Genomic DNA, 42,852 nt, shown 5'->3' with positions numbered 1-42,852 from the left:
GACCTGTTGGCACCGTCTGACGTGCCCTGGGGCTTCGCGTTGCCCCGGCCGGATACCCTGGTGCTGCGCCCGGAGCCCTGGCACGACGCCGCCGATCGGTGGCTCGCCACCCTGCGAACCCTGCTCCCGGCCGATGCCCCCGTGCCGGCGTGACAGAGGGGAGACCTATGGCCGCGACTCTGCACGATCTGTCCACGCTGCCGAACTGGCCCCGCCTGCTGTCCGAACAGCAAGCGGCCGCCTACTGCGGCGTGACGGGTGAGACCTTTCGTCGGCACATTCCCGTGGCGCCGCGACGCTTAGGGCGTCGGGTTCTGTACGATCGGCGCGATATTGACCGGTGGTTGGATGGTGCGGACGAGAACGGCGGCCCGATTCCGGAGCCGGCAGACCTTGGGAGCCTGTTCGCGTGATCGTCCGCATGAAAGGGATCAACACGGTGCGCGCCAAGGGCCGCACCTATTATTATCACCGGGCGACGAAACAGCGCATTCACGCGGCCCCGGGCACGGCCGCCTTCGCCGCCGAGGTGGCCCGGATCGAACAGGAGGCCGCCGACGCCACCGTGAAGCCAGAGGGCACATGGGGCTGGTTGGTCGAGTCCTATCGCAAGTCGCCGGAATGGGCCGGTCTGGCAGGCCGAACCCGCAAAGACTATCAGCGCGTGTTCGACTACCTGTCGAAGATGGATCGTGTGCCGCTGGCGCACATCACGACCGAGGGCATCCTGCAGGTTCGCGACAAAGCGCACGAACAGCACGGCCGCCGGTTGGCGAACTATTGCCTGTCGGTGGTGTCCCTCGTTTGGAACTGGGGGCGTCCGCGCGGCAAGACGAAAACCGCGAACCCGACCGATGGCGTCCCGAAGATCGCGCGCCCCAAACATATGGAAGCGGCCAACCGCCCGTGGACGGAGGCCGAGTTGCAGGCCGTGTTGACGGCGGCCAGCCCCCATATCCGTGCCGCCATCGCGCTGGCGGCCTACACGGGCCTGCGCGAAAGCGATGTGCTCCGCTGGCCCTGGAGCGGGTATGACGGATCGGCCATTGAGGGGCGGGATGCCAAAACGAGCGGTCAGGTCTGGATGCCGGCGCATCGCGACCTTCGGGCGGTGCTGGACACCTTGCCGCGCACCGGCCCGGTGATCGTCTGCAGCCGAAACGGCACGCCCTACACTCAGAACGGATTCCTGTCGTCCTGGCGAAAGCTGCGCACCCGCCTCGAGGCCGAGGGCAAGGTCGGACCGGGCCTCACCATCCACGGCCTGCGCCACACCGTGGCGACCAAGCTGGCCGATGCGGGCGCGGACACGCGAACCATCATGGCCATCACGGGCCACGCCACCGAGGCTATGGTGAAGCGCTACACCGAGCGAGCGGACCGACGGAAGCGGGCGACGGCGGCCATGAAGCTCCTGGAACGCGACCAGGATTAGAACACCGTGCCAACGCAGTTTGCAAAACCGTCTGCAAAACTAAGAAAGGCTTGCTGACCTTTCGGTCTGCAAGCCTTTGAAATTACTGGCTGGGGGACCTGGATTCGAACCAGGACTGACGGAGTCAGAGTCCGCTGTTCTACCGTTAAACTATCCCCCAGCAGGGATGCCGGATAGAGCGCGTGTGCGCACAAGCCGGAGGCTCCGTAGGCCTGGGCCGGTAGAGGCCCTTCAGCGCGGACCGTGCCGCACCACCGGACACAAGGTCCGGCCCCGATCCGTCACTTGGACCGCGTCGGGGGAGGGTGTCTAACATAGGCCCTGCGGCCTGGGAAGGGGCATTCGCGGTCGCTGGGCATTTTTTTGCTGCCGCTTCGTCCGGTGTCCGCGGTGGCCATTTTTTGGGGTGGCCATTTTTTGGTGGGTCTGCACCGTCGACGATCTGTCACAGAATCTTGACACACCGGCGAACGCGCGGTTGACACATCGCGCCCGCGCGACGATAATGCGCGGTCAGGAAGTCTCCAATCTCAAGCACTTAGCCGGTTGGTGGCGGGGGATTGGCGCACCGCACGGAATAGAGACCGACCGGGACGCGGCGGCCAAGGGCCGTCTTGCGTGTGTTTCTGTTCGCGCACCGTCATTGCCTATCCGGCACATCTTTTCCGGTACACTATCCGGTATATGGGGAGACCGCACATGCGGATCGTTCTGGTCCAGCCGAATTATCATTCCGGTGGCGCCGAGGTTGCGGGCAACTGGTCGCCGGCCTGGGTCGCCTACTTGGCGGGATACCTGAAATCCAAGGGCGGCTACACCGACATCCGGTTCATCGACGCGATGACCGACGACATGACGGACGATCAGCTGCGCGACAGGCTGGCCGCGGAACGGCCGGACATCGTGGCCACAACCGCCAACACCCCGGCCATCTACAAGGCCGAGCGGGTCATGCAGATCGCCCGCGAGCTGTTCCCCAACGTCGTCACCGTGCTGGGCGGCATCCACGGCACCTTCATGTATCAACAGGTGCTGCGCGAGGCGCCCTGGATCGACGCCATCGTGCGCGGCGAGGGCGAGGTGGTGTTCCACAATCTGGTGCGCGCCATCGACCAGGGCCAGTGGCCCGACGCGCGCGGGCAGATCAAGGGCATCGCCTACGCCGAGGGCGAGAAGGTCATCGCCACCCAGGCCGAGGCCCCCATCCGCGACACCGACGAGATCGTGGCGGACTGGAGCGTGCTGGACTGGGAGAAGTACATCTACATCCCCACCGGCGGGCGCGTGGCAACGCCGAACATGGCGCGCGGCTGCCCGTTCACCTGCTCGTTCTGCTCCCAGTGGAAGTTCTGGCGCGATTACCGGGTGCGCGACCCCAAGAAGGTGGTCGACGAGATCGAAATCCTGGTCAAGCAGCACGGCGTGAATTTCTTTATCCTCGCCGACGAGGAGCCGACCATCAACAAGAAGGCGTTCATCGCCTTCTGTGAAGAGTTGATCGACCGCAAGCTGGACGTCATGTGGGGCATCAACACCCGCGTCACCGACGTCCTGCGCGACGAGGACCTGCTGCCGTTCTACCGAAAGGCCGGTCTGGTGCACATCTCGCTGGGCACCGAGGCGGCCGCGCAGCTCAATCTCGACCTGTTCCACAAGGAAACCACGGTTGCCGACAACAAGCGCGCCATCGATCTGCTGCGCAAGAACGGCATCGTGACCGAGGCCCAGTTCATCGTCGGCCTGGAGAACGAGACCCGCGAGACCATCGAGGAGACGTTCGCGCTCTGCATGGACTGGAACCCGGACATGGCCAACTGGTCCATGTTCACGCCCTGGCCGTTCTCCGACCTGTACCGGGAGATGGGCGACAAGGTCGAGGTCCACGACTTCTCGCAGTACAACTTCGTGACCCCGATCATGAAGCCGAAGGCGATGGAGCGCGGCGAGCTGCTCGACGCCGTCATGGGCTGCTACCGGCGCTTCTACTCCAAGAAGGCGCTGTTCCATTACCCGTGGGTGCCGGGCGACAAGGTGCGCCGCAAGTACCTGCAGGGCTGCCTGAAGGCCTATCTGCGTTCGGCCATGAAGCGCCAGTTCTACAACCTCGGTAAGGTCGGCTATTGGGGCCCGCATACCATGAAGAAGGTGAAGTTCGCCTTCGACCGCTCGCGCCGCCTGGAGGCCAAGCCCGATTTCGGCGCCACGCAGGAGTGGAAGGCCGCCTCCAAGCGCAAGCAGGAGGAGATCGACGCCGGCATCCGTGCCTACAAGGAGGCCGGCGGCCCGCTCGATGCCACCCAGAACCAGCAGGCGGCCAGCGCCGATGGCAAGGTCATGGCCTGCGGCGGTGGCGACGAGCAGATGAGCGAGCACGCCATGCTGGCCGCCATGGGCGGCTGCGGCAGCAACACCGACCAGCAGATGTCCGAGCACGAGATGGCGCGGTCCATGAAGCCCTGCGCCACGGGCGAGGAACCGCCGCTGGAGGAGGTTGAGGCCCGCCGGTAACCCACCGCGACCGCCGCCCCAACCACACGCAAGACCCGCGCCGCCCCGCCGTCGTCCGATGGCGGGGCGGTTTGCGTCTCGGCCGGGTCCGCCATGCTTTCGTGCCAATTGGGTCCCGACCGGCGCCACAATTGCGCCTCTTGATGAGGGCTTCTGATGGTGCGTCTGGGGGCGCGCTGTTCTCTGTCTTGCGCGGGCGCGGGCGGCAGGGCACCGTGTGTCCGGCCGCGTTGCCGAGTCCCGCTGTGTTCGCCCACCTGTCGTCCGACCCGTTTGCCGAAAGGACTCCGCTGTGTCTCAACGCGTTGCGCTTGTGGATGACGATCAGAACATCCTGGCCTCCGTCTCCATCATGCTGGAGGCCGAGGGCTTCGAGGTGGTCACCTACACGGATGGCGCCGAGGCCCTGCGCGGCCTGCTGGCCGAACCGGTCGATCTGGCCGTGTTGGACATCAAGATGCCGCGCATGGACGGCATGGAGTTGCTCCAGCGCCTGCGCGCCAAGACCAGCCTGCCGGTCATCTTCCTGACGTCGAAGGACGACGAGGTCGATGAACTGATGGGACTGCGCATGGGTGCGGACGACTACATCAAAAAGCCGTTCTCGCAGCGCCTGCTGATCGAGCGCATTCGCGCCATCCTGCGCCGGGGCGAACCGGCCGCCGAAGGGGCGAACCAAGACCTGTCGGACAAGGCCCTGATCCGGGGCGAGCTGGTGATGGACCCGGACCGTCATCTGTGCACCTGGAAAGGCGAGCCGGTGAACCTGACGGTGACCGAGTTCCTGCTGCTCCAGTCGCTGGCGCAGCGGCCCGGGCACGTCAAAAGCCGGGACCAGTTGATCGACGCCGCGTACGGCGAGCACATCTACGTCGACGACCGCACCATCGACAGCCACATCAAGCGCCTGCGCAAGAAGTTCCGGGAGGTGGATACCGAGTTTTCGGACATCGAAACGCTGTACGGCGTCGGCTACCGGTATAAGGACTCGGCGTGACCGAACGCGGCGGGACGCGAGACCGCGATGGGAGCGGCGCCCGGGCCGAGCGTCGCCTTGCGCTGAGGGTCGCCTCCGTTCGACGGCGGCGTGCCTGGTCGGGCACCGTGCTGCGGTCGCGGCTCACGCGGCGGATTCTGGCCGTCAACCTGCTGGCCCCCATCCTGCTGGTGGCGGGCATGCTGTACCTGGACGATTACCGGGAAACCCTGACGCACGCCCGCCTTCAGGCGCTGCGGACGGAGGCCGATCTGATCGCCGCCGCCGTGGCCGAGGGCTCGCTGACGTTCGAAGTTCACCCGGAAACCCGCAGTCTGGTCCCCGGCCACGTCATCACGCCGGAACTGGCCGGCCAGATCGTGCGCCGCCTGTCGGACCTGGCGGGCGTGCGGGCGCGGCTGTTCGGCCTGTCCGGCGATCTGGTGGCGGACAGTCGGCGCGGCGTGGCCGGGCAGTTCCAGATCTCGACGTTGCCGCCCTTGCCGGAGCCCGATCCCGTGGGCGACTGGTTCGACGACGCGATGGCGGCCGTGTCCGGCGCGCTGGACCGCGCCTATCGGTTCGTATTGCCCCGTCCGGAACTGCCGCCGTACCAGGAGATCCCGAATCCGGTCGCCACCGACTACGCGGAGGCGCGGGCGGCCCTGGCCGGGCAGGCGATGGCCGACGCGGTTCGGCGCGACGTCAACAGCGACCGCGTGATTCTCAGCGTCGCCGTGCCGGTGCAGTACTTTAAACAGGTCGTCGGCGCCCTGATGGTCTCGTCCGATGATACCACGATTGAAAACGACGTTCTGGCCCTGCGCCTGGCCATTCTGGAGATCTTTGTCGCCATCCTGGCGCTGACCGTGCTGCTGTCTCTGTATCTGTCGGGTACGCTGGTGCGGCCGCTGATCCGGCTGGCGGCGGCGACCGAACGGGTGCGCCACGCGCGCGGCGACCACCGGGACATTCCGGACTTTTCCGGGCGGCGCGACGAGGTGGGAGAGCTGTCGGCGGCGCTGATCGAGATGACCGCCGCGCTGTCCGCCCGCATGGGTGCCATCGAGCAGTTCGCGGCCGATGTGGCGCACGAGATCAAGAACCCGCTCACCTCGCTGCGCAGTGCGGTCGAAACGGTGTCGCGTGTCACGGATCCGGACCAGCAACGCCGCCTGATGAGCGTGATCCTGGACGATGTGGAGCGCTTGAACCGCCTGATCTCGGACATTTCCGACGCGTCGCGCCTGGACGCTGAGCTGTCGCGCGCCCAGGCGGAGCCGGTCGATCTCGATCGCCTGCTGGGCGCGATCGCCGATGTCCACACGACCACGGGGGCGCAGCACGATGTCACGGTGCGCTACGACGGGCCGGAAGACCAGAAGCCCCTGATCGTCCAGGGCATGGATTCCCGCCTGGGTCAGGTGTTCCAGAACCTGCTGACCAACGCCATTTCGTTCAGTCCGGAGGGCGGGACCGTGACCCTGCGCGTGCGGCGGGACCGGACCTATGCGGTGGTGACGGTGGACGACGACGGCCCGGGTCTGCCGGCCGGCAAGGAAACCGCGATTTTCAACCGATTCTATTCGGAGCGGCCGAAGGGCGAAAAGTTCGGCACCCACTCCGGGCTCGGTCTGTCGATCTCCAAGCAGATCGTGGACAGCCATCGGGGCATGATCCGGGCGGAAACCCGCACCGACGACGACGGCAACCCGCTTGGGGCGCGCTTCACGGTGATCCTGCCCGCGGGGCCGGGGTAGAGCACGCCCCGAGCGCCGAGCCCCGAGCCCCGGATCAGGTGTCGCGGCGGGCGGCGGTCACGATGATTTCCACCTTGTACTCGGGGTGCGCCAACCGGGCCTCACCGCAGGCGCGTGCTGGGGCGTGTCCGGTCGGAACCCAGGCGTCCCACACGCTGTTCATGGCGTCGAAGTCGGCCATGTCGGCCAGCCAGATGATGGCCTGAAGCATATGCGTCTTGGAGGACCCGGCCTGCTCCAGCAGGGTTTCGACCTGACGCAGGCAATCGCGGGTCTGCTCTTCGACCGTTGCGCCGTCGCCCACCTGACCACACAGATAGACCACGTTCCCGTGGGTGACGATCGTGCTCATGCGGTCGCCGGTGCCTTGACGCTCAATCACGGTCTTTCTCCTTGCAAATAAAAAGAGGGTGGCAAAACAGAGAGGACGGGGCGGATCCGCCCTTGGGGGGCGACCCTACGGCGCCGTCCGGGCCGGATGCAAGCGTCAGGGGCTGCGGGGGCCATCGGGCCGATTCTTGGGCGATGTACGGGCAATCCATGCATGCGTGGCATGACCACCCATCGCGGCACCACATGGCCGATCGGGGGTATACTGACCCCATCATGACGTGAGAGGCGGGCGTGCCGCCGAGTCCGCGAGTCCCCGCACACGCGCTGACGCCGCGTCCGACCACCGTCGACCACCGCCGACCCACGCCATCGTATGCCATGCCCGGGAGGGCGACCCCCCGGCTACGACGTGGGAGAGTTCGATGATTACCCTTCAAGATTGCTTCAGTCAGGTCGATGCGCGACCCGACGAGATCCTCGTCGTGGCGCGCCACCGGCGGATTCCCGCCATCCTCGCTGTGGGCCAGGTGGAGGCGCTGTTGGCGCAGCCCTGGGGCGGCGCGGCCATCTGTCAGATGATCCTGGACGAGCACACGCGCGCCGGGGCTCAGGGCGACGTCGAACGCGCCGAAGCCCTCACCGTCCAATATGATGAAGCCCACGAGCTGTATGTGGGCGGCTCGGACCGGCGCCGCCTGCCGCGGTAGGGCCCCGATCCTGCGGCACACGCGAGTGGTATCCGGAGCGGGGAGGGCGGTCCATCGGTTCGCCCTCCCCAACCCCGCGGTCCCCCATTCAGCGATCGGGGACGCGGGTCGGCGCGCGCCTCAGCGTGGTGCGGCAAACACGGGGAACACCCTGGCGTCGCCATAGTCCTTGATGCGCTCGGCGCCCTTCAGCGTCTCCATGTCGGCGTCGGAGATCGCGAAATCGACGGCGGCGTTGCTGCGCATGTGGTCGGGGTTCGCCGTTTTGGGGAGCGGCAGCAGGTCCAGTTGCAGGCAGTAGCGGATGCACAGCTGTGGGACGCTGACGCCGTACTTTTGCGCCATCGCAGCCAGGTCGCCGTTGTCCAGGATCTTGCCGTGGCCGACCGGCGAATAGGCCTCCACCAGAATGCCCTGGCTCTTGCAGTAGTCGATCAGATCGAACGGCGTGTTGCTGACGTGCGCCAGCACCTGATTCAGCATCGGCTTGACCGAAGCGCCGTCGAGCAGAGTCTCAAGATCGCCACGCTCGAAGTTCGATACCCCAATGGCGCGCAGCTTGCCGGCGGTGTACGCCTCCTCCAGGGCGCGCCAGGCCTCGCGGTTGCCCTCGGTGTAGCGGTCCTCGCCGCCGAACTCGGACCACGGCTGCGGGCTGTGGATGATCATCAGGTCGATCGTGTCGAGCCCCAGGGTCTTCAACGAACCATCGATGGCCGCCTTCGCGTCGGCGTAGGTTTTGTGCGAGGCGTCCAGCTTGGTGGTGACGAACACCGCGTCGCGGGCGAGGCCGCAGGCGCGCACCCCTTCGCCGACGCCGCGCTCGTTCTGATAGGCCTGGGCGGTGTCGAGGTGGCGGTAGCCGAGCGTCACGGCCGCCTTCACCGCCTCTGCGACCGCGTCGTCGGGGATCATCCAGGTGCCGAGCCCGAGCTTCGGGATCGCAACACCGTTGGACAGGGTAAATGTCTCATCCAAAATCATGGGAACCATCCTTGGTCAAAACAGGTCGGGGATCGTGGTGGCTGAGACCCGATCGCTCTGCCCTACCTATGATGCCGGGGCCGGTCCGATAACCCTTCGGCTGGGGATTTGACCCATGAATCCGGCGCGTCAATGGGGCCGGGGCCGTCCGCCACGGTGGAGATGCGCCCCCGGGAGGCCGCACGACCACCGCGTCGCCAAAGCCACACGAACGCGACGGCCAGGATCGCGCTGGCGCCGAAAAACACGACGTCCGGGCTTTGCACCGGGGCGGCGGGCGTCATGAACATGCGAAAGACCTGGGTGAACAGCACGGTCCCGACCAGAAAGGCCAAGCTTTGGATCGCCGCGATGCCGCCTTGCAGCGCCCCTTGGGTGTCTTCGGGCAGGCGCTTGGACATCAGGGCGGCGACGCTGGGATGCACGAAGCCCTCGATGCCGTGGAGCATCAGCAGCAGGAACACCGCCGTCGTCGTCGTCGCCAGGCCGAAGCCCACGCAGCTCAGCGCGGCGAAGGCCAGACCGATCAGCGCCAGCCGGTGCTCGCCCCAGCGGGCCACCGCGGGGCCGGTCCCCAGCCCTTGCAACAGCGCCATGCCGAGCCCCGCGACGGCGAGGGTCAGGCCGACGACGGTGGTCGACCAGTCGAACTTGGCGAAGCCCCAGAACACCCAGACGCCGACATAGACCGAGTTGCCCAGAAAATACAGCGCCAGAACGGCCGCATAGGGCAGGACGCCTGGGTGCCGCACGAACACCCGGAACACGCCGAGCGGATTGGCGTCCCGCCAGCGTGCGGCCCGGCGGCGCTCACGGGGCAGGGTTTCCGGCAGAAACAGCAGCGCCAACAGACCGTTGAGGCCGGCCAGGAGCGCCGCAGTCCAGAATGGCGCGCGCGTTCCCAGGTCGCCCAGGACACCCCCGATGGCGGGGCCGAGCACGAAGCCGAGGCCGAAGGCCGCGCCCATCAGGCCGAACGCCCGCGCCCGCGTCTCCGTCGTGCTGACGTCCGCCAGACAGGCGTTCGCGATCACGATGGATGCCCCGCACAGCCCCGCGACCATCCGCCCGAGAAACAACCAGCCCAGCGAGGGTGCCAGGGCCTGAAGGACGTAATCCACCGCCAACCCGCCCACGGCCAGCAGCAGCAGGGGCCGCCGTCCGAACCGGTCCGACAGCGTGCCCAGAAGCGGGGCGAACCCGAACATGGCCAGGCTGTAGACGGCGAACAGCAGCCCTCCGACTTGGGCGGCGTCGCCCATCCCGAGGTGCCCGATCTCCTCGATAAGGGGCAGCACCACCGGAATGACCAGCCCGATCCCGACGCTGTCGAGGAACGCGATCATTAGGGCAAACACCGTGGCCCGGCGTCGGAACACGTCGGGGGAGCGAACCGCGCGCATGTGTCATCGCCTTTTCAAGGGAGGGCGAGCGTACGGCCTTGGACTCAAACACACCAGCCTCCAGCCCCCGCGCGGCTGGCACCAGCCCGGAGGACTCTCCTGACCGCTGGACCAACGTTGGGGGCAGGGTCAAGGTCGACGAACGCCGTCTCATCAATCCGGCGTCTTGCCCGCTGCGCCGTGAGAGTCACCGCAACGCTTGGCATGCCAACGCGGCCTATGGACACGACGACGGGGCGGCGGCGCCATGATCCGATGTCCGCGGTCCCCACGAGCGGTCTCCAACGCCGGGCCCCAACGCCGGGCCCCAACGCCGGGCCCCGGACCTCAGAACGGCAGCGGCGCGTCTTCCTTGACCTCCTTCATGATGAAAAAGGTTCGGGTCTGTCGCACCCCCGGCAAGGCGATCAAATCCCGGCCGTGAAGCTGGTTGAAGTTGGCCATGTCCCGGATCCGGACCTTGATAAGATAGTCGAAGTCCCCGGCGACCAGGACACAGTCCAGCACCACGGCCATGCCCATCACCGCCTCCTCGAAGGCGGCGAAGCTTTCCGGTGTGGACCGGTCCAGCACCACGCCCACCATCGCCACCACGCCCAGGCCCACCGGTTCCGGCGCGATTCGGGCGTGCACGCCCTTGATGTAGCCCTCGTCAAACAGGCGCCGCGTCCGCCGGTGACAGGTGGCCGGACTGACATGGACCCGCTCCGCCAGATCGGCGTTGGACAGCCGCCCGTCGGCCTGGAGGGCGCGCAGGATGTTCAGGTCGATCCGGTCCAAGCCGCCCATGAAAGCTCTCTCCATTTCTGACCAGAAAAGAGACGTCTTATCTCACGTATCAGGCATTTTCATTCATATTTAGGCCGGATCATAACCGTATTCGAGAGCACCCGTCACGCCTCTGCCTCTAGCCTGGGACGGTCACTCACCCCCAGGAGGCCCCGCCATGTCCCTGCTGGACCCGTTCGAACGCTATCCGCTCACCTTTGGTCCGACGCCCATCGAACACCTGCCGCGCCTGACCGAGGCCCTCGGCGGCACGGTTCAGATCTACGCCAAGCGCGACGACTGCAACTCGGGCCTGGCCATGGGTGGCAACAAGCTGCGCAAGCTGGAGTACATCATCCCCGACGCCCTCGCGGCCGGGGCGGATACCCTGGTGTCGATCGGCGGGGTGCAGTCCAACCACACCCGCATGGTGGCGGCCACCGCCGCCAAGCTGGGCATGAAATGCGTGGTCATTCAGGAAAAGTGGGTGCCGCACTACGACGCCGTCTATGACCGCGTGGGCAACATCCTGATGAGCCGCCTCATGGGTGCGGACAGCCGGCTCGTGGACGATGGCTTCGACATCGGCATCCGCAAGAGCTGGGAAGACGCCATCCAGTCCGTGAAGGACGCGGGCGGCAAGCCCTATCCCATTCCGGCCGGCGCCTCCGTCCATAAATACGGCGGGCTGGGCTATGTGGGCTTCGCCGAGGAGGTCGCCAAGCAGGAAGCGGACCTCGGCTTCACGTTTGACTACATCATCGTCTGCGTCGTGACCGGCTCCACCCAGGGCGGCATGATCGTGGGTTTCGCCGCCCAGAACCGGGCCGACCGCGTGATCGGCATCGATGCGTCGGCCACCGTCGACCAGACCCGGGCCCAGGTGCGCGGGATCGTCGACAGCACGGCGGACCTGGTGGGCCTTGGGCGCGCCGTTCGCGACGACGAGATCGTCATCAATCCGGACTACGCCTACCCGGCCTACGGCGTCCCGTCGGAGGCGACCAACGACGCCATTCGTCTTGCGGCCCGCACGGAAGCCATGATGACCGACCCGGTGTACGAGGGCAAATCCATGCAGGGCCTGATCGACCTCACCCGCAAAGGCTTCTTCCCGCAGGGGTCGAAGGTGCTTTACGCTCACCTCGGTGGCGCCCCGGCCCTCAACGGCTACAGCTATTACTTCAAGGACGGTTGACGCGCGCCCGGTCGCTCCCGTCGGATCGCTCCGCCGCGCCGCATCGTCCCGGCGCGGCGGCGGCCACCCCGCGCCGCCCCTTCACCGCGAGAGCCCTGCGATGACCCGTCCCGCCTCCCCCTTGAAAACCATCGAGCAGCGCCTGCTGTGGCTCAGCCACTGGATGATCCACAACGCCAACCACGTGCGTCCCAAGGTGGACGACATCAAGGTGGGGGGGCATCAGGCCTCCTCGGCGTCCATGGTCTCCATCCTGACCGCGCTGTATTTCTCGGCCCTGAAGCCCGAGGACCGGGTGGCGGTGAAGCCGCACGGCTCGCCGGTCTTTCACGCCATGCAGTACCTCATGGGCCAGCAGACCCGCGAGAAGCTGGAGGCGTTCCGGGGGTTCGGCGGCGCCCAAAGCTACCCCAGCCGCACCAAGGACATCGACGACGTCGATTTCTCCACCGGATCCGTCGGGTTGGGGGTGGGCATCACGGCCTTCGCCGCGCTTATCCAGGACTACATCCTGGCCAAGGACTGGGAGGGAACGTTGCCCCCGGGCCGCATGGTCGCCCTGGCCGGTGACGCGGAGCTGGACGAGGGCAACATCTACGAAGCCCTGCAGGAGGGATGGAAGCACGACCTGCGGAACTGCTGGTGGATCATCGACTATAACCGGCAGTCCCTGGACGGCGTGGTCCGCGAGGGCCTGTTCGACCGCATCGAGAAGATCTTCGGCGCCTTCGGCTGGGACGTGGTCCGGGTGAAATACGGCGCCCTCCAGCGGGCCGCCTTCCAGGAACCGGGCGGCGAGGCCCTGCGCGGGTGGATCGACGCCTGCCCGAACCAGCTCTATTCGGCGCTCACCTACCAGGGGGGCGCAGTCTGGCGCCGCCATCTCATGGACGACCTGGGCGACCAGGGCGACGTGAGCGCCCTGCTCGACGCTCGGAATGATCGGGAGCTGGCGACCCTCATGGAAAACCTGGGGGGCAACTGCGTGGACACCATGGCCGAGACCTTTGCGGCCATCGACCACGACCGCCCCACCTGCTTCCTGTGCTACACGGTCAAGGGCTGGGGGACGCCTATCGCCGGGCACAAGGACAACCACGGCGGCCTGATGACCACGGCCCAGATGGCCGAGTGGCAGGCCCATATGGGCATCGCCGAGGGGCAGGAGTGGGAGCCCCTGGCCGGGGTTTCGGACCCTGAGGGTCTGCGCGCCTTCCTCGACACCGTTCCCTTCTTCGCCAAGGGGCCCCGGCGGTACACGGCCGCCGCGCTTCCGGTGCCGCCGGTCGCCGCGCCGACGGACGCAGTCATCTCCACCCAGATGGCCTTCGGCAAGATCCTGGACGCGCTGGCCAAGGGATCGTCCGACTTGGCGGCGCGGATCCTCACCACGTCGCCGGACGTGACCGGAACCACCAGCCTGGGGCCGTGGGTCAACCGGCGGAAGCTCTTTGCCCGCGAGGCCCGCGCCGACACCTTCCTGGAGCAGCGGATCCCGTCGACGGCCAAGTGGGCCTTCGCGCCCGACGGCCAGCACATCGAACTGGGCATCGCGGAGATGAACCTGTTCCTGCTGCTCGGCGCGGCGGGGCTGTCTCATGCTCTGTTCGGGCAGCGCCTGATCCCCATCGGCACGGTGTACGACCCCTTCGTGGCCCGTGGCCTGGATGCCCTGAACTACGCCTGTTACCAGGACGCCCGGTTCCTGATCGTGGGCACCCCCTCCGGCGTGACCCTGGCGCCGGAAGGCGGTGCTCACCAGTCCGTCGGAACACCGCTGATCGGCATGGCCCAGGACGGGCTGGCGGCTTTCGAGCCCGCCTATGCCGATGAACTGGCCGTGATTCTGGAATGGGCCTTCGGCTACCTCCAGCGTGACGGCGAGGGCGACCCCGACGAACGCACCTGGCTGCGCGACGAAACCGGCGGGTCGGTCTATCTGCGGCTCACCACCAGCCCCATCGAACAGCCGGGCCAGCGGGCCGACGACGCCTTCCGCCAGGGGGCCATCGACGGGGCCTATTGGCTGCGCCCGCCCGGTCCCAACTGCGAGGTGGTGATCGCCTATCAGGGCGCCGTGGCGCCGGAAGCGGTCGAGGCGGCCGGGCTGATCGGTGAGGGGCGGCGCGACATCGGCGTGCTGGCCGTGACCTCGGCGGACCGTCTCAACGCGGGCTGGACCGCGGCCCAGCGCGCCCGCAGCCGGGGCAACGCGCGCGCCACGTCCCATGTGGAACGCCTGCTGGCGGACGTTCCCTCGCACTGCGCGATGATCACGGTGATCGACGGTCACCCCGCCACGCTGTCCTGGCTGGGGGCGGTGCACGGCCACCGGACCCTTCCGCTCGGGGTGGAGCACTTCGGCCAGACCGGCACCATCGGCGACCTGCGCCGCCACCACGGCATCGACGCGGACTCGATCCTCGAAAAGGTTCAGGGCCTGACCTGTGGCCGGCCCCTCCGCTTCGGGACGGCGGCGGACCTGTAAGACCGCCCGGTCGAAAACCTCGGGCGCCGCCGCGCTGTGCGTTACGCGAACACCATGTCCGTATCGGCCACGTATCCCGTTCGCCCTTCGCCGACACCGTGCAGGACGAAGTGGAACAGCGGGTCCATGCCGGCGTCCGCGACGTCCGGATTGGCCGCCAGATAGGCCGCGGCATCGAACCACGGTCCGGGATCGCGGCCCTCGTCGGCCCCCCAGGTCGCGTAGTGCCGCAGGGCGCTGGTCAGCCACCCGTTGGCGATGGCCGCCGCGACGTCGGGATTGGCCTCCAGGTACCACGCCTCATCCCAGAACGGATTCGGCGCCCGTCCCTCGTCGAGGCCGTGCGCCAGGGCGTGGGCCTGGGCGTCCGAAAAGATGCCCGCCGTGACGGCGGTCGCGACGTCGGCGTTTTGCGTCGCGTAGAAGGTGCTGTCGAAGGCCAGCCCGGCCAGCGGCGTGGCGTCGGGGATGCGGGTGAGGGTGGAGGTGCCGTCCTCGGCAAAGACCAGGATTTCGACATCCGCCCCAACGTCGGCCGTGCCGCCGCTGCGGACGACGGTGGCGCCTTCCGCCCGCTGGACCTGCGACGTCCCGAAGCTCTCGGCGAACTGAGCCACGTCGACGCCGGTGCCCCCGGTGACGGTGTCGTTGCCGTCCCCGCCGATCAGGATGTCGTCGCCCCCGAGCGATCCCACGACGTCGTCGCCGGCCCCGCCGTCCAGGATGTCGTCGCCCTCGCCCAGGCGGATGAACTGATCGCTCCCGTCGCCGACCGCGATGTTGTCGCCGCTGCCGCCGGTGACCGTTGATTCCCCGACGATGGCGGCGAACTCCACGTTCTCAAGCTGAAGCGTGGTGCCCGAGGGCAGCCCCCGCGTGTCGATGACCAGCGCCTCCTGCTCGCCGGCCGAGGCGTCCGCGCCGGTGATGAGGATCGGCCCGTCCGGCGCGGCCGCACCGCTGACCGTCGGCGTGATGGTGTTCACGTACAGCGGGGTGTCCGGCGACAAGCCGTTCAGGAACGCCCGCCCGACCCCGGTCATATGCGTCTGGGTCTGCGACCCGGACTCGGTCTCGGTTTCGATGCGGTCGATCAGGTCCAGCAGCGGATCCGTGGGTGTACGGGGCGTGGTCGCGCCGGAGCTTGTCAGGCCGACGCCCATGGGCAGGCTGGCGGTCAGGGCCGGCGCGGCGCCGGACCCGGCGAGGACGTGATCCGACAGCGCGTTGGCGCCATCGTCCTCGTCCTCGCCGGGCTGAAAGCCATCGAAGGGCGCGATGGTCTTGGTTTGGGTCACCGTGCCGTTGCTGTTGGTCGTGGTGGTGGTGGTGACTTTGGTGCCCTCGGTCGTTGTCGTGGTCGTCTGGCCCCCGGTCGAGCCACCACCGCCCCCACCATTGGACGGGGTCGATGCGCCGACGGTCAGGCCGAAGGTGCCGGAGGCATCCGCGTCGCCGCCGTTCGCGGTGCCGTCGCCGTCGTCCAGGGTAACTGTAAACGACCGGGCCCCGTCGGTGCTTGGCGCGTCGTACGTCAGGGCGCGAAGCAGCGTCTGGATCCGGGCGGAGGTCGCGTCACTGTTGAAGGCGATCGTCAGGGTGTTGCCGCTCAGGCCATCGTTCGTGGCATCGACGGTGCCGATGGCGGTCCCGCCGATGGACACGGTTTCATTGGCCGTAAACGTGCCGTCCTTGCCGGACGTGGCCGTGGTGCCGTCGAGGCCCCAGCTTCCGTTGGTCGGGCCGCTATCCACGATCGTCAGGGTTCCGCCGTCGTAGTCCGCCGAGTCCGCGTTGGTGACCGTCGCGTCGTCCAGGCCGGTGACGTTCACGGCCCCGGCGCCGGCGGTAACCATGCTGGCGGTATCGCCGAACACGCCGCCCACGACCGGCGGACTGTTGACGGCGGTCAGGGACACCGTGGAGGCGAGCGACAGGCTGACCGTGTCGTCCCCGCTGTTGGCCGTGCCGCCGCTGTCGGTCATCTGGGTGATCGTGACCACCCGGGTGCTGCCCGTGGACGGATTGTCGCTGGTGTTCCGGTAGGCGAGGGCGTCCACCCCGGCTTGCGCCTCGGCGGGGGTCATGGAGGCCCCGCTGAACGACACCGTGGCGGTGGATCCGGACACCGAGACCGTGACCGCCAGGCCGTTGGTCGTGGTGACCTTGCCGTCGGTGAGCGCCACGTCGGAGCCGTCAAGCGTCAGGATCTCGTTCGCCCCGTCCGCGACGTTGGTGACCGTCAGCGTCAGGCCCGTGATGCTCTGGCTGGTTTCGATGGTTGAGGCCGCCGCCCCGGTGAACAGAGCGACGGCGCTGCCGCCCTCGGTGTACGACGGATCGGCGCCCGTGGCGGTCAGCGTCGGTTCATCGTTGACGCCCGTGATCGAGACCGGGGTGGAGCCGGTGGCCGTCAGCGCCCCGCCCGTTCCCTGGCTTCCGCTGTTGCCGTCGTTCAGAGTCCAATCCAGTTGTGCCGACGACGGGGGGGCGTTGCTGGCATTGCTGTACCGCACGGCCTGCATCACCTCGTTGACCAGCGCGGTCGTCGGGGTCGTGCCGTTGTCCGCGAAGGTGACTTGAAGCTGACCGTTGCCGGTATTGGAGATCGTGGCGATCACGTTGCCGCCGGACGACACGGTCCCGCCGCCGTCCGGGCCCCCCGCGACCGTCAGGCTGCCGCCGGTCACGATGGACAGCCGGTCGTCGGCATTGGCCCCGCCGTTGCGGGCGATGGTCAGCGAGGCCCCGCTGTAGTCGCCGCTGGCCCCATTCAAGGCATCGAGTTCCGCGTCGGAGACCGTGACGTCGGCGTCCAGTGGCACCGCCGATCCGCCCTCGGTAAAGGCGGGTGTGCCGTTCAGGTTGGCGAACACCGGCGCGTCGTTGACGGCCGCAACCGTGACACCCTGCGTCACGCTGCCGGCGGTGGACGAGCCGGTATCGGTCACCGCGTAGGTCAGGGTGCGGGCGCTGGTCGAGGGCGTGTCGCTGGTGCTGTTGAAGGTCAGCGTGCGCAGAACGGTCTGGTAGTTCGCCGCCGTCGTCGTTCCGTTCAGCGTCAGAACGCCGGTGCCGCTGTTGTAGTTGGATGAAATACCCGACCCGTCGGTGACCGCCAGAATGTCACCGCTCGCGAAGCCGCCGGTGACGGAGACCGTCGCGCCGCTGATGGTGTCGCTCTCGGCGTCGGTGACGGTCAGGGCGGCGTCCACCGCAACTGCGCCGCCCCCCTCGGTGAACGCGGCGTCACCGGTTGGCGACGCGACCACGGGGGCGTTGTTGGGCGCCACGGCGGTCGACAGCACGATGTCGTCCAGATAGACGCCGTTGGCTGCCTGTCCACTCGCGAGCTGGATCCTCAATTCCTTGATGTAATCGAAGCTGCCGCTGTCCGGGGACTCGAGGTTGATACTCGACTGAGTCACGCCGCCTCCGGTGCCCGCCGTCAGGGTCACCGCCTTGCTCCCGAGCGTGGTGGCACCATCCAGGCCCGTGAAGGTTATCGTTGCACTGGCTCCACCGGACGTCTGAGTCCACGCAAAGTACAAGCTGTCGACGTTCATATAACTGGCGTCGTCCGCCACGAGGGTGAGACGATCGATCGCGTTCGCGTTGGCCGTCGCGCCGAGATTGGCATCGCCGCCACCCCCAATGTCGGGGGGGGTCGTGAGAACGGCAATGAACGTACTGCTTGAGGCATCGACATTGGTCTGCGTGATGGTGAAGCCGTTGTTGGTGCCGCTTGCGGTCTGATTGTTGTTTTGTAGCGCTGAAATTGAAACGAAGGTCGTTCCGAAGGTCGTTGTCCCAACGCTTGGCGCGAGGAGGCCCGTGAACCGGGGCTCCAGGACCCGAATCAACGGGCGCGCTGCGGCGACCGTCCCGCTCGGTCCCTCCAGCCGCCACGTCCCGCCTTTGTCCGCCGCCCCGGTCCGGGTGGGGGAGGCCGCCACGGCGGCCCCGGTCATCGTCGCGATCCGCGCGATGAAGGCCTGCCCGGCCACCGTCTCCACCACCGAGCAGCCGTACAGCAGCAGGCCGGCCTCCTCGGCCAGCGCCCGCCCGATGCGGGCCAGCTCACCCTCGTCGCCCGGCAAGGTCTCGGCGGTGACGGCCCCGGACGCGAACAGCAAGGCGCCGTCCTGACCGTGGCTGAGCACATGGATGGCCTCGACGTTCGCGCGGCCGTCGAGATGATCCGCCATCTGCGCCAGCGCGGGCCGCCCCGCGTGCAGCCGGACAACCTCCGCCGCGAGGCCCGCAGCGGTCAGATGCGCGGCGGCCTCCGCTACGGCGACATCAACAAAAACGATGGGACGGGTGACATTGACCGTCGCGTCGGGAACCATCGCGCCATCTCCTTCCGAAATTCAGGGGTAAGGCGTTGCCGGGATCTGCTCTCGAAAAAGATGTGTTGTCTTGTTTGTTGTCCCGAAACTTGATTATTGCCGCCTCTGATAACCTCTGATACCGTGCAACACTTATTAATTCATTAAAGATCGAGGTCGCTGGGCCATGATGCGCCCGAACCGGATGGGAGAGTGACAATGACACGTGCCGTGACACAGGGGCCGATGACCCGGATGTCGGCGTCCGGGACGCTTATGGGACTCGCGGTGGGCGCGCTGACCCTGGCGGCGGCGCCGGATGCGGCCAAAGCGTGCGCGGCCAATGGCGAGCAGTACATGGGAAGCATCTGCATCACCGCCGCCAGTTTCTGCCCGCGCGGTTATGAACAGGCCGCCGGACAGGTCGTGCCAATCGCCGAGAACACCGCCCTGTATTCCCTGCTCTCCAACACCTATGGCGGCGATGGCCGGGTGTCGTTTGCCTACCCGGATTTGCGCGGTCGGATTCCCATCGGGGCTGGGCAGGGGGTCGGATTGACCGACGTCGATTTGGGGGAGATGCGGGGCGCAGAGGTGCGCACCCTTTCGGAGGCACAGCTTGCGCAACATACCCATGGCGCGACGGCGGTGTTCACGCCTGATTCGTCCGGTGGAGGCGGAAGCGGCAGTGACGCGGCGGTGCAGATCAGCACGGCCTCGGGCGACCGCAGCACGCCCCTGGACGGCGACTACCTCGGAGCGGTGGACGCGCCGGCTCTGGGCGGCGCGGCCGTGAACCTCTACACGAGCACGCTCAGTGGCTCCGTATCCCTCAACGGGGTCTCCGGTGGGGGCGGCAGCGGAAGCGGCGGCACGGTCACCGTCACGAACGCAATGACGGGGACCGGCGCCCCTGTGCCCACCGTTGATCCGAGTGTCGGCTTGATATTCTGCATCGCGACCGGCGGCATCTATCCGCCGCGTGACTAGAGCCAATCCCGAGCGATCTGGAACAGATCGCGACGACGATTTGCTTCAATATCAAAAAGTTAGAGAATTTTTCGTGATCCCGATGTCACGCAAAATGCTCTGGAGACGATCACGACGAGAGCCGATCGTGGGTCTTGGTGGACACCGTCGCGGCCCAGATCGCGGCATCCATCGACAGCCCGAAATACCAGCGGAACAGACGATTTTAGTCCATCGGTTCCATACGCTGGCGTTCCGACCGGATCGAGTGGAACGCCAGCAAAAGCAATGCCCGCCGACGCTTTTCCGGGGGATCGAGGGGGCGCCCCCGCCCCTATCTCCATCCCTATCCCAGCAGGTCGGCGAGGGCCAGGGCGACCGCCTCCGTCGCCTTGCGCAGATCGGTCAACACCAGCTTCTCGTCGGCCCGGTGGGCGTTGGCATCAAGCAGGGAGTGCGGTCCGGCACCGTAGAGCACGGTCGGCACACCCGCCGCCGCATAGTGGCGGGCGTCCGTGTACAACGGGATGCCGACGGCGGGAACGGCTTCACCAAACGCGGTCTCCGCCGCGGTCTGGAACGCGGCGGTCAACCGGTCGGAGCCGGGCACGGGGCCGAACGCCTCGGCCAGTAGGATCCGGCGGACGGCGACGGAGATCCCCTCCAACGGCGCCGCGGCCTCCTCCAGCAGGGTCGTGATCGCCGCCTGCGCCTGTTCGGCGTTCTCCTCGGGGATCAGGCGGCGGTCCAGGCGGAAGGTCACCTTGTCGGGCACCACGTTGGTGTTGATGCCCCCCGCGATCAGCCCAACGACCAGGGTCGGCGCGTCGATGCCCGGGACCTGCGAGCGGACGGTCGCCAGGTCGGCGCGCAGGCCATAGAGCGCGGTCAACAGGGCCGTCGCGGCCTCCAGCGCGTCATGCCCCGTATCTGGGCGCGCGGCGTGGGCGGAGCGACCGGACACGGTCACCTCCAGGTGCAGGCAGCCGTTGTGCGCGGTGACGACCTGATAGGAGAACCCCGCCGAAACGGCGAAATCCGGCGTGGACAGCCCGCTCTCCAGCAGCCATTGCGGGCCGATGGCGCCGCCGGCCTCTTCGTCATAGGTCAGGTGCAGTTCCACCGTGCCCTTGAGCGGGGCCTCCATCTGGCGCAGCGCCAGGAGGGCGAAGGCGTAGGTGGCGAAGTCGGACTTCGACACGGCAACGCCCCGGCCATACATCACGCCGCCCTCGATGGCGGCGCCGTAGGGATCGCGGGTCCAGCCCTCACCCGGTGCGACCACGTCGCCGTGGGCGTTCAGCGCCACGGTCGGCCCATCGCCGAAACGCTCGCGCACGATCAGGTTGGTGGCCGAGACCATGCCGTTGGCCGCGACGAGGTCCGGCGGGACGGGATGGCGTTCGACGGTGAATCCCAGCCGCTCCAGCAGGTCCGCCGCCGTGTCCGCGTGGGGGGCGCAATCGCCGGGCGGGTTGTCGGAGGGCACGCGCACCAGCGCGGCCAGGAAGGCGATCTGTTGGTCGGACAGTCCGTCGAGGACGGCGTGAAGACGGGATCCGTCGATGGTCATGGGCAATCCTCGGCGAGCAGGAGAAGGGTGTCATGAAGGACGGCCGCCGCCGTCCCGGCGTCCGCCGCGGTGATGGCCTCGGCGGGGTTGTGGGAGATGCCGCCGGCGCAGCGCACGAACAGCATGGCGACCGGCGCCAGGGCGGTCATGGCCATGGCGTCATGCCCGGCGCCGCTCATCAGACGGGGCGCGGCGCCGCCCCGGTCCGCGATGGCGCGGGACAGGGCGTCCATCAGCGGCGGTGCGCAGGGTGTGGCGCCGCTGTCGTGCATCGTGTCCATCGACAGGGCGAGGGCGCGGCGTTGGGCGACCCCGGTCAACCGCCCGTCCAGGTCGGCAAGCGCGGCAACCCGGGCCGGATCCTCCGCGGCGCGCAGGTCCACGGTGAGCCGGGCCGCGCCGGGGATGACGTTCACCGCCCCGGGATGGGCCTCGACCGTGCCCACAGTGGCGACCACGCCGTGGTCGCGGGCCACGGCCTCGACCGCCAGAATGGCCTCCGCCGCCCCGGCCAGGGCGTCGCGGCGCGCGTCCATGGGCACGGTGCCCGCGTGGCCGGCCTGGCCCGTGAGGGTGATGGCGCGCCGGGTGGCGCCGGCGATGGCGGTCACCACGCCGACCGCTTCGCCCAGGGCCTCCAACTGCGGGCCTTGCTCGATGTGGACCTCCAGATAGGCCCGCAGGTCGCCGGGGTGCCGGGCGGCGGTCGTCCAGAGGGCGGGATCCAGGCCGAACGCCCTCAGCGCCTCGCCGAGGGCGACGCCGTCGCGGTCGCGGACCGAGAGGATCTCGGGCGTCAGGAGACCCGCAACGCCCAGGCTGCCGATCAGGGTGGTGCCGAAGCGGGTTCCCTCCTCGTCGCCGAATCCCACGACCTCCACGGCGAAGGGGAGGGTGCGGCCGGCCTCCGCCAGAGCCTCCACCACTTCGATCCCGGTCAGGACGCCGAGCATGCCGTCGTACCGGCCCGCGTCGCGGACCGTGTCCAGGTGGCTGCCGATCATGACCGCCGGGGCGCCCGGCGTGGTGCCATCCCGGCGGCCGATCAGGTTGCCGAGCGCATCGACGCGGACCGTCATCCCGGCCTCGGCCATCCAGCCGCCGACGAGCGCGTTGGCCTCGGCATGCTGAGGGGAGAGGTAGGTTCGGGTCAGGGCGCCTTCGGTCTCGCTCAGCGCGGCCAGGGCGTCGCAGCGCGCGAGGAGGCGGTCGCCGGAGATGGTGGCGTCGATCATGCGTCCACCCGACGCAGGGAGGCGAAGACCCGCATCAGGTCGACGCCATCCTCCCGATGGGCGGAGAGATCGAGGCTCTCGACGATCTCCTCCATGTGCTGGCGCATGGCGGTTGCAGCACCCTCGGCGTTGCGCGCGATCAGGTGGTGCAGGAGATCGTGGTGGCCGTGGTGGGAGCAGTCCGTGGCCCCCGGGCGCTCGTAGACGGAAATGACCAGGGACGAGCGGGAGATCAACTCGCGCAGGAAGTCCAGAAGCACCCCGTTGCCCGCGATGTCGGCCAGCAGCAGATGGAACTCGCCCGACAGGCGGATCACGGCGTGGCGATCGCGGCGAGCGCGGGCGTCGGCCTCGGCCTGGACGTGGGCCTCCAGGCGGGCGCGGGCGGCGGCGTCCATGGCGCGGGCGGCGGCGCGCACGATGCCGTCCTCGACCAGGAAGCGGGCGTCGAACACCTGCCGGGCTTCCTCCACCGACGGCGTGGCGACGCGGGCGCCCCGGTTGGGTTCCACCGTGACCATCTTCTCCAGCGCGAGGCGGCTCAGGGCAGCGCGCACCCGGGCGCGGCTGACCGAAAAGATGTCCGCCAGGTTCTGCTCGACCAGCTTGACGCCCGGCGGAAGGCGCCGGTCAATGATCGCCTCGGCGATATGCCGATGGACGTCATCCTCGGTCATGTCCTCGGACACGGGAGGGGACACGGGGTTCAGCTTCGACATGGCAGTGCGGTTCGTCCGGACTTGTCGACAGGAGTGTCGACAGTCATCGTATCATGGCGCGTGGGCGCGGGCATTTCCATCACCCATCCCCAGGCGCGGCGGGCGGGGCGAAGGCAGCAAGGGCGCCGGCATACTGTTTGGGGCGCGGTGGGGCATAAGGCCCGGCCTTGCTTGTGCGCAGACCGAGACCGGCCAGCCCCTCCAACAGCTTCACCCCGGCGGCGACGCCGTCGATGACCGGAACGCCGGCCCGGGCGGACAGGCGCCCGGCGAGATCGGCCATGCCCGCGCAGCCCAGGACAATGGCCTCGGCGCGGTCGTCGGCGATGGCGCGGTCGATTTCCCCGGCGATGCGGTCCTCGGCGGCGGAACCGGGGATCTCCAGGTCCAGGACCGGGATGTCGGTGGCGCGCACGGCGCAGCGCCCGGCGACGCCATAGCGGTGGGCCAGATGCTCGATGGTCGCGACCGACCGCGACAGGGTGGTGACCACGGCGAAGCGCCCGGCGATCAGCGACGCCATGTGCAGGCCCGCCTCGGCGCAGCCCACGACGGGGGCGGTCGCGCGGCACCGGGCGGCATCGAGGCCCGGATCGTCGAAGCAGGCGATCAGGTGGCCGTCCACGCCCTCGGCCTCGCCGCGCGCGATCTCCTGAAGCATCCCGGGCAGACACAGGGCCTCGTCGTACCAGCCCTCGACGCTGGCCGGGCCCATCGCCGGATTGCGGTCCAGGATCTCGGTGCCTTGCGCCGCGACGGCCCGGGCGGCGGCGCCGATGGTCCGCGTCATGGAGGCGGTGGTGTTGGGATTGAGGACGAGAAGGCGGGGCATGCTCAAAGGGTTCCCTTGCCGGCGTCGGAGCCATGACGGGCGCGGCGGCGGCGCAGGACGGCGACGCCCAGCAGACTGCCCCCGATGATCGTGAACGAGAACAGCGTCGTCACGGTGCCCAGGGCGTACAGCACCGGGGTGGTGACGTTGGTGGTCATGCCGTAGATCTCCAGCGGCAGGGTGTTGTGGACGCCTGCGGTCATCAGGGTGCGGGCGAACTCGTCATAGGACAGCGTGAAGCCGAACATCGCCACGCCGATCAGGCTGGGCGCGATGATGGGCAGAACCACATGGCGCACGGTCTGCCAGGGGGTGGCGCCCAGGTCGCGGGCGGCCTCCTCGTAGGAATGACTGAAGCGGTTGAACACGGCGAACATGATCAGAAGGCCGAAGGGCAGCGTCCAGGTCAGGTGAGCGCCCAGGGCGGAGCTCCACCAGGACGGTTGCAGGCCCCCGCAACCATCTTTACTTGCGATGACCCCGCCCGACCGGCGGGGTTTTTCGTTTGAACGGAAAGTGTAAGGATTCCAGCGAGATCGCCGCGCACGTCGATCTCTACCTTGCCATCCACCGGCGTCAGCACGATGTCCTCGACCAACGTCCTGATGATATCGGCCGCTTCCGTGCGCTTCTCTTCGTCCTCGCCCTGCAGGGCGTCATAGAGGCCCTGGACGCGCGAGCGGTAGAGCTGCGCCATCGAGGGATGCAGGAGCGGCGGAGGCTCGTCGGCTTCTGCGAGGAAGGCTTCGACTTCCTTTTTCCGCTGCTCCAGGCCAACCATCTTCGCATTGATCCTGTCGGCTGCACCTCCCTTGAAGATCAGGTCGAGCAAGGTATCCAGCTCGCGATCGATCTTCCTTATCTCGGCCTCTGCCGCTGCCAAGTTGGCGCGCCCCTCCATGCGCAGGCGATTGACCTCCTGCGTAAAGACCTCGCAGAACCTGGCGAATAGCGCCGGGTCCACGAGCCGGGTGCGCAGGGCGTTCAGGACGCGGGACTCCAACTCATCGCGACGGATGTTGACGCGATTGTCGCAGGTGCCCTTGTTCCGTGCCGTGGAGCAGCCGATCAACGTCGCGGAGATCGCCGAGTATCCGCCTCCGCAGCATGCGCATTTGGTGAGACCCGAGAAGAGATACTTCGGACGCCGGCGCCGATTGACTGTTGCCACCTCGGCGTGGCCGTTCTCGTCCCGGGCGAGCCTGTTCCTGGCCTGGCGGGCCTTTACGGTTTCCCAGAGCTCGTCTTCCAGAATACGCAGTTCCGGCACTTCCTGGATCACCCAGTCCTCTTCCGGGTTCGGCCGTGCTTGTCGCTTGCCCGTGTCGGGATCCTTCACGAAGCGCTGACGGTTCCAGACGATCTTGCCGACATACATCTCGTTGTTGAGGATGCCGTTCCCACGCTTCGGATTGCCGTTGATGGTGCTGAAGCCCCAATCGCCACCCGAAGGTGCGGGGATGCCTTCCTTATTAAGTGCAAAGGCGATCGTCTTGGCCGACTTGCCCGCGGCATAGTCGCGGAAGATGCGTCGCACGACCTCGGCTTGAGCGTCGTTGATGGTTCGGTCGCCTCTGATCGGCTCGCCGTTGCTATCGAGCTTCTTGACGACGTCATAGCCGTAGGCATTGCCGCCGCCCGACTTGCCGGCCTCCACGCGCCCGCGTTGGCCGCGGCGAGTTTTGTCGGCCAGGTCCTTGAGGAAAAGCGCATTCATCGTACCCTTCAGGCCGACATGCAGGTGCGAGACCTCGCCCTCGGACAGGGTGAAGATCTTCACGTCCGAATAGGACATCCGCTTGAACAGGCCGGCGATGTCTTCCTGGTCGCGCGAGAGACGGTCCATTGCCTCGGCAAGGACGAGATCGAAGCGGCCGCGTGTGGCATCGGAAATCAGCGCCTGCACGCCTGGACGTAGCAGCGATGCGCCCGAGATTGCATGGTCAGAGTATTCCTCGACGATGATCCAGCCCTGCTTCTCAGCATGGAGGCGGCACATGCGGAACTGATCGGCGATGGAGGCGTCGCGCTGATTGTCGGAGGAATAACGGGCGTAGATGGCAACCTTCACTGTGCGTCTCCCAAGGCGATCAGGAGCCGCGTGAGCCCTGCTTCTCGACTTCCTGTTCGTAGAACTCGCGAGCCGCCTGTCGCGCGAGAAACTCGACCAACCGGACGAGGCGAGGGTCGGGATCGCCCCTCGGCGTGAAGCTCAGCTCCGGTGTCTCGACGAGCATGGCCTCGAGCAGCTCTTCGCGCTCGCTCGGCGCAGTCGTTGATCTCGGTTGGCTTGCTTTCCGGCTCATACACGCCAGAATTTACGCGAGACCGGCAATAAACAACTGAAATCACCGTGGAATATTCGGCGGTGTCGGGCAGGCTCATTCGCATGTCTGCGGGCTGCCGCATATCATAGCGGACGCTAGCGGAGTGAAATAACCTAGCTCCAAACCACGACTTCGACGCGTTGTTCATACGAGTTGCCGCCCTGAAACTCCTCTTGGTCCCGCGATCTTCCAATCTCGGCGAAGGCCTGATGCTGTTGACCATAGCGTATTGCTATTTGCGCTACAAGATATTAGCTTCGGGTGCGAAGGAGGTGACTCATGGCCACCACAGCCGACCGTAAGGAATATCCCATCTCGATGCGACTGCCGGAATCGGATGTCGCGATGATCGACCGCGCGGCTACGTTGCGTGGCCGCTCGCGCACGGATTTCGTGCGCGATGCCGCCGTTCGCGCCGCCGAAGAAGTCGTGATGGAAAACCGGCTGATCCGCATGAGCCCTGAAGGCTTCGCCGAATTCATAGATGTCCTGTCCCGTCCTGCCGCTCCGGTTTCCGAGATGGTTGATCTGGCGCAGCGGCCCGCGCCGTGGGAGCCCGGCTACGTCGCCAAGCGGTGAAACGTGGCTCTATCAGCGCCAGAAGCGCTCACCGCTGCGCATGATGTCTCCGAATTCTCCTGCGGTAAGCCGACACTCGATCACTGGCTAAAGACGCGGGCGCTTTCCAACCAAGAGAAGGGCATTACCGCTGTCATGGTCGTCCACGATGACGGCCGCGTCGTCGGCTACTGCGGCCTTGCACCAACAGCTGTCGTTCCTTCGGTATTGCCTCGCTCAGTTCGGACAGGTCAGCCACCAGATCCCGTTCCCTGTCTCCTTCTTGGCCAACTGGCCGCCGACACAGCATGGGCTGATCAGGGTATCGGAACGGGACTACTGAAACACGCGCTGCAACGCTGCGTTCAGGCAGCCGCACTCGTCGGGGGACGTGCGCTGATGGTCAACGCCGTCGATGCGGAGGCGGCGCAGTTCTGGCGGCGGCGCGGTTTCTTGCCTTCGAAAGACGACCCGCTTGTTCTGTTACGCCCGATCTTTGTGATTGCTGCGTCGCTCGATGCGTAACCCAAGATATGAAGCCTTCCGCGTGAATGCGCTGGAGCGCCAGAGCGTAGCTTTGATGTTGGCAAAAAGAGCTATTTCGGGCTAAATGGCGCAAACGGCGAGTAACGGGTTCAATTATGAAGACGATGTCCGCAAGGGAGGCGAAAAACGCCTTTGGCTTGATGATCGACACCGCTCGTGCGGAACCCGTGTGCATCGAGAAGCACGGACGTGGTGTGGTGGTGGTCGTTTCGGTGGAGGAGTATGAGCGTCTTTGCGCGCTGAAGGACCGCAAAGACCAAACGACAGCAGGAGGCGGGGGCAACGGGAATGCACGGGCTTAGTGAGCGCGACATTTGCAGCAAGTTTATTACGCCCGCCCTTACTGCCGCAGGCTGGAACTTGCATACCCAGATCCGCGAGGAAGTGAGTTTGACGGCTGGGCGCATCGTTGTTCGCGGAAAACTGACATCCCGCGGCAAGCAGAAGCGCGCGGATTACATCCTCTATCACAAACCCAACATCCCGATTGCTGTTATTGAAGCCAAAGATGCTTCACATTCGATCGGCGCGGGCATGCAGCAAGCCCTCGAGTATGCCGAGATGATCGATGTGCCGTTTGCCTTTTCGACGAACGGAAAAGGCCTCCTCTTGCACGACAGATCGGCAGTGGACGGTTCCGTCGAGCGTGAAATCTCGCTCCAGGAAATGCCGTCACCTGAGCTACTTTGGCAGCGTTATGCGGCTTGGAAAGGCATCGCGACCGCCCAAGACCCCCTCGTCAACCAGGACTATTTCGATGACGGTACCGGCAAGGCGCCGCGCTACTATCAGACATTGGCCGTCAATCGTGTGATCGAGGAAACCGCAAAAGGTCGCGATCGGTTGCTGCTTGTCATGGCGACCGGGACGGGCAAGACCTACACAGCGTTTCAGATCATCTGGCGGCTATGGAAGGCGGGTGCAAAGAAGCGGATTCTGTTCCTCGCAGATCGTAATATTCTCGTCGATCAGACGAAAACGAACGACTTCAAACCTTTTGGTGGTGCGATGACCAAGATCGCCAACCGCCAAGCTGACAAGTCCTACGAGATCTATCTTTCACTTTATCAAGCGGTCACAGGGACGGACGAAGCAGCAAACATCTACAAGCAGTTTTCGCGCGATTTTTTCGATCTTGTGATCATCGACGAGTGCCATCGCGGAAGTGCGGCGGCCGATTCCGCTTGGCGCGAAATCCTCGAGTATTTCTCGAACGCAACGCAGATCGGCATGACGGCCACGCCGAGAGAAACGAAAGATGTCTCCAACATCGACTACTTCGGTGCGCCAGTTTACACTTACTCGCTGCGCCAAGGCATCGAAGACGGCTTTCTGGCACCCTATAAGGTCATCCGCTACGACCTCGACAAGGACCTGACCGGCTATCGACCAGAAGTGGGAACACGTGACCGCTATGGCAACGAAGTCGATGACCGCATTTACAATCAGCGGGATTTTGACCGGACGCTGGTTCTTGATGAGCGCACCAAATTGGTCGCCTCAAAGATCACGGAATTTCTGAAAGCCACCAATCGATTCGATAAGACCATCGTTTTCTGCGAGGACACTGAGCACGCTGAACGTATGCGTCAGGCGCTCGCCAACGCGAATGCCGATCTAGTGGCTGAAAATCACCGGTACGCTATGCGGATCACCGGCGACGATCCGCTTGGCAAGGCGGAGCTCGACAACTTCATTGACCCGAAAGCGCGCTATCCGGTCATCGCTACCACATCCAAGCTTCTGACAACGGGTGTTGATGCAAAGACGTGCAAGTTGATCGTTCTGGACCAGCGAATTCAGTCCATGACCGAGTTCAAGCAGATCATCGGGCGTGGCACGCGCATCGATGAGGAGCACGGCAAGCAGTATTTTACCATCATGGACTTCAAGCGAGCGACAGAGTTGTTCGCAGATCCTGACTTCGACGGCGACCCGGTCCAGATCTATGAACCGGGTGCAGACGACCCACCCGTGCCGCCGGACGAATTTGATGATGCGACAACCACGACGGTCGGTGAATTTGGCGAGGAAGAACAGTCCGAAATTGATGGTGGCGTTCTTGGCGATCCGTTCGGCGGCGAAGACCGGCCGCGGAAGTTCTACGTCGATGGTGTCGAAGTCCGCGTTCTCTCAAAGCGCGTTCAATATCTCGGGCCGGACGGCAAGCTGATCACGGAATCACTGCGCTCCTACGCGAAAAAGACGCTCCAAAAAGACTGCAAGACTCTCGATGAATTTCTCCGTCGTTGGGGTGAAGCGGAAAAGAAGCAGGCGATTATTGAAGAGCTGGAGTCGCTGGGTGTCTCGCTCGATGGTCTGCGCGACGAAGTGAAAAACGGCGACGCTTTCAGCACTTTCGATTTGCTCTGCCACGTTGCCTATGGCCAGCCGCCGCTGACCCGCAAAGAGCGGGCAGAACAGGTCAAGAAACGCAACTACTTTGCAAAATTCGAGGGCAAAGCGCGGGCGGTGCTGGAAGCGCTTCTCGACAAATATGCGGACGAAGATTTCGGTCCGCTGGAAAATGCCAAGGTTCTACAGCTCAAGCCATTCGATGAAATCGGCACCCCAGTCGAGATTGTGAGGGGCGTTTTCGGCGGCAAATCAGCTTATGAGGCTGCCGTCAGGGGGCTGCAGACCGAACTATATCGCGAGGGAGCGTAAACGTGCCGAATGTATCGGGAGTGATCAAGTCCATTCAGGATATCATGCGCAAGGACGCGGGCGTCGATGGCGATGCTCAGCGTATCGGGCAATTGGTCTGGATGTTCTTCCTGAAGATTCTGGACGACCAGGAGGAGTCGCTGATGCTTCTCAGCGATGACTACAACTCCCCGATCCCAGATCACCTGCGCTGGTCCGCCTGGGCTACCGACCCAGAAGGCATCACCGGTGATGCGCTCCTCGACTTCATAAACAACCAGCTTTTTCCGAAGCTGAAGAACCTATCGCTCGAAGGGCCGGAACGTGACCGCGCGCGCGTTGTGCGCACAGCGTTCGAAGATGCCTACAACTACATGAAGAATGGCACGCTGATCCGGCAGGTCGTCAACAAGATCAATGAGATCGATTTCAACAACACTGGCGACAAGCACGCCTTTGGTGATGTCTACGAGCAAGTTCTGAAGGACCTCCAAAGCGCTGGCAATGCCGGCGAGTTCTACACTCCGCGTGCCGTCACCCAGTTCATGGTCGACATGCTCGATCCCCAACTGGATGAATTGGTGCTGGACCCCGCGTGCGGAACGGGCGGTTTTCTGGCCCACGTGATGGATCACCGCATCGAGAGATATGTCGAAACGGTCGAGGACCGGGCGACGGTCCAGAACAATCTGTTAGGCGTTGAGAAGAAGGCGCTGCCGCATTTGCTGTGCGTTACCAACATGATGCTGCACGGCATCGAAGCGCCAACCAACATCCTGCACGACAACACGCTCTCCATGCCCCTGAAGGATCATAAATGGCGGGGCAAGATCGATGTCATCGTCACCAACCCACCCTTCGGCGGCATGGAGGAAGATGGCATCGAAAAGAACGTGCCACAGGCGTTCCAGACGCGTGAGACAGCGGACCTTTTTTTGGTGCTGATTATCGAGCTTCTGAAAGATGGCGGCCGAGCCGCCGTCGTCCTGCCAGACGGCACCCTCTTTGGCGAAGGCATCAAGACGCGCATCAAGGAGAAGCTGATGACGGAGTGCAACCTGCACACCATCATCCGCCTGCCGAACGGTGTCTTCAATCCATATACTGGCATCAAGACGAACCTCTTGTTCTTCGAGAAATGCCACAAGGATGGAAAAGGCAACGCGTTGAATCCGACCTCGGAGGTTTGGTTCTACGAGCACCCCTATCCGGAGGGTTACAAAAACTACTCCAAAACAAAGCCCATGCGCATCGAGGAATTCAGGGACGAAGACAGCGAGCAGGCTTGGTGGGGTGACGTCAAGACGCGTGCTGAACGCAAGGAGAATGACCGCGCTTGGAAGGTAAGCGCCGAAGAGATCAAGGCCAATGGGTACAATCTCGACATTTCCAATCCCCACCGCAAGGAAGATGGTCACAAGGACCCGGCGGAGTTGCTCGCCGCATGGCAGGAGAACCGTAAGCAACTCGCCGCCACACAGGAACAGTTGAAGATGGCGCTGGCCGAAGCGCTTACCAAATCGACGGCCGCCTGATGCTTGCAGAAACGTTTCTAGAAGAATTTGGGCGACTCGCGGCCGGAACCGATGGCGTACGGAAGCTACGAGAGTTGGTCCTGAATTTAGCGATCTCCGGAAGACTGTCGGATCGGCGACCAGAGGACGGACATGCGCAAGCGCTCGTCGAAGCTGCGGCCATAGCGATCCGATCTGCGGTTAAGTCAGGAGAAATTCGGAAGCCAAGGTATTTTGGGAAAGCGGAAGACCGTACCCCAACAAACTTGATACCTGCAAATTGGGTTACGACATGTCTTGGCGATCTAGGGCTGATCTCTCCTCGAAATGAGGCGCCAGACGAAGCTGCGGCGGGCTTTGTGCCCATGGCCGAAATCGAAGCTAAGTTCGGTCTCCCGCACGGATTCGAAGAACGAAAATGGGCGGATATCAAGAGCGGCTACACACACGTAGCAAACGGTGACGTTGTTCTTGCTAAGATTACCCCCTGTTTTGAGAACGGAAAATCTGCAGCAATAACCGGTTTGCCGAATGATCTTGGCGCGGGAACAACGGAATTACACGTATTCCGACAATTGGCTCACGTCGTTGAGGAAGACTACGTCCTAGCATTCTTGAAATCCGAAAGTTTCATCCAGGCGGGCGTACCGAGGATGACAGGCACCGCCGGGCAAAAGCGCGTCCCGGCGGACTATTTTGCACTATCGTCTTTCCCCCTCCCACCCCTTCCGGAGCAGCAACGCATTGTCGCGAAGGTTAAGGAACTCATGGCGCTGTGCGACGAACTGGAGACGCGACAGGCTGAAGAAACCGGGCTGAAGCGCGCAGCCGCCGCTTCCGCCCTGCATCATTTGACCGAAGCCAGAACGCCGGAGGAAAGCGCCGACCGTTGGTCCTTGCTCGTCCCCCGTTTCGGCGAGCTGTTCGACGAGCTGGAGACGATCAAGGCTTTGCGGAGAGCGATTCTCCACTCAGCGGCGTTCGGCCAGCTCACTGAGCACTTGCCAACAGATGGATCAGCTAGCGAGCTTTTGGATGAAATAGGCGCACAACGCTCAAAGTTACTGGCCGAAAATCTACCAACGAAAAACGAAGCTGCTACACAATCTAGAAAGCTAGACAATCAACAAATTCCAGACGCTCTCCCAGCACTTCCCACAAATTGGCAGTGGGCGACCCTCATGCAGTGCTGTCGTTGGGTGGTCGATTGCCGAAATAAGACTGCAAAGTATTCCCCATCGGGAGCTACTCTCCTCCGCACAAACAACATTCGCGATGGAAAATTAATTCTAGCGGATGTCAAGTTTGTTGACGACGAAACCTATGACAAATGGACCGAGAGGTATCGGCCTGCGGCAAATGATTTAATCATCACGCGCGAAGCTCCAATGGGTGAGGTCTGCCTTTTGGATGATCAATATACATATTGCCTCGGTCAGAGATTGATGCTCGCAAGCATAATTCCCGGAACTATTGAACCGAAGTTTTTGCTATATTCGCTGCGAGATCCCGAATTGATGGACCGCGTTCAAGACAAACCAGTTGGGTCGACGGTTCAGCACTTTAGAGTTGGTGGGATTGAAACGCTCTTGGTTCCAGTTCCGCCCCTAGCCGAACAAAAGCGCATTGTCGTCAAAGTGGATAAACTCATGGCGCTGTGCGACCGGCTGGAAGAGCAGGCACGTGAGGGCGAGCGACTGGGCGCCGAGCTGATGGCCTCCCTGGTTCACGTACTGACTGAAACGGACCCAGATGGTGGTGGTGCGGTGGAACCAGTGGGATTTAGTGCGGACACACCCAGCGTCGCTGCGCCGGAACAGGCCAATACCTCTGAAATCCCAGGGGCCAAAAGCGCCCATGACGTGTTCCCCTCGGAAGCGGACAAGCGCGCGGAATCAAAAGTGACTTCCGAGGTAGACACGAGATTTAAGGAAGCCGTGTTGGTCGGTGCCATTGTCAAAGCCTTCTTCGACGCCGGCGGTGAACCTATCGGCAATTTCCGTCTACAGAAGGCGGTCTATTTCGCACGCCGGCATAATGGTGAGCATGTCGGTCAAATGGAGTATCTCAAGAAGGCGGCCGGTCCCTACAACCCGTCCATGAAGTATTCCGGCGGTATCGCCATCGCGAAGCAAAAGAGCTGGCTGCGCGAGATGCGCGGTCGATTTGGGTTTGGCCATGTGCCGGGACCAGCGGCCGAGGAGATGGAGAACTGGTTCGCCAAGTATGGCTTCGGAGACCCGGCCCGGTGGGTCGCCGAACATTTCCGCTTCAAGAAAAATGAGGAATGGGAAACCCTTGCAACGGTCGATTATGCCATGGAGCACCTTCAGTCGCTGGGGGTCGAAGCTGATGCTGCGCAGGTTCTGCAATACATCCGCGCTGACGACGAGTGGCGTCCCAAGATCGAAAAGCTCAGGTTGACAGAAATGTCAGTCGGCACCGCCATGCTTGAGGTGAAGGCGCTTTTCAGCGCGGAAAGCGGGGATGACTCGGTGTGATCATTTCGCCTCTGGAACATGCGCACGATTTTCAGAAAGTCTTCGGGCTGACGCGGCTGGCGACCACGATCGACAAGGCGGAAGCGGCGCTGGGGACTCTCGAACCGGAGACGATCGACTACTGCAAATGCGTCATCGAGATTATCTGCAAACACATCCTCTCTGAACGCGGCATTCCTTATGATGATCTGAAGCTGCCGAAGCTGGTCAAGCAGGCGTTGTCGTCTTGCGGCTTCGACAATGAGGGGATCGCTGGCAACCTTTCGGGGATCGTCGGTGCGCTTGCGGAAATTCGCAACCGCACTGGCATTGCCGGACATGGACAGCACGACAGCCAGGACATGCCGTCGCAAACGGATATCCGGATATTTGTGTCGATTTTTGAAAGCGTCATCAGCCTGCTCTGGCATGCCTTCAACAAGTTTAACATCGACCTGACCCTGACGAAACTCCGTTTCGATCTCATCGAGCAACGTCTCGAACTCGCGTCCTTCAACGAAGTCTTGGATGTATCAACCTCGATCACCTACGATCAGGAAGAGGGGCGCATCTATATTAACGGCAAAGAAGTACGGCCCTCAGAGCTGCTGTTCATTTTCGACCGGAACTCGTACTCCGAAGAGCTCAAGAAGTTCCAGATTTCCGAGGTCGTTGCTGAATCTGAAGAGGAGGCATCGGCCACATGACCACGCATCTCACTGCCCGCATCGCCTGGCATGACGACGGATGGAACGGGCGCGTCTGCTCGAAGCCAGAACTCAACACCTACTGCGTTGGCCTGAAGTCATATCCTGGGGACGTGATCCACCGAGAGCGGAACTTGGAGAGGGAAACGGCTTGCGCCGGCCAAGCGGTCTGCAAGCTCAAGGGTGACGACGTGCCACCCTGCATATACAGCATCAATGCCTTTGGGCCCGACGCGATCCGCGGCTATTCCAATCCACCAGACTTCTTCTACGATGGTGCTGATCGGGAAGAATGGGATATCCCGCCTTCGACCGTCTGCGTCTGGCCGTATGAAGCCATGTATGGCGATGAGGTTTATACTGACGGCCGGCTCGATAACGATAAGCGACGCAGAGGCGCGGACGAATTTTTCGCAGAACTGGACGATGGCGAAAGCCTGATCTTCTACTATGCCAACCACTCCAACCCGTTCACCGACGAGAATGACCCCAAATATGTGATCGTCGGGGTCTCGCGAGTGAAACAGGTCGGCAAACCGCTTTTTTATCCGAACGCCACGGACGACATAAAAAAGCGCTTCGCTCAGGGCATGGTTTGGGCACGCAATGTGACGTCCTACTACCCTGATGAAGGTTTTCGCATTCCCTATCACGCCTATCGCGACAAACCCGAAATTCTCGAGAAGATCCTCGTCACACCTGAAAATTCCGCCACGTGCAAATACGGTGCGCGTCACCTCACCGATGACACTGCCATCGGGATGCTGGAACAGCTGCTCGATGCCATAGGCCGGCTCAAAGAGATCGGAGATACCCAGGAAGATTGGGACCTTCGTGCAAAATGGATACAGGCGCAAATCGGCAAGCTTTGGCAGCGGCGCGGCCTATATCCTGGCCTGCTTACGGTAATGGATCTTCTCGATGCTGAAGTCAGCATCAACAACGCCAAATGGTATTGCGACAGGAGGGAGGAGAAGAAGGCCTACGAGCTCTTCTTCGATGCTCTCGACAGCGGAAAGGACTGCCCCGAACTAGAACTGACTGGGCTCGTGGCGAAACGTGTCTCGCGTTCCTGGCAGTTGCTGGAAGACGATGTGCGCATGTTCCTCAAAATAATCGCGGTGCGCATCGACCTCTATCTCGATCAGCTTGAAAGCATTGTTGGCCAGAAGCGTACCGCGCATGGCCTGCCTGAAGGCCTGAAGGAAATTGTCGAAGACCCCTATCTGCTAAGCGAACTCTTTGTCGGAGATGCGCCCGAAGACATTATCCCATGGAGTACGATCGATCGCGGGGTTTTTCCGTCACCGGAGCTCGGCGGTGATGTACTATGCGACATGCTCCTTGATGATCCTCGCAGGCTTCGTTCGCTGTGCGTGGAACAATTACGACGCGAACATAATCAGACCTTCCGTCCGGCGGATATCATTCTGAAGGAAATCAATGCCCGAATGGATCGGATGCCGGAATGGAAACGGCATAATTTCAGCCTGCGATATTTTGAGGTTGACCGAGATTCGCTCGAAAAAGCTTTGGTGCTCAAAAAAGAAGACGAGCGCCTCTACCTCTATCTGAAGCAGGTATTTCAGGATGAGCGTAGGGTCGAAAAGGCGCTCACAGAGCTTTTCGACCGGCCCACCATTGCTCTGTCCCGCCCCCTCCCGGATGGGTTTTGGCTGCGAGCTGTTTCCGATGATGAATCGCTCCTCTCGAAGAAGGGTGGCGAGAAATACCAGAAGGCAGTCGCAGCCCAAGCAGAGCAATGTGCTCAAATATTTAGGTTGCCTCTTTCGGTTGTGTCCGGTCGTGCGGGCACCGGAAAGACGACGATCATCCGTGCCATAGTGAAAGGCATCCGGCAGGTCGAGGGAGTTGGCGCGCCGATCCATGTGATGACGCCGACCGGCAAGGCAACGGACCGTGTACGCGCCGTATTCGAACGTCACAAGATAGCTGGTGTCGACGTGTCGACGATCCACTCCTTCTTGGCTTCAAACGGCTGGCTCAATGACAACCTGACTTTCAAGAGATGGGGAGGAAAACGCTCTGATCTCGAAGGCACGATCGTCATCGACGAAACATCCATGCTTGATCTTGGGCTCGCCGCCACATTCTTCCGATCAATCGAATGGCAAAACGTGAAGCGTCTGATCCTTGTTGGCGATCACAATCAGCTTCCTCCGATCGGCAGGGGGCGCGTCTTCTCGGATATCATCGAATGGCTGCGCGAAGCCGAAACGCATAATCTGGCGGTTCTTGAGACAAATATGCGTCAGATGGAAAATAGGCTCGACGGGAAGGGGCAAGGCATCCTCGACCTGGCAGAACTATTTTTGGTAGATTCGGCGGTGCAAAGCCAACAAACGACGCCTGAGGCAGAGCAGCTCCTTCAGAAGGTGCACCAAGGGGGGAAGATCGACGAAGATCTGGATGTTGTCTATTGGAACTCGGCCGATGACCTCGTGGCTAGCCTAGTGTCAGACCTGGTCTCAGTCCTGCCGCAAGAAGAGGCGGACCCGCCAATTTATAAGTTGTGGCGCAATGAGATCGTCCAGAACAATCCCGAGCGCTTGCAGGTCTTAACCCCTCACCGCGGGGAGCTTCATGGCGTCGAGGCGCTGAATATTGAGCTTCAATCTGTTTTGACGAATGACCTGATAGATCGGGTGGGTGCAGTTGACGGCATCACGTTGAACGACAAGGTCATCCAGATCCAGAACAGAACATCTCGACGGGGACTGTGGGCCTTTGATTTCGCTATCGGAAAAGCCCGCCAAGTTGAGCTTTTTAACGGAGAAATCGGGTATGTCGAACCTCACAACTTCGATCGAGCAGACCTGAAGAAGGTGTTTGCGGGCTACAGCAAGAAGCGCCTGAAGCGGTTTCAGGTGAAGTTCGCGAGAAAAGAAAAGATTTGCGTAAACTATGGTCGCGACATTCCCACCGCGACAAAAGGAAGATTCACGTCTGAGAGCGTCGAGAACAATCTTGAGCTCGCCTATGCAATTTCGATCCATAAGTCACAAGGAAGCGAGTTCGAGCAGACATTTGTTGTCCTCCCTGCGTCTCGGCGACCGCTGAGTGCGGAGCTTCTCTATACCGCATTAACGCGCGCCCAGGGCCGTTGCAGGCTGTACGTGCAAGGTAATCTCTCACCGTTGTTGGACGCGCGGCGCAAAGAGAATGCTCAGAGTGTACTCGTTTCGTCGTCGCTTTTCGGCCATTTCAGGACCGTCGATGATCGGCTGTTGGCTAGAAGCGACTGGTATGAAAGCGGCAAGATCCATGAAGCGCTCAGCGGCGACATGGTGCGGTCAAAATCCGAGGTGATAATCGCGAACCTGCTCCATCAAGCAGGTATCCCATTTACATATGAAGAGCCACTCTATGCTGGAGACGGCAGCTTCTTTCTACCGGATTTCACGCTTCGAGTGGGTGGTGAAAAATACTTCTGGGAACACTGGGGGATGACGTCAGATGAGGAGTATTCGGCACATCGCGATAAAAAGAAGGCTTGGTACGAGACTAATTTCCCAGGGCGCCTGATCGAGACGCTCGAAAGTAGCCATCTCAGTTCCGACGCAGTCAGACTAATTCAGCAAATCAGGCGAAAGTAGGCGCTAGCGCAGGCCACGTCGCACACTACGAACGACGGTTTAATGACAGACAATCTCCATACAATCTCAATCCTTAGAGCAATTCCAATCAGTATCTATGTGCTAGGTTGTTCTTGATGAAATGCGGCATCCTGATCATAGGCTCTCTGTACTGGGACGAAGAAAACGGGCGGACCGACTGGCGCAAAAGGCGGCTGGACATGAGTGCCAGTATCCCGGTGCGCGCACCTATTTATTACGGGCGCAAGTCGAACTCGCGGGGCAACACCTACACGATGACTTTTCGACGCAACGATCCGTCAGGCATGGCGGCTCTTGTGCCATGTCAGCAGGAGATTGAGACGATCGAAGACTTGAAAGACGAAGTCGAGGCCCTGTGGAAGGCGGAAGCTCCCAACTCCCGATCAGGCACGATCGGTAGTGGTTGGGGCTGCGTCGGGGCGCTGCTTCTGCTTGGGAGTGATGAAGCCAGAGAAGCGCTGGCAGAGGCTTGGAAAATCCATTTCCGGACGTGTCGAACGGAAGGCCTCTCTGTAGTTGATGCGGATGGCAATCTCGATATCGTCTGGCCGGAAACCGAGAACGGGGCACCAGCGGACATGGATGTCATACTGGCCACTGCCACCAAGCCGATCACTGTGCCGCCTCGGGCGCATTCCGTCGCAGATGCGTGGCTCAGTCAGAGCGGCGGCTATGAGCGGTACTTCCTTGAGAATGTGCGCCATGGCATCCGTACATTTGACGATGGCGAGATCTGGCAGAGAATTGAAAAGCGGGCACCCCACTGGCTGACCTCCGAGGACTACGCACAGGCCATCCAGGCCCTGCGAGCCGAAGCGGCAGGCCACGAATAACTGTCATATGCCCACGGATCACCATTGCCATAGAAGGCATCGTCTAGTCGCTCTGAACGAGGCTCTTAAGATTTGAGATTATCTGGGAACGGACGCCCTCGATTGTCGAGCCGACGGAGGAAGCAATCATTTCGACGGCACGACCAACATCGCCAGGGTTGATCGGCTTATCACCGCGAGTGAGGAAGGGGCCGTCCGTCTCGGTCAGAACACGGTCGATTGGTATTTCGCGCATCACGCGCAATCCGGTCGCGGAAGCGAGCATGCCCTCGTTAACGGAGAAATAGCAGCCGCGATCAACGGCCCTGCGCACATCGGCCTTGCTGCCAGTGAACCAATGCAAGACGACGCGCGCCCGATCTGGCGGTAGATGCTCATCGAGCATGTCCAGGACCGACTTCGTCGCCCTGACACTATGCAGACTCAAGATCTTGTCGCCTTGCTGAGCGCAGGCTCGAAGAATTCTGCCGAAGACCGACTGTTGCAGCTCGAAAGAGCGATAATGAGCGGGTCCGCGATCAAGCCCGATCTCCCCGACGTAACGCGTCCGCGGCAAGAGCTTCTCGAACAGGTCGAGCTCGAGATGCCGATCGGCGACGAGCTGCGGATGCAGACCGAGCCCAACCCTTACGAAGTCGCTGTCTGCGGACAGTTCGACATTCCTTTCAAACGCCTTCGGGGTCGTCGTGACCGCCAAGGTCGCTACGCGCTTGCGATCGCAGGCCGCGATCGCTCTCGCGAGGTCGGGATAGAGGTCGAGATGCGTATGGAAATCCACGTAGTCAGGCCGCATGATCACCCGCCCGGCCGTGCCCGAACACCTTTCAGGAGCTCGGCGACTTCAAGGACGCCACGTCGAAACACGTCGGCATAATCCGGTATCTCATCCGGCTTGTCATGGAGCGGACCGGGCTTGTGGACCAGTATCTTCGCGAGATCCGGCTTCGCCCTGATCCGCTTGGCCATCAGCTGGAAGGACCGGACGTGCTCCCCTTCGGGCTGGTCGGAGGCCAGGATATGCCCCTTCAGATCCTCAACCGTGTAAAGCGTCTCATCGTCTCCATCGAGACCGACTTCGAGCGAAGCTCTCCGGATCAGGCACGGAACGCAGTACCCGCAGTGTCGAGGGGAGAGCTTCTTGTAACGCGCCTTCGCCGGCGACGAGCAAGACATGGAGTTCGCCACGATCTTCTCAAGGAAAGGTTTGTCGGCGCAGTTCGCAACCATCTCGCCCTTCGTCATGTGCCTGTACGGGTTGTTCAGTTCGACATCGAGGGCGAGAGCGTCGATTAGCCTCTGCATGCTCGCGATGAAGTGCGGATGCGCCGTCCGCGTGCTCAGTGCCCCAAATCGCAACGGATCAAGGGGCACGTTGAGCGCAATGAGGCCGTTCTCCGGTATGTCGACCGTGGTCCGTCCATCGATCGCCGACGCTGCCAGCGTCGCCAGCGAGTAGAAGAGGAAGGATCGTCCACGCTGGGTGTTCTCCGTCTCCCCGGTGGTGAGATGGTGCTTGTCGAAACCGAGCCGCACCCGGAGACTCTTGAAAGCCTCTTTGCCGAACCGGTTTTCCAACCGGTCGAGGATATAGGCTTGGGCTTTGGCAGTCTCGCCATCCCAGTAGTGACTGACGAACAGCGGGCGTTCACTGCCGCTCAGGAGATCGACTGCGCCGATGAGACTGTCCAAACCGCCGGACAGGAGGCTGACCTTTGTCAGCCCGTCAATCGCCAAGCGTTTCGGAGCGACGGCGAGGGTTCTGGTCCTCTTCGTCCGGTCGCGGAAGAAGACACGCCACCGGTCCCCGGAGAGAAAGCGCAACATCGACTCAATCGATCTCGTGCTCGCCGTCCAGGCCGAAGAGGTGGACACCGGGATGTAGAGATCGATCTCGCGGGTCCAGCCATCTTGTGCGTTCAACTTTCGGGAGACTCTCGTGTCCCCGGCGTTGACAAGCGCGGCGAGGACGGCGAGGTCAATTCCCTTCTCCGAGGGTTGCAGCCCGAGGGAGGCGAGTTGGTCTAACGCGTGACCGATGCCGAATCCCATGCGCAGGTCACCGTCCAGGAAATCGATCTCGAATACGTCGGAGTCGGACTGGACCAAGTTGATCTTGCCCTTGTCGTCGGGACCGAGCCGACCGATCAGACTGAACCTTCTCATCCGTCGTCTCCCAAGGCTTCGACCAGATCGAGTGCTGCGCTGTAGAGATCGTCGACGAAGCTATCGATGGCCGTCGCATCCAGGTCGCTCAGATCGGTTCCGAGCACATCGAACTCATCGCGCACACAACCTTCGACGAAGTCATGCAACATGGCTTGTGCGCGTTCGACCCCGCCGATATCCGAAGGCGCCGCGATGGCGTTGGTCCCTACCTCATTGAGAATTTTGCCTTCGATCGAGCGGCTCACCACACCGATGAAGAACTCGCGCAAATCGTCTGCGGAGAGCTCATCGAAGTTCCCGACACCCGCGGCGGCCAGGTCGGCGACCGTCTCAAGCATCGCGTCCCTCGCGATCGCTTCGTCAATGGTGCCGCCCGCAGGACACAGCATATCCGTCAAAGCGACGAACACGTCCTCGGCGGGAGCCCCCGCCATGCCCTCAAGATTGAACCGCCTCAGCGCCTCTGCCGGACCCTGATTTACGAAGTTCCTCGCGAGGCCGGCTACGCCTCCGGCCACGGCGCGGGAGTTCGGCATACGGCTCGCCGCAGCGCGTCCGCCACCGCTCGCACCTACATATCGGCTCGCGCCACGCCGCAGGGCTCGCTCATCAGATGTTCGCGCACCCCTCGTCATGTTCCCGCGAGCGCCACCGAGACCCGAACTCGCTGGAACGGCAGGTATCGGCGGGTATGCCTGAGCCGGTGTCGGCCCGGCCGGCGCCTCCCCGTTTTGATCCGGTCCCCCGTTCCCGTCGCCCCCTGTGGCTTCTGGCTCGGCATTGTCGGGCGCGGCCGCGGGTGGCGACGCGGGCTCGTCGACCCAGCTCGGAACCAGCCCGTTTTTGGAGCCGCCGAATGTTCCGGACGTCCCCATCAGCTACGCTTCCGCTTGCTGGAGAGTTTCATCGCCGCGCTCGCTGCAGCCTTTAGCGGCTTGTTATCGTCCTGATCGGCCCATCCCTTGAGCGTCGTCGCAAAGTCCGAACCTACGTCGATTTCGCTGAAGACTGACGCCCAGCCGCTGACAGTCCAAGGGCCGAGTTTGGAGACGGGAAGATCCTGCACGAAAGAAAGCAACGGCCTCTGAAGGAAGGGATGCTGACGCGCCATCTCGGCCAGCCCCTTCACGCCCGCGGGCTCCTGGGCCAAGTCCTCTGCATCTCGCACTTTGGCGCGCAGCGCATCGAAGACCTGTTCCGCTTCAATCGACTGAAGCC

34 protein-coding genes, 1 tRNA gene and 1 pseudogene (1 of these 36 only partly in view) are annotated in these 42,852 nt (G+C 63.6%); 18 read left to right on the top strand and 18 right to left on the bottom strand.

Annotated features, from left to right (window positions below; genetic code table 11):
* The first annotated feature begins 167 nt into the window (after positions 1–167).
* A complete protein-coding gene (locus GGD82_RS10605; protein ID WP_150061416.1) occupies positions 168–413 on the top strand; it encodes a helix-turn-helix transcriptional regulator in 246 nt (81 codons plus the stop codon).
* A complete protein-coding gene (locus GGD82_RS21420) occupies positions 410–1,435 on the top strand; it encodes a tyrosine-type recombinase/integrase (protein ID WP_184013267.1) in 1,026 nt (341 codons plus the stop codon). The genes GGD82_RS10605 and GGD82_RS21420 overlap by 4 nt, the downstream gene beginning before the upstream one ends.
* Before the next feature lie 86 nt (positions 1,436–1,521).
* Here GGD82_RS21420 and GGD82_RS10595 read toward each other — a convergent pair.
* Positions 1,522–1,595 (bottom strand) — tRNA-Gln (locus GGD82_RS10595).
* A 539-nt stretch (positions 1,596–2,134) separates the two neighbouring features.
* Between GGD82_RS10595 and bchE the strand changes: the two genes are divergently transcribed.
* The 3 genes from bchE (at position 2,135) to GGD82_RS10580 (ending at position 6,679) form a co-directional block, all read left to right on the top strand.
* Positions 2,135–3,943 (top strand): magnesium-protoporphyrin IX monomethyl ester anaerobic oxidative cyclase, encoded by a 1,809-nt coding sequence (gene bchE, locus GGD82_RS10590; protein ID WP_150061418.1) that lies wholly within the window; start codon positions 2,135–2,137, stop codon positions 3,941–3,943.
* A 292-nt stretch (positions 3,944–4,235) separates the two neighbouring features.
* Entirely contained in the window at positions 4,236–4,940 is a 705-nt protein-coding gene (locus GGD82_RS10585) for a response regulator transcription factor (protein ID WP_150061419.1), read from the top strand.
* On the top strand, positions 4,937–6,679 hold the full coding sequence (locus GGD82_RS10580; RefSeq protein ID WP_246163735.1) for a sensor histidine kinase: 1,743 nt from the start codon (positions 4,937–4,939) through the stop codon (positions 6,677–6,679). The genes GGD82_RS10585 and GGD82_RS10580 overlap by 4 nt, the downstream gene beginning before the upstream one ends.
* A gap of 34 nt (positions 6,680–6,713) precedes the next feature.
* On the opposite strand, the gene GGD82_RS10575 is transcribed toward GGD82_RS10580, so the two are convergent.
* Positions 6,714–7,031, bottom strand: a complete 318-nt coding sequence (locus tag GGD82_RS10575; protein ID WP_211364723.1) for a RidA family protein — start codon at positions 7,029–7,031, stop codon at positions 6,714–6,716.
* 403 nt (positions 7,032–7,434) lie between these two features.
* Between GGD82_RS10575 and GGD82_RS10570 the strand changes: the two genes are divergently transcribed.
* Complete coding sequence (locus tag GGD82_RS10570; RefSeq protein WP_150061421.1) at positions 7,435–7,719, top strand: hypothetical protein; 285 nt, start codon at positions 7,435–7,437, stop codon at positions 7,717–7,719.
* Positions 7,720–7,839: 120 nt separating this feature from the next.
* Here GGD82_RS10570 and GGD82_RS10565 read toward each other — a convergent pair whose 3' ends face one another.
* The 3 genes from GGD82_RS10565 to GGD82_RS10555 form a co-directional block, all read right to left on the bottom strand.
* Complete coding sequence (locus tag GGD82_RS10565) at positions 7,840–8,703, bottom strand: aldo/keto reductase (protein ID WP_150061422.1); 864 nt, start codon at positions 8,701–8,703, stop codon at positions 7,840–7,842.
* A 62-nt stretch (positions 8,704–8,765) separates the two neighbouring features.
* Positions 8,766–10,106: an MFS transporter gene (locus tag GGD82_RS10560; RefSeq protein ID WP_150061423.1), complete on the bottom strand. Its 1,341-nt coding sequence runs from the start codon at positions 10,104–10,106 to the stop codon at positions 8,766–8,768.
* Positions 10,107–10,433: 327 nt separating this feature from the next.
* On the bottom strand, positions 10,434–10,895 hold the full coding sequence (locus tag GGD82_RS10555) for an Lrp/AsnC family transcriptional regulator (RefSeq protein ID WP_150061424.1): 462 nt from the start codon (positions 10,893–10,895) through the stop codon (positions 10,434–10,436).
* A 157-nt stretch (positions 10,896–11,052) separates the two neighbouring features.
* Here GGD82_RS10555 and GGD82_RS10550 point away from each other — a divergent pair, with 157 nt between their 5' ends.
* Complete coding sequence (locus GGD82_RS10550; protein WP_150061425.1) at positions 11,053–12,072, top strand: 1-aminocyclopropane-1-carboxylate deaminase; 1,020 nt, start codon at positions 11,053–11,055, stop codon at positions 12,070–12,072.
* A 100-nt stretch (positions 12,073–12,172) separates the two neighbouring features.
* A complete protein-coding gene (locus GGD82_RS10545) occupies positions 12,173–14,560 on the top strand; it encodes a thiamine pyrophosphate-binding protein (protein ID WP_150061426.1) in 2,388 nt (795 codons plus the stop codon).
* Between the two features lie 41 nt (positions 14,561–14,601).
* On the opposite strand, the gene GGD82_RS10540 is transcribed toward GGD82_RS10545, so the two are convergent.
* Positions 14,602–18,912, bottom strand: coding sequence for a DUF4347 domain-containing protein (locus tag GGD82_RS10540; RefSeq protein ID WP_150061427.1), 4,311 nt, complete (start codon positions 18,910–18,912; stop codon positions 14,602–14,604).
* A 198-nt stretch (positions 18,913–19,110) separates the two neighbouring features.
* Between GGD82_RS10540 and GGD82_RS10535 the strand changes: the two genes are divergently transcribed.
* Complete coding sequence (locus tag GGD82_RS10535) at positions 19,111–19,881, top strand: phage tail protein (protein WP_150061428.1); 771 nt, start codon at positions 19,111–19,113, stop codon at positions 19,879–19,881.
* A 118-nt stretch (positions 19,882–19,999) separates the two neighbouring features.
* Here the strand turns inward: GGD82_RS10535 and GGD82_RS10530 are convergent.
* The 8 genes and pseudogenes from GGD82_RS10530 to GGD82_RS10495 form a co-directional block, all read right to left on the bottom strand.
* Positions 20,000–20,188, bottom strand: a pseudogene (locus tag GGD82_RS10530) (transposase); the annotation flags it as partial.
* An 18-nt stretch (positions 20,189–20,206) separates the two neighbouring features.
* Positions 20,207–21,433 (bottom strand): M20/M25/M40 family metallo-hydrolase, encoded by a 1,227-nt coding sequence (locus GGD82_RS10525; protein ID WP_150061429.1) that lies wholly within the window; start codon positions 21,431–21,433, stop codon positions 20,207–20,209.
* Entirely contained in the window at positions 21,430–22,668 is a 1,239-nt protein-coding gene (locus GGD82_RS10520; RefSeq protein WP_150061430.1) for an allantoate amidohydrolase, read from the bottom strand. The genes GGD82_RS10525 and GGD82_RS10520 overlap by 4 nt, the downstream gene beginning before the upstream one ends.
* Entirely contained in the window at positions 22,665–23,387 is a 723-nt protein-coding gene (locus GGD82_RS10515; RefSeq protein ID WP_150061431.1) for a GntR family transcriptional regulator, read from the bottom strand. The genes GGD82_RS10520 and GGD82_RS10515 overlap by 4 nt, the downstream gene beginning before the upstream one ends.
* 79 nt (positions 23,388–23,466) lie before the next feature.
* Positions 23,467–24,219 carry an aspartate/glutamate racemase family protein gene (locus GGD82_RS10510; RefSeq protein ID WP_150061432.1) on the bottom strand — a complete coding sequence of 251 codons (753 nt, stop codon included), beginning with the start codon at positions 24,217–24,219 and terminating at the stop codon, positions 23,467–23,469.
* Positions 24,220–24,221: 2 nt separating this feature from the next.
* The gene (locus tag GGD82_RS10505) at positions 24,222–24,617 is read right to left on the bottom strand and encodes an ABC transporter permease (RefSeq protein ID WP_446430591.1); all 396 of its coding nucleotides are present in this window, start codon (positions 24,615–24,617) and stop codon (positions 24,222–24,224) included.
* A gap of 8 nt (positions 24,618–24,625) precedes the next feature.
* On the bottom strand, positions 24,626–26,290 hold the full coding sequence (locus GGD82_RS10500) for a recombinase family protein (RefSeq protein ID WP_150061433.1): 1,665 nt from the start codon (positions 26,288–26,290) through the stop codon (positions 24,626–24,628).
* Between the two features lie 19 nt (positions 26,291–26,309).
* On the bottom strand, positions 26,310–26,456 hold the full coding sequence (locus GGD82_RS10495; protein ID WP_170284178.1) for a hypothetical protein: 147 nt from the start codon (positions 26,454–26,456) through the stop codon (positions 26,310–26,312).
* Between the two features lie 369 nt (positions 26,457–26,825).
* Between GGD82_RS10495 and GGD82_RS10490 the strand changes: the two genes are divergently transcribed.
* From GGD82_RS10490 to GGD82_RS10450, 9 genes are all read left to right on the top strand, one after another.
* Positions 26,826–27,125, top strand: coding sequence for a type II toxin-antitoxin system TacA family antitoxin (locus GGD82_RS10490; protein WP_150061434.1), 300 nt, complete (start codon positions 26,826–26,828; stop codon positions 27,123–27,125).
* A gap of 3 nt (positions 27,126–27,128) precedes the next feature.
* Positions 27,129–27,629, top strand: coding sequence for a GNAT family N-acetyltransferase (locus tag GGD82_RS10485; protein ID WP_150061435.1), 501 nt, complete (start codon positions 27,129–27,131; stop codon positions 27,627–27,629).
* A gap of 116 nt (positions 27,630–27,745) precedes the next feature.
* The gene (locus GGD82_RS10480) at positions 27,746–27,952 is read left to right on the top strand and encodes a type II toxin-antitoxin system prevent-host-death family antitoxin (protein WP_150061436.1); all 207 of its coding nucleotides are present in this window, start codon (positions 27,746–27,748) and stop codon (positions 27,950–27,952) included.
* Positions 27,939–30,317, top strand: coding sequence for an EcoAI/FtnUII family type I restriction enzme subunit R (hsdR, locus tag GGD82_RS10475; protein WP_150061437.1), 2,379 nt, complete (start codon positions 27,939–27,941; stop codon positions 30,315–30,317). The genes GGD82_RS10480 and hsdR overlap by 14 nt, the downstream gene beginning before the upstream one ends.
* 2 nt (positions 30,318–30,319) lie before the next feature.
* A complete protein-coding gene (locus GGD82_RS10470) occupies positions 30,320–31,831 on the top strand; it encodes a type I restriction-modification system subunit M (RefSeq protein ID WP_150061438.1) in 1,512 nt (503 codons plus the stop codon).
* Positions 31,831–34,311: a restriction endonuclease subunit S gene (locus GGD82_RS10465; RefSeq protein WP_150061439.1), complete on the top strand. Its 2,481-nt coding sequence runs from the start codon at positions 31,831–31,833 to the stop codon at positions 34,309–34,311. The genes GGD82_RS10470 and GGD82_RS10465 overlap by 1 nt, the downstream gene beginning before the upstream one ends.
* Positions 34,308–34,997 carry an abortive infection family protein gene (locus GGD82_RS10460; RefSeq protein ID WP_150061440.1) on the top strand — a complete coding sequence of 230 codons (690 nt, stop codon included), beginning with the start codon at positions 34,308–34,310 and terminating at the stop codon, positions 34,995–34,997. Before GGD82_RS10465 ends, GGD82_RS10460 begins: the two co-directional genes overlap by 4 nt.
* The gene (locus GGD82_RS10455; RefSeq protein ID WP_150061441.1) at positions 34,994–38,614 is read left to right on the top strand and encodes an ATP-dependent DNA helicase; all 3,621 of its coding nucleotides are present in this window, start codon (positions 34,994–34,996) and stop codon (positions 38,612–38,614) included. The genes GGD82_RS10460 and GGD82_RS10455 overlap by 4 nt, the downstream gene beginning before the upstream one ends.
* Before the next feature lie 116 nt (positions 38,615–38,730).
* Positions 38,731–39,468, top strand: coding sequence for a hypothetical protein (locus GGD82_RS10450; protein ID WP_150061442.1), 738 nt, complete (start codon positions 38,731–38,733; stop codon positions 39,466–39,468).
* 43 nt (positions 39,469–39,511) lie between these two features.
* Here the strand turns inward: GGD82_RS10450 and qatD are convergent, their stop codons facing one another.
* From qatD to GGD82_RS20820, 4 genes are all read right to left on the bottom strand, one after another.
* On the bottom strand, positions 39,512–40,261 hold the full coding sequence (gene qatD / locus GGD82_RS10445; RefSeq protein ID WP_150061443.1) for a Qat anti-phage system TatD family nuclease QatD: 750 nt from the start codon (positions 40,259–40,261) through the stop codon (positions 39,512–39,514).
* A 2-nt stretch (positions 40,262–40,263) separates the two neighbouring features.
* On the bottom strand, positions 40,264–41,631 hold the full coding sequence (gene qatC, locus GGD82_RS10440; protein ID WP_150061444.1) for a Qat anti-phage system QueC-like protein QatC: 1,368 nt from the start codon (positions 41,629–41,631) through the stop codon (positions 40,264–40,266).
* A complete protein-coding gene (qatB, locus tag GGD82_RS10435) occupies positions 41,628–42,269 on the bottom strand; it encodes a Qat anti-phage system associated protein QatB (protein WP_311731939.1) in 642 nt (213 codons plus the stop codon). The genes qatC and qatB overlap by 4 nt, the downstream gene beginning before the upstream one ends.
* 239 nt (positions 42,270–42,508) lie before the next feature.
* Positions 42,509–42,852 carry the end of a hypothetical protein gene (locus GGD82_RS20820; protein ID WP_211364713.1) on the bottom strand. 1,666 nt of this gene lie beyond the right edge of the window, so only the last 344 of its 2,010 coding nucleotides appear in the window; its start codon lies off the right edge, out of view — the gene reads right to left on this strand; the stop codon is at positions 42,509–42,511.

This window comes from Roseospira marina (assembly GCF_014197855.1).
GTDB lineage: Bacteria > Pseudomonadota > Alphaproteobacteria > Rhodospirillales > Rhodospirillaceae > Rhodospira > Rhodospira marina.
This window is presented reverse-complemented; position numbering and strand designations above follow the sequence as displayed.

Bases quoted from the DNA above. Each gene is read 5' to 3' on its own strand.
- GGD82_RS10605 (WP_150061416.1), top strand. From the start codon at position 168: ATGGCCGCGACTCTGCACGATCTGTCCACGCTGCCGAACTGGCCCCGC.
- GGD82_RS10510 (WP_150061432.1), bottom strand. From the start codon at position 24,219: ATGCCCCGCCTTCTCGTCCTCAATCCCAACACCACCGCCTCCATGACG.
- GGD82_RS10455 (WP_150061441.1), top strand. From the start codon at position 34,994: ATGACCACGCATCTCACTGCCCGCATCGCCTGGCATGACGACGGATGG.
- qatC (WP_150061444.1), bottom strand. From the start codon at position 41,631: ATGAGAAGGTTCAGTCTGATCGGTCGGCTCGGTCCCGACGACAAGGGC.
- GGD82_RS10575 (WP_211364723.1), bottom strand. From the start codon at position 7,031: ATGAGCACGATCGTCACCCACGGGAACGTGGTCTATCTGTGTGGTCAG.
- GGD82_RS10465 (WP_150061439.1), top strand. From the start codon at position 31,831: ATGCTTGCAGAAACGTTTCTAGAAGAATTTGGGCGACTCGCGGCCGGA.
- GGD82_RS10450 (WP_150061442.1), top strand. From the start codon at position 38,731: ATGAAATGCGGCATCCTGATCATAGGCTCTCTGTACTGGGACGAAGAA.
- GGD82_RS10515 (WP_150061431.1), bottom strand. From the start codon at position 23,387: ATGTCGAAGCTGAACCCCGTGTCCCCTCCCGTGTCCGAGGACATGACC.
- qatB (WP_311731939.1), bottom strand. From the start codon at position 42,269: ATGACGAGGGGTGCGCGAACATCTGATGAGCGAGCCCTGCGGCGTGGC.
- GGD82_RS10555 (WP_150061424.1), bottom strand. From the start codon at position 10,895: ATGGGCGGCTTGGACCGGATCGACCTGAACATCCTGCGCGCCCTCCAG.
- qatD (WP_150061443.1), bottom strand. From the start codon at position 40,261: ATGCGGCCTGACTACGTGGATTTCCATACGCATCTCGACCTCTATCCC.
- GGD82_RS10520 (WP_150061430.1), bottom strand. From the start codon at position 22,668: ATGATCGACGCCACCATCTCCGGCGACCGCCTCCTCGCGCGCTGCGAC.
- GGD82_RS10540 (WP_150061427.1), bottom strand. From the start codon at position 18,912: ATGGTTCCCGACGCGACGGTCAATGTCACCCGTCCCATCGTTTTTGTT.
- GGD82_RS10490 (WP_150061434.1), top strand. From the start codon at position 26,826: ATGGCCACCACAGCCGACCGTAAGGAATATCCCATCTCGATGCGACTG.
- GGD82_RS10495 (WP_170284178.1), bottom strand. From the start codon at position 26,456: ATGCTCGTCGAGACACCGGAGCTGAGCTTCACGCCGAGGGGCGATCCC.
- GGD82_RS10480 (WP_150061436.1), top strand. From the start codon at position 27,746: ATGAAGACGATGTCCGCAAGGGAGGCGAAAAACGCCTTTGGCTTGATG.
- GGD82_RS10550 (WP_150061425.1), top strand. From the start codon at position 11,053: ATGTCCCTGCTGGACCCGTTCGAACGCTATCCGCTCACCTTTGGTCCG.
- GGD82_RS10565 (WP_150061422.1), bottom strand. From the start codon at position 8,703: ATGATTTTGGATGAGACATTTACCCTGTCCAACGGTGTTGCGATCCCG.
- hsdR (WP_150061437.1), top strand. From the start codon at position 27,939: ATGCACGGGCTTAGTGAGCGCGACATTTGCAGCAAGTTTATTACGCCC.
- GGD82_RS10545 (WP_150061426.1), top strand. From the start codon at position 12,173: ATGACCCGTCCCGCCTCCCCCTTGAAAACCATCGAGCAGCGCCTGCTG.
- bchE (WP_150061418.1), top strand. From the start codon at position 2,135: ATGCGGATCGTTCTGGTCCAGCCGAATTATCATTCCGGTGGCGCCGAG.
- GGD82_RS10525 (WP_150061429.1), bottom strand. From the start codon at position 21,433: ATGACCATCGACGGATCCCGTCTTCACGCCGTCCTCGACGGACTGTCC.
- GGD82_RS10560 (WP_150061423.1), bottom strand. From the start codon at position 10,106: ATGCGCGCGGTTCGCTCCCCCGACGTGTTCCGACGCCGGGCCACGGTG.
- GGD82_RS10535 (WP_150061428.1), top strand. From the start codon at position 19,111: ATGACACGTGCCGTGACACAGGGGCCGATGACCCGGATGTCGGCGTCC.
- GGD82_RS10570 (WP_150061421.1), top strand. From the start codon at position 7,435: ATGATTACCCTTCAAGATTGCTTCAGTCAGGTCGATGCGCGACCCGAC.